This window comes from Collinsella sp. TM09-10AT (genome assembly GCF_003436275.1).
In the GTDB taxonomy this organism is placed as follows: domain Bacteria; phylum Actinomycetota; class Coriobacteriia; order Coriobacteriales; family Coriobacteriaceae; genus Collinsella.
Window position 1 is genome coordinate 58,471 of the sequence record NZ_QSOP01000005.1, and the last position, 57,332, is coordinate 115,802.

The following is a 57,332-nucleotide window of genomic DNA, read 5'->3' on the forward strand; positions in this document are numbered from 1 at the left end:
TGTCCTGCACCAAATACTCGCTCGTATCAGGCGTCTGCGGACGACCGGAGAAATGCACCGGCACGCACACCGCGCCGCGACGCGCGAGCATCCAGGTCGCCACCGGAGAATCGATACCCGACGACAGCAGAGTCACGACCTTGCCGGCAGAACCCACCGGCAGACCGCCCACGCCGCGCTCGGAGCGCGCGTACACATAAACGCTACCCTGGACCACCAGTACGTGCACCATCACATCGGGGTCGTGCATTTGAACCTTTTTATCGGGGAAGGCCTCACACAGTACCTCGCCCACCTGACGATTAATATCGATCGAGGTGAGCTCATAGTCGGTATTGGAGCGCTTGGCGTGCACCTTAAACGAATCGAAGGAACCAAACTCGCGCAGTGCCTTCACGGCGGCGGCGCAGTACTCCTGCGGGTCGCGGTTGGTGTGATACGCCATAGACACACGGGCAACGCCGGGGACGGTGCGAATGACACGCGCCGCCTCGTCGGCCTGATGCTCGTTAAAGGTCACGAGGATATAACCGGAAATTCGAGACACGGCGTTCACGGAAAAGGCGGCCAAGGCCGCCTTGATGTTATCCATGAGGATATGCTCAAAATGTGCGCGGTTCTTGCCCTTCAGTCCAACCTCGTGATAGTGGACCAGGCAAACGCGAGCTGCCATTTAGGCTTCAGCAACCTTATGGCCGAGCGCCTTCTCGTAACGGGCCTCGTCGTAAGAGATGTCGCCGTCGACAATCTCGTCCATAGCCATCGAGATGGTATCGGCACCGGAAAGCCCGATGGTGATGTCATCGACATCCTGGACGGCAAGCACGCGGTTGTGCTGGCCACGCAGCATGCTATTGATGTCGCAGGCGCGCTTGGAGGCAAGCGAAGCGAGCAGGAAGCGGTTGTGATCGGTCTTCTCCAGAAGATCGTCAATGCAAGGCTTTACAACGGACACGGACCTCAGATCCTTTCATGCATATCGAGAACGCGAACGAGCTCATCGGTCGCGCGGTCGAGATCGTCATTCACCACGACGTCGTCGTAGCGGTCGGCAAGGGCAAGCTCATCGGCGGCGTTTGCCATACGCAGCTCAATCGTCTCGGGCGTCTCGGTACCGCGACCGACTAGACGCTCGCGGAGCACCTCAAGCGAAGGCGGCTTGATAAAGATCAACACGGCCTCGGGGAAACGCTCCTTCACCTGCAGGGCGCCCTGGACATCGATCTCCAAAATCAGAGACGCGCCCGAGGCGAGCTTGGATGTGACCTCGCTCACCAACGTGCCGTAGCAGTTACCGTGGACCTCGGCCCACTCAACAAACTCACCGTTTGCCACGCGGCGGTCGAACTCCTCGCGCGTCAGAAAAAAGTAGTTGACGCCGTCGACCTCACCTTTGCGTGGTGCTCGCGTGGTAGCCGAAACCGTCAGACCCAGGTTCGAGCGGCGCTCGCGCACACGAGTGACGAGCGTACCCTTGCCTGCGCCTGACGGTCCAGAAATCACAAAGAGCTTGGAATCCTGAGCGCTCACTTATTTGGTCAGCTGCTCGAGGAGCTGCTCGCGCTGACGGACGCCGAGGCCCTGGACGCGACGAGTAGCGGAGATACCGAGCTCCTCCATGATCTTGGCGGCCTTGGCCTTGCCATAACCGGGGAGAGACTCGATGAGGGTGGAAACCTTCATGCGGGAAGCGATGGGGTCATCGGAGTTGAGCACGGACTCGAGGGACTTCTCGCCCTTCTTGATCTGCTCGCGAAGTTCAGCGCGGGCGTGACGTGCGGCAGCAGCCTTCTCAAGAGCCTGCTTGCGCTGCTCGTCGGTAAGCTGAGGGAGTGCCATTCGTACCTCCAAATAGTTGGGTTATATCTGATTCAATAATTGGCATTTTAGCACGTAGAACGTACAAAATGCCTAATCGCGGCTCCATAGGTTAGACGATACCCGCAAAAAGTGCAATATACTGCGCCCAAAGTTAAGCCCCTGACCTGCGATTCCACACAAAGGATGGGAAAGTTTACGCAGGCACAGGGGCTATTTTGTGCTAATGAGACCCAAAAGTGGTGACTTAGGGGAATCTTTTACGCGACGTTTTCGACCAGCTCGGCGACGATGGCGTCAAAGGCGGCAACCGGATCGTCGGCACCGGTGATGGGACGGCCCACCACAATGTGGCTTGCGCCACGCTCGATAGCCTGGGAAGGCGTCGCCACGCGGGACTGGTCGCCAAGGGCGGCACCCACCGGACGCACACCCGGAGTCACGATCAGGGCATCAGGACCCAGCAGCTCACGCATGTCGTGAGCCTCCATCGGTGAGCACACGATGCCATCGATGCCGTTGGCCTGAGCAAGCTTTGCCAAGCGGGCGGCCTCCTCGGCCACGGGCGACTCGACGCCGATCTCGCTCAAGGCATCCTGATTCATGCTCGTGAGCACGGTGATGGCGACGAGTTTGGCGCGGTCCTCACGCGCCTCCTCGGCACCCTCGCGGCAGGCAGCGAGCATAGCACCCGAGCCCAGGCCGTGGACCGAAAGCAGGTCGGCACCGGCAAGCGAGGCCGAGCGGGCAGCGCCGCGCACCTGATGCGGAATGTCATGGAACTTAAGGTCGAGGAAGACCTTAAAGCCAAGGTCCTTAAAGGTCTTGACGATCTGGGGACCCTCAGCGTAATAGAGCGTCATGCCGACCTTGAGCCAGGCGGCATGGCCCGAAAGCTCGTGGGCGAGCTCGAGCGCGCGCTCACGGTCGCAGTCGAGGGCGACGATAACACGGTCGCGGGCATCATTCTCTAGCATTCGAAAGCACCCACCAGCTCGTTGATGTCCTTTACGCCCTGGGACTCGGCCCAGGCCTCGAGCTCATGCGCGATCTTAAGCGAAGCACACGGATCGACGAAGTTGGCCATGCCGACCGACACGCAGGTGGCGCCGGCCAGGATAAACTCAGCCGCATCCTCGCCAGTCATGACACCGCCGACACCGTTGATGGGGATATCGACGGCCTGGGCAACCTCCCAGACCATGCGCACGGCGATGTGGTGGCAAAGCGGGCCAGAAAGGCCGCCCTTGGGCTTGGCCACGCGGGACTTGCGGGTATGAACATCGATGGCCATGCCTTGGATGGAGTTAATGACCGAAAGGCCGTCGGCTCCCGCGGCCTCGAGAGCCTTGGCAATCTCGGCGACGTTAACCGGAGCCATCTTGACGAACAGCGGCTTATCGGTCACCTTACGGCAGGCGGCCATGACGGAAGAGGCGCCCTCGGGCGTAGAGCCCATGGCGGCACCGCCGGCGGCGATGTTGGGGCAGCTCACGTTGATCTCGTAGCCGGCAGCCCAGGGGCATAGCTCGACATACATCTCGAGCGCGCGCACAAACTCATCAACGGAATGCCCGGCAACCTGGCAAATGACCTGGCAACCGTCCTTGGACAGCTGCTCGAGCCACGGGCCGGACTCACGGGCAAAGGCGGCGACACCGGGGTTCTGCAGGCCCACGGAGTTGATCATACCGCCAGGAATCTCGGCCATGCGGGGCGCAGGGTTGCCCGGCCAAGGCTCGGCGGCACAGCCCTTGGTGGTAATGGCGCCCAGCTGGGAAACATCAAAGAAGTTCTGGAACTGCCAACCGTAGCCAAAGGTACCGGCTGCGGTGTTAATGGGGTTCTGCATCTTGACGCCGCCGAAATCGACGGCCATGTTCACGGTACCCACTAGAAGACCACCACCTTGGAAGCATCGAACACGGGGCCGCACATACAAGCACCCTTCATACCGTCGACCGTCTCGACATTGCAGGTGTTGCAGGCGCCAAAGCCACAGCTCATCATGCGCTCGAGCGACACCTCGCAGTACACACCGGCCTCGGCGGCAGCGGCGGCGACCTTCTTCATCATGACGGCGGGGCCGCAGCTGGCGACGTAGTCGTAGCCGCCCTCTCCAAGCAGCTCGGCTGCCGGATCGGTGCAAAAACCGTGCGTGCCGAGCGAACCGTCGTCGGTGCACACGTTAACCGTGGCGCCCAGCGCGCGGAACTCATCGACACCCACGACTTTGGAAGCGGTGCCGAAGCCCAGGCACACGTCCACATCAACACCCTGCTCGGCAAGCATGCCGGCAAGACACAGCACAGGCGGAACGCCGATGCCACCGGCGACGAGCAGTGCCTTCCTGGTGCCCTCGGGTACCATCCAGCCACGGCCACCGGGGCCCAACAGGTTAGAGGTGGAGCCAGGGCCCATCTGGGACAAACGGCGGGTATCGTCGCCCACGACGGCGTACCACAGCTCGACGGTGCCGGCCTCGGCGTCGGCGCGGTAGAAACTCAAGGGCACACGAAGCAGAGAAGACGCATCGCCGGGGACGGCGATGTTCACAAACTGACCGGGCTTGAGCGCACTTGCAAGCTTGGGGGCCGAGATGACGAGCGAGAAGATGCCGTCGGCGATCTCCCGGTTCGAGACGACCTCGAAGTCGTGCATGCGTGCAGTGGAAGGTGTGGGCATAGACGCTCCAATCCCCCATGCGGTTGCATGGTCTAAACGAACAGAAAGCGCGGCACCGCAAGGGCGCCGCGCACAAAAGCGATAAGGCTATGCTAGCAGATGCAGCCGTCGGCGAGCGTCTGCTTGCCACCGACAAATACATCGGTGGCACGACCGGTGAGCGTGCGGCCGGCAAAACCGGAGTTCTCGGCGCGCGACTCGTAACCGTCCTCGCCAACCGTCCAGGTTGCGGAGGGGTCGAACACGGTCAGGTCGGCGACAGAGCCCGCCTTGACCTGAACCTGATCGAGGCCCAGAATCTCACGCGGCTTGATGGCCATGAGCTCGACCATGCGGCTCACGCTCATCTTGCCCGTGTTGACCAGCTCAGTGAGCACGAGCGACAGCGAAGTCTCGAGGCCAATCATTCCAAAGGGCGCGAGCTCGAACTCGCGGGCCTTCTCCCACGGGGTGTGGGGAGCGTGGTCGGTAACGATAGCGTCGACGGTACCGTCGATGACACCCTGACGGATGGCCTCGGCATCCTCGTCGGTGCGCAGCGGCGGATTGACCTTGAGCGAGGTGTTGTAGGTCTCGTCCAGGTCGTTCTCGGTCAGGAACATGTGGTGCGGGGTGGCCTCGCAGGTCACCTGGACACCGGCAGCCTTACCGGCACGCACGAGCTCCAGGCCATGAGCGGTGGAGATGTGCTGGATGTGCAGCTTGGCACCGGTCAGCTTGGCAATCTCGATGTCGCGGGCAATCTGAAGCTCCTCGCCGGCGGCCGGCCAACCCTCGAGGGCCAGACGGGTCGAGACCTTGCCCTCGTTGATCTGGCCGTGGCCGACCAGATCCTCGTCCTGGCAGTGGCTCATAAAGACCTTGCCGAACATCTTGCCGTAGTCCATGCAGCGACGGAGCATGCCCGCACCCTGCACGCCGCGACCGTCATCGGTGAAGGCGACGGCGCCGTGGGCGACCATATCGCCCATCTCGGACATAGCCTCGCCCTTAAGGCCGCGAGTCATAGCACCAGAAGGATAGACGCGGCAGTGGCCGACCTCGGCAGCGCGGGACTTGACGAACTCAACGACGGTTCCGTTATCGGTAACGGGGTCGGTGTTGGGCATGGCGCACACGCCGGTGAAGCCGCCCTTGGCAGCAGCGCGGGTGCCGCTCTCGATGTCCTCTTTGACCTCGTAGCCAGGCTCGCGCAGATGCACGTGCATATCCACCAGGCCGGGGACGAGATACTTGCCGGAAAGGTCGCGGACCTCGGCTCCCTCGGCGGCGAGGTTCTCGCCGACCTCGGCGATCTTGTCACCGTCGATCAGGACGTCGACGACACCGTCAAGCTCGACGGACGGATCGACGACGTGGGCATTCTTAAGAAGCAAGGCCATTATCGGCACCTCCAAGCAGCAGATACAGGATAGCCATACGCACGCAGATACCGGCGTAGACCTGCTCCAGGATGACGGAGCGTTGCGGGTGGTCGGCCATATAGGAGTCGAACTCAACGCCGCGGTTGATGGGGCCCGGGTGGCAGATAATCGCATCGGGCTTCATGAGCTTCTCGCGGTCCTTGGTCAGACCGAAGAGCTTGTGGTACTCACGAATCGTGGGGAACGGTGCGCCCTCGAGGCGCTCCTGCTGCACGCGCAACATGTAGACGACGTCCAGCTCGGGCAGGACGGAATCGAGGTCGCTCGTCACGTGGTCGCACCCCAGGACCTCGGGCGCCGGCGGCAGCAGCGTGCCGGGGGCGACGGCGTAGGTCTCGCAGCCCATGATCTTAAGTGCGGGGATCAGCGAGCCGCACACGCGGGAGTGCGCGATATCGCCGACGACGGCGACCTTCAGACCGTGGAAGTCACCCTTGTGCTCCCAGATGGTGTACAGGTCGAGCAGGGCCTGCGTGGGGTGGTTGTGCTTGCCGTCGCCGGCGCAGATGACGCTCGCGGGCGAGTTCTGCGTGACGATGTAGGGAGCACCGGCGTGCTTATCGCGAACGACGATGCAATCAATCTTGTAGGCGTTGAGGGTCTCGACGGTGTCGACGAGGCTCTCGCCCTTGACCGTGGAGGTCGAGGAGCCGCCAAAGTTGAGGCTGTCGGCCGAAAGGCGCTTCTCGGCGAGCTCGAAGGAGCTGCGGGTGCGCGTCGAGGGCTCGTTGAACATGTTGACGATGGTCTTGCCCTTGAGCGTGGGGACCTTCTTGATCGCACGCTCGTTGACCTCAGAGAACGCCTTGGCGGTCTCGAGGATGAGCTTGATGTCCTCTTCGGAGTACTCGGTAATGTCGATCAGGTGCTTATGGTTGAACGCCACGGTACTACTCACCTCCCAGCGGCGCGGAGCCCACGTGGGAACCCGGCGCGACGTCGTTAATCTCGACGGCGGTGTGGCCGTCGACTTCCTTCATATATAGGTGCACGTTCTCCTCATGCGACGAGGGAACGTTCTTGCCGACAAAGTCCGGCGAGATGGGGAGCTCACGGTGACCGCGGTCAACGAGAACTGCCAGCTCGATGCGGCTCGGACGGCCCAGGTCCATGACGGCATCCAGAGCGGCGCGGATAGTACGGCCCGTATACAGGATGTCGTCCACCAGCACGACGCGCTTGCCGTCGACGCTGAAGGGAATGTTGGTAGCGTGGATCGCGGGAGCGAAATTGGTCGCATAGTCATCGCGGTAGAAGCTGATGTCCAGGCTGCCGAGCGGAACGTCGACGCCCTCGATCTCCTTGATCTCCTCGGCGAGCTTCTTTGCCAGAAGGTCGCCGCGCGTGACGATGCCGACCAGAGCGAGGTCTTCACAGCCCTCGTTGCGCTCGAGAATCTCGTGCGCGATGCGGGTCATCGCTCGATTGACGGCGGTCTCGTCCATGATGACCGCCTTGGGGGAAGTCGTGCCCATCGATCTCCTTCCTCACATGTCTTGACTGCTGACACAGTCAAAAAAATAGATGCCCGACCGCTTAAAGCGGACCAGACACCCACAGGAAGGGCTGCTCTTTGGCAGCTATGTAATTCCATGTGGGTATCTCGTACCCCTTTAATGGTCAAGGGATAGTGTAGCCAACCTCGAGCTTAATTGCGAGCATAAATACAGAACAATCCGTAAACGGAGCCCAATGCTCCATAAACCTATATATATTTGTGGGACGAGCTTGAAAACACACGCACGAGCTGGCATAATCCCCTCTGCTGCACGCAAATCGGATCTACGTCCAGGGCCGTAGCGTGGGCACTATCGCCAAAAGAGGAATATCTCTGTGTAGATTGCGCACAGGGAGCGACTTCTGTGCTATAGTTCAGGCTTGTTTGTTAACGCGACATGTTCGTTTGTCGCCCAAGGAGGGTCAGTTATGTCCAAAGTTTGCGAAGTTTGCGGTAAGCACCCCGTTGCCGGTCGCTCCATCAGCCACTCTCACCGCGTCACCAACCGTAAGTTCCGCCCCAACATCCAGCGCGTCTACGTCGTCGTCGATGGTCACCGTCGCAAGATGAACGTTTGCTCCACCTGCCTCAAGTCTGGCAAGGTTGCGCGCTCCTAAATAAGGTCTTACCAACAAGTACCTCGGACTCTCCGGGTCAAAGACCTCGCGTTCATATAGAACTATAAGAAACCGCTTTCTTTTGAGAAGGCGGTTTCTTTTCTATCTATCCAGGAATGCAAAACCAGAGTGAAAATGCACTCATTGGGGACAGACTTACATGAGTGTTTTCACGCATTGGGGACAGACATGACGCACGCATGCGGCGTCCCGATCGGCTCCGGCCCCTATCTCACGCTGCATCCTTCCAGCCTGCAGTAGCCTTGGTCACGCTTGTGGCGCCGATACCGGTGATACGGGCAATTTGCTTGACCGTGAGATGTGCCCGCCTGAGCCTCAGCAGGCAGGCATCGCGTTCGGGGCGTGGCAGGGCCTTGAGCAACGCAGGATCTATGCTCGTCAGGACTTCGCGTGCAACGAAAAGGGCCTCCTCATCGGGGATCCGCCGGCGCGGAAGAACCTCCACTGACCAGATGCGCCCGGCAACTTTCTTGAGATGCTCGCAATAGCGACGGGAGCCTCCGACAACATCAAGCATAGGGGCCGCATCACAGATGTCAAAGGGATCATAGCCCAGCTGATACGCCTTATAGCTTGACCAGCGGTACGCCTCGAGCGAGTCAAGCGCACCCTTCACGGGATTGAGATGAATATAGTCGAGCAGCTGCACTGCCTGCGTGTCCGACTCAACCGCGACCCGCGAATAGCGATTGTCAAACAGATGGCCCGTTCTTCCCGTTTTCCCATTGAAATACTTGGCATACGCCGTCAGCGCGCACTGCATTGCCTTTGAAAGGTTGTCATATGGGTCATCAACCATCAAATGGAAGTGGTTGTCCATAAGACACCAGGCCAACACCGCCACGTCATGGCACGCAAACCTGTCCGATATGTCCGATAGGAAACGATAGCGGTCGGAATCATCTTCAAAAATGATCTGTTTGGAGTTACCGCGGTCAAAGACGTGGTAATAGCCGGTGAGCGAAATTTCGCGGGCGCATCGGGGCATGGTCTCTCCTTTCAAAGCCGTACAGGCAACACCTAAAAGGAGAGAAGGAACGCGAAATGCTGAGCCTTTGACCTATTTATATCCAATCAGCAACAAAAACAGGCCCAAAACGACAAAATCGCAAATCGATGTCTGTCCCAAATGAGTGAAACCACTCATGTAAGTCTGTCCCCAATGAGCGGGGCGATGCACTATCAGATAGTTTTAGTTAAAACGCTTCATTTTATTGAAGCGTTTTAGTGTGCCTTTTACGGGAATCTTACCGTTTACCGAATTATTTCTTGCTATCATGCAAGACGTAGGGTAAATCTCCGATCGCAAGGAGACACAAATGGTGAAAAAGTCACCGGAAAACACTACTCCCGCAATTGTGGACAACGTAGAGGCGCTTGAGGCTAAGCTCGCTCAGATGCGAGAGGCCCAGGCGCTTTTTGCTACGTACACGCAGGAGCAGGTCGACAAGATCTTCTATGAGGCCGCCATGGCCGCCAACAAGGCTCGTATCCCGTTGGCGAAGATGGCCATCGAGGAGACCGGCCGCGGCGTTCTTGAGGACAAGGTCATCAAGAACCACTACGCCGCAGAGTACATCTACAACGCTTACAAGAACACCAAGACCTGTGGCGTTCTGGAGCGCGACGAGGCCTACGGCATCACCAAGATCGCTGAGCCCATCGGCATCGTGGGCGCCGTCATCCCGACGACCAACCCCACCTCCACCGCGATCTTCAAGACGCTGATCAGTCTGAAGACCCGCAACGCCATCATCATCTCCCCGCACCCGGCTGCCGCCAAGTGCACCATCGCCGCCGCCAAGCTCGTACTTGACGCCGCCGTCAAGGCCGGCGCCCCCGAGGGCATCATCGGCTGGGTCGATGTCCCCTCCATCGAGCTGACCAACATGGTCATGCGCGACGTCGACATCATCCTCGCCACCGGTGGCCCGGGCATGGTCAAGGCCGCCTACTCCTCGGGCAAGCCTGCCCTGGGCGTTGGCGCCGGTAACACCCCGGTCGTCATCGACGACACCGCCGACGTGCTGCTCGCCGTCAACTCCATCATCCACTCCAAGACCTTCGACAACGGCATGATCTGCGCTTCCGAGCAGTCTGTGACCGTCATCGACACCATCTATGACCAGGTTAAGGCCGAGTTCCAGAAGCGCGGCTGCTACTTCGTCAAGCAGGGTGCCGAGATGGAGGCACTGCGTGCCGCCATGTTCAAGAATGGCGCCCTCGATCACCGCATCCCCGGCATGGCTGCTGCCAAGATCGCTGAGCTCGCCGGCATCGAGGTTCCCGCCAAGACCAAGATCCTGATCGCCGAGGTCACCTCCACCGACCCCGCCAAGGAGGAGTTCTCCCACGAGAAGCTCTCCCCGGTCCTGGCCATGTATCACGCCAAGGACTTCCAGGAGGCCGTCGACAAGGCCGAGCACCTGGTGCTCGCCGGTGGCCCGGGCCACACCGCCTCTCTGTACGTGCACCCCGCCCAGGCCGAGAAGATCAGCCTGTTCGAGCACGTCATGAAGGCCTGCCGTATCGTCATCAACACCCCGTCCTCGCACGGCGGCATCGGTGACCTGTACAACTTTGGCATGAAGCCGTCTCTGACCCTGGGCTGCGGCTCCTGGGGCGGCAACTCCGTCTCCGAGAACGTTGGGGTGAAGCACTTGATCAACGTTAAGACTGTGGCCGAGCGCCGTGAGAACATGCTGTGGTTCCGCGCTCCCGAGAAGGTCTACTTCAAGAAGGGTTCCACGCCCGTCGCCCTCGACGAGCTCGGTACCGTCATGGGCAAGAAGCGCGCCTTCATCGTCACCGACCAGTTCCTCTTCAAGAATGGCAACACCCGCGCCATCGAGGCCAAGCTCGACGAGATGGGCATCGCCCACGACTGCTTCTACGACGTCGAGCCCGATCCGTCGCTGCAGTGCGCACGTCGCGGCGCCAAGCAGATGGCTCTCTTTGAGCCGGACGTCATCATCGCCGTCGGCGGTGGCTCCGCTATGGACGCCGGCAAGATCATGTGGATGATGTACGAGCACCCCGAGTGCAAGTTTGAGGACATGGCCATGGACTTCATGGACATCCGCAAGCGTATCTTCACTTTCCCCGAGATGGGCAAGAAGGCCTACTTCGTCGCCGTCCCGACCTCTTCGGGTACCGGCTCCGAGTGCACGCCGTTCGCCATCATCACCGACAAGGAGACCGGCATCAAGTGGCCGCTCGCCGACTACGCGCTGCTCCCCAACATGGCTATCGTCGACGCCGACAACTGCATGACCGCCCCGCGCGGCCTGACCGCTGCCTCCGGCATCGACGTCATGACCCACGCCATCGAGTCCTACGTCTCCATCATGGCTTCCGACTACACCAAGGGCCTCTCCGAGCGCGCTGCTAAGCTCGTCTTCGAGAACCTGCCCTCCAGCTTCACGAACGGCGCCAAGGACCCGCATGCCCGCGAGGAGATGCACAACGCCTCTTGCATGGCCGGCATGGCCTTCGCCAACGCCTTCCTGGGCCTCAACCACTCCATGGCTCACAAGCTCGGCGCCTTCCATCACCTGCCCCACGGCCTCGCCAACGCCGTCATCCTGACCCGCGTTATGCGCTACAACGCCGCCGAGGCTCCCGTCAAGATGGGTACCTTCTCCCAGTATCCTTACCCCAACGCGCTGCACAACTACGCCGAGATGGCCAAGTACTGCGGCATCGAGGGCAAGGACGACAAGGAGGTCTTCGAGAACTTCATCACGAAGCTCGAGGAGCTCAAGGACTTCATCGGCGTCAAGAAGACCATCGCCGACTACGGTGTTGACGAGCAGTACTTCCTCGACACCCTCGACGAGATGACCGAGCAGGCATTCAACGACCAGTGCACCGGCGCAAACCCGCGCTACCCGCTCATGAGCGAGATCAAGGAGCTCTACCTGGACGCCTACTACGGCCGCGAGCCTCAGGACTACGCCGTCTGCTAGTTTTAGCACGGTTTTTAACGGCGGGGGTGCACGGGTGTTTCACACATCCCCGCCGTCGCTTCTATCGCATCGTTGAAAGGATGCAACCATGCTGCTACCCGATTCCAAGACCGAGCTCGTCCGCCGTGGCAACAAGGTCGTTTACGACCTGGGCGACAAGATCGTCAAGGTCTTTAACGAGACCAAGCCTGTCTCCGACGTGTTCAACGAGGCTTTGAATCTTGCCCGCATCAATGAGTGCGGCATCCGCAGCCCCAAGGCTCTCGAGGTTTCCCAGCTCGAGAACGCCAACGGCTGGGCGCTCGTGACCGAGAAGGTTCCGGGCACCACCCTTGCCGAGAAGATGACTGCTGAGCCCCAGCGCTTTGGTGAGTATCTCGAGATGTTCGTCGACCTCCAGATCGAGATCCACGGCTATACCTCCCCGCTGCTCAACCGTCAGCGCGACAAGTTCGCCCGCATGATCGACAGCCTTGATCAGCTCAATGCCACCACGCGCTACAACCTTCAGGAGCGTCTGGACGGCATGACCAAGGAGTTCAAGGTCTGCCACGGCGACTTCAACCCCTCCAACGTCATCGTCGGCGACGACGGCCAGCTCTATGTGTGCGACTGGGCACACGCCACCCAGGGCTCCCCTGCTGCCGACGTTGCCACCACCTACCTGCTCTTCGCCCTCAACAGCAAGGACCAGGCTGAGGCCTACTTGGAGCTCTACTGCGACCGCGCCGATATGCCCATGCAGGTCGTGCGTCAGTGGACGAGCATCGTCGCCGCTTCCGAGCTCGCTCGTAAGCGCAACGTGAACGATGAGTTCCTGAAGAACTGGATCGACGTCGTCGATTATCAGTAATATCTGAGCGATTTATTTCGCATCGGAGGCACAAGAAAACCCCGCAGCTCATATAGGCTGTGGGGTTTTCTTTACCCATCGAGTTTATTCCAACAAAATAGACTGCTCCGCATCTCATCCTAAGAGAGATACGGAGCAGCCCCGCAATTACATCTAATAGCAGAAACGTCGATTAACGGCGGGCCGCCTTAACAAGCTCGGCAATCTTGGCGACGACCTCGTCGATCGCCACGTCCTCACGCTCGCCCGTGGCACGGTCCTTGAGCTCCACAGTACCATTCTTGAGGCCACGCTTGCCAAGCACGACCTGATACGGGAAGCCCATGAGGTCGTTATCGGCAAACTTAAAGCCAGGACGCTCGTCACGGTCATCGACGACAACCTCGATACCCTCGGCGCACAGGCCCTCGACGATTTGGTCGCAAACGTTAGCGCACTCCTCCTTCTTGGGATCGAGCGGAATCACCGCGACCTCGTACGGGGCAACGGAGACCGGCCAGACGATGCCGTGTTCGTCGTTGTGCTGCTCCACGACGGCAGCAAGCGAGCGGGACACACCAACGCCGTAGCAACCCATGATAAGCGGCTTCTCCTTGCCGTCCTCGTCCATAAAGGTGGCGCCCATGGCCTCGGAATACTTGGTACCCAGCTGGAAGACCTGCGAGACCTCGATGCCGCGAGCAGCAGAGAGCGGCTTGCCGCAGTGCGGGCAGGGATCGCCGGCAACGACGGTTACCAGGTCGGCCCACTCGTCGACGGTAAAGTCGCGCTCGGGGCAGGCACCGGTAAAGTGATAATCGACCTCGTTGGCACCGCAGGCCCACTGCTTGGACTCGCGCAGGCTCTCGTCGCACACCAGGCGAATGCCCTCGGGCAGGTTAACCGGTCCGATAAAGCCCTTATGCAGACCGTAGGTCTGGAGCTCCTCATCAGTCATCATGCGATAGCCCTTGCCAAAGACATGCTCGGCCTTGCAATCGTTGAGCTCGTGGTCGCCCGGAACAATGGCCACGACGGGCTTGCCCTCGGCGTCGAGGAGTGCCAGAGACTTGCGCGTGCCGTTCTCGGGGAAGCCGAAGAACTTTGCAACGGCCTCGATGGTGCCCATGCCCGGAGTCTCGACCTTGGTAAGCGTACCGTCGCCAGGACCCTCGGTCACAACGACCTTGGTGCTTGCGGCCTCATCGTCGGCAGCGAAGCCGCAATCGTCGCAGTAGACGAGCGAAGCCTCGCCAGCGTCGGCCAAAGCCATGTACTCGACGGAGGTATCGCCACCGATCTCGCCGGAGTCGGCGACAACGGGCAGAGCCTTGATGTAGCAGCGCTCGCAAATGTTGGCATAGGCCTGCTTCATCTTGTCGTACTCCCCCTGCAGGCTCTCCTGCGTAGCAGAGAAGCTGTAGGCGTCCTTCATGATGAACTCGCGACCGCGCATCAGGCCAAAACGGGGACGGAACTCGTCGCGGAACTTATCCTGGATGTGATAGAGGTTCACTGGCAGCTGCTTGTAGGAACGCAACTCATTGCGCACCAGGGCAGTCACGGTCTCCTCGTGCGTGGGTCCGAGCACAAACTCGCGGCCGTGGCGGTCATCAAAGCGCACAAGCTCCTTGCCATAGGCATCGATACGGCCGGACTCACGCCACAGCTCGGCATCGACCATGATGGGCATCATGAGCTCCTGAGCACCGGCGGCATCCATCTCGTCGCGCACGATGTTCTCGATCTTGCGGATCGAGCGCCAAGCGAGCGGCAGATAGGAATACAGGCCGGCGGCCTCCTTGCGGATCATGCCAGCGCGAAGCAGCAGACGGTGGCTCGCTAGCTCGGCATCCGCCGGATCCTCTTTGAGCGTCGGCGCATAGAGCTTAGACATATACATTGCTCGGGTCATTTATTTCTCCTCAATAAGTTTGTCGACCTCGGCCATAAGCGCGTCGACAATTTGATCCTCAGCTACTTTACCAATGATCTGGCCATGCGAAAAGAGCAGACCCTGACCACGTCCGCAGGCAACACCCAGGTCGGCGTCAGATGCCTCTCCGGGGCCGTTGACCGCACATCCCATCACGGCGATCGAAAGCGGCGCGGAATAGTTCTTAAGCCGCTCGGTGACCTCCTCGGCGATGGGAATCAGGTTAACCTGGCAGCGGGCGCACGTGGGGCACGAGACAATCTCGGGACCACGGCGACGCAGGCCCAGCGACTGTAGAATTCCCCAGGCGACCGGCGGCTCCTCAACCGGATCGGCCGTGAGCGACACACGCATGGTGTCACCGATGCCTTCGGAAAGCAAGATACCCAAGCCTACAGAGCTCTTGATGGTGCCCTGAAGCTTGGTCCCCGCCTCCGTCACGCCCAGGTGGAGCGGAACATGCGGTATCTCGCGCGACAGGGCGCGATAGGTATCAAGTGTCGTCTGTACGCTATGGGCCTTGGCGGATAGCACGATGTTGGTAAACCCACGGTCCTCAAAGTGCCGCACAAAGCGTTCGCTCGACATCACGAGCTTTTCGGGCTGCGTGAGGTCGTCGCGCTCGGCAATATCTTGCTCAAGCGAGCCCGCGTTCACGCCAATGCGAATCGCGCAGCCCGCGGCACCCGCGGCATCGATGACGGCATCGACCTTAGCCCAATCGCCGATATTGCCGGGGTTGATGCGCAGCTTAGAGGCACCAGCCTCGACAGCGCCAATGGCAAGCTTATGGTTAAAATGGATATCGGCGACGATTGGCACCGGAGACTCGGCACAAATCGTGCGAAAGCCCTCGAGCGCAGCCTCGGTAGGCACGCTCACGCGCACGATATCGCAGCCAGCCTGCGCCAACGCGCACACTTGCGCAAGCGTTGCCTGGGCATCAGCAGTATCGGTGCAGGTCATAGACTGAACCACGACCGGAGCGCCACCACCGATCTGCACGCCGCCCACATGCACGGGGCGCGTCAACTCGCGAGGCAAAGGATGGGATAAAGACAATCCAAACACTCCCCTACAGAATAAATCGAAGGATGTCGGAACGAAGCATATAGACAAACAGCAGTGCAAAGAGCGCGATGCCGACATAGCTGACGATTGTCTGCACTTTGAGCGGCAGCTCGCGGCCCGCAATCTTTTGAATGATCTCGATGACCAGCTTGCCGCCATCGAGTGGTGGGATGGGCAGCAGGTTCATAAAGCCAAGCGAGAACGAAATGAGGGCGGCAAAGGAAAGGAACGTGGCAGGGCCGGCAGCAGCGGCCTGTGAGGACATAACGCTAATACCCACGATCGAAGAAGACTGATCGAGAATCTCAATCGTATGCTGCGGCTGGAGCAGGCGCATCACGCCATCCGCTGTCTGCACGACATAGGAGAACGACAGGCGAGCCGACGTGATGGGGTCTAAACGGACCACCTGCGTAGAGGCATACACACCTAGGCGCTCGTCCTCTTTGAGCGCAACCGTGGTCGAATGCTGCTTGCCGTCACGCTCGTACTCGATGGCGATATCGTCCTTACCGGCAGCCTTGCCGATGGCATCGTAGACATCCATCCAAGTGGAACATGAGACACCGTCAACCGAAAGGATCGCGTCACCGCCCTCGATACCCGCCTTGGCGGCAATAGACCCCTCGTCAACCTGACCGATCACGTTGGTATCCATCGGCACGGTGACACCCGCAATGGAATAGATGCTCATAAGGAGCAAAAAACCCGTCAAGATATTGACGATAATGCCCGCGAGCAGCATAAAGGCGCGCTTGAGAAAGCCTTGGCCAAGATAGGTGTGCGAGCGCTCTTGCGCAAGGAACTCGGCCTCGCCGCACGGCAGCTCCCACACATCGCCCTCGGCAGTCGCATGTTCGCGATCGAAACGGCGACCATCAAAGGTGGTATAGCCTGCCTTGTCTCGCGGCAACGTCTGATATTTGGTGGGATAGTAGCTCGGCGAGGGCTTCTCCCCTTCCTCATACCAGGGCGCGATGGAGCCCCAGCCCAGCAAAAGGGCGCATGCCTCGAGCACATCCTCCTCGGAAAGCTCGAGCTCGACAGCAAGGTCGGCCACGGTCACGCGACCATGACGATAGATAGCCGCGAGCACGCGGTCGGCGCACGAAACATCGGTCGGATCCATACCGCAGATGGCAGCGTAGCCACCCAGCAGCAGCGGGGTCACGCCAAACTTGGTTCCAATGCGACGCGACGTGTAATGGATGTCAAAGCGGCACGGCAGACCCAAAAAGAACTCGGTCACACGGACGCCGCAGGCACGCGCCGCCAAAAAGTGGCCGCCCTCGTGCAAAAACACGAGGACGGAAAGCATCAGCAGGCCCCAAAAGACCGATGAGAGAACGCTCAGAACAGTATCCATAAAACGAAAAAGCAATCCTTATGGGTTAGGAACGGGTTGCGGCGAGCACCTGCGCAGCCTTTTCACGCGCCCACGCATCGATGTCGCGAAGCTGCTCAAACGAATCGACCACCTGCATATCGTGGGCGTCCATGCAGGATTCCACAATGCGATCGATATCGGTAAAGCTGCAGCCATCGTGCAGGAAGGCATCGACGGCGACCTCGTTGGCGGCATTGAGCACGCACGGCATGGTGCCACCCGTCTTGCCGGCACGCTCGGCCAGTGCCAGACAGCGGAAGGTATCCATGTCGGCAGCATCAAACGTGAGCTGCCCCAGCTCGCGGAAATCGATACGAGGCGCCGGAGTATCCCAACGCTCGGGATACGAGAACGCGAACTGGATGGGAATACGCATGTCGGATGCACCGAGATGCGCCATCACGGAGCCGTCGGCGAACTCGACCATAGAGTGAATCTTGGACTGACGCTGCACGACCACGTTAATGAAATCGAGGTCGCAGTTAAACAGATGCATGGCCTCAATGCGCTCCAGGCCCTTGTTCATGAGGGTGGCGGAGTCAATGGTGATCTTGACACCCATGGCCCACGTGGGATGCGCGAGGGCATCGGCACGCGTCACGCGATCGAGCTCGTCGCGCGTGCGGCCAAAGAACGGACCACCCGAGCAGGTGAGCCAAATGCAGTGGGCCTCGCGCGGGTTCTCCCCCAGATAGCACTGGTAGATGGCGGAATGCTCAGAGTCGACCGGAATAAGCTGGCCCGGTTGCGCCAACGGCATAAGCAAGTCGCCACCGACGACGAGGGACTCCTTGTTGGCAAGGGCAAGGCGCTTATTCGAGGTCAAGGCCGCATGGCTCGCCTCGAGACCGGCGGCGCCCACAATAGCGACGAGCACGCAGTCGACATCGTCGCGACGCGCGAGCTCGCAAACCGCCTGCGCGCCAACGCCGAGCTGTGTGCCCTCGGGCAACTCCTGCAGCACGGCGTCATCGCCATGAGCGACATCGGCAACGGCAACCGCCGGAACCGAGAACTCGCGGGCAGCGGCAACGAGCTCCGAGGTGCTGGAATTAACGGACAGCGCCGTCACCTGCAGGCGATCGGCATGCTGGCGGCACACATCGAGCGCCTGGGTGCCGATAGAGCCCGTACAACCCAGGATGGCAACGCGAAGGCGTCCATCGGGGCCATACGTCGTCTGGAAGGACATTACAGCACGCCTCCGATCATCAGCAACAGCTGTGCGGTGATGCAACCGAAGATAAGCGAATCGCTACGATCGAGCATTCCGCCGTGGCCCGGGATAAGGTTGCCGGAATCCTTGACGCCCACACCGCGCTTGATGCGCGACTCGATAAGGTCGCCGATAACGCCCAGAATGGACACGACCACGCCGCATAGCAGCGCATAGGGCAGGCTGAGCTTGTAGAAGTGCGTCGCCCACAGGATGAGCCAAATCAAAACCGAGCCCAAGATGCCGCCGGCAAACCCCTCCCAGCTCTTTTTGGGGGAGATCTTGGGAACCATCTTGTGCTTGCCGATACGGCTGCCCACGATGTAGGCAAACGAATCGGAGACCCAAAGGGACGCGCAAACGCCCACTGAAAGCAGGGCGCCGGCAAAACCGGGCACGGCATCGCGCAGCAGCACGATAGCCGACAGCATAAAGCCAGTGTAGATGGGACCCATGAGCGTCACGGCCACATCAGAGATGCGGGTACGCGGCGACCAGACATACCAAATGCCCACAGCGAGCATCAAGGCAAAAAGCAGGGCATTCAGCAACATCGAATCGCCCAACGCCGACAGCGGAAAGAGTACGGCGGCAGCGATACCCATGCGTTCGTTAGCCATCTTGCCATCGAGCCTTGTCATACGGAAAAACTCATAGCAGCACAGACCGCTCATGACAGAAACAAAGATGGCCGTGGGCACGATACCCAAAACCAGGCACAGGATAAAGACAACGGCGTAGACGATACCGGCGGCGGCACGGGTAATAAAGCCCGCCAGCCACGAACCGGTGCCGCTCTTCGCTGCAGGCGCTCCCGCAGTGGCAGCCTTGCGCGCAGGCGCCGCGGAAACTGGCGTCTTGGGAGCAGATGCCTTGGGACGATCGGACACGATTAAGCCTCCTCGGTCTTGCTCAGTCCACCAAACCTACGGTCACGGCCCTGATAGGCCAAAATGGCGTCGACAAGGCCCCAACGATCAAAGTCGGGCCAATAGGTATCGGTGACGTAGAATTCGGAATAAGCCACCTGCCACAGCAGATAGTTCGAAAGGCGCAGCTCACCAGAGGTGCGAATCACAAGTTCGGGATCGGGAAGACCGGCGGTATAGAGGTGGGAAGCCACCATGTCGTCATCAATTGCGGCAGGATCGATCTTACCGGCGGCAGCGTCGGATGCGATCTGACGGACAGCGCGGGTAATCTCGGCACGCGCGCCGTAGTTGACGGCAAGCGCCAGCGTCATACCGGTGTGATCGGCGCACTCGGCAAGACCGCGCTCAAAAACGTCGCGAGTCTTCTTGGGCAGCGCGGAAATGTCACCCAAAAAGACTACGCGCACATTTTCGCGCTTCAGAAGCGGCAGCTCGTCGATAAACGTCTTGGCAAACAGGTGCATCAGAACGTTGACTTCGTGCTGCGGTCGATTCCAGTTTTCGGTCGAAAATGCATAGGCCGAAAGCACGTCGACACCCAGGCGCACGCAGGCGGTAATGATCTCGCGCAGCGAGACGATACCCGCCTTGTGGCCCTCGGTGCGTGCAAGACCGCGCGACGTGGCCCAACGACCGTTGCCGTCCATGATGCACGAGATATGGTGCGGAATGTTATTGAGGTCAAGGTCGGAAAAACCGACGCCCGCAGGGGCGTCGGCAAAGTACTCGACCAGTTTATGCTCGTCGTATTGCACCTTAGATCTCCATGACCTCGGCTTCTTTTTCCTTCAGAAGCTCCTCGACCTTGGCGACATACTCATCGGTATGCTTCTGGACCTTGGCCTGCTCGCGACGTACGTCGTCCTCGGTGAGCTCCTCATCGCGCTCGAGCTTGTTGTTGAAGTCGCGACGGATGTTACGGATAGACACCTTGGCCTGCTCGGCGTACTCGCGGCACTCCTTGACGAGCTCGCGACGGCGCTCCTCAGTGGGAGCCGGGAACGGAAGACGAACGACGGTGCCATCGGAGTTGGGGGTAATACCCAGATCGGAAGCGCCGATGGCCTTGACGATAGCATTGATGAGCGCCTTATCCCACGGCTCGATGAGCAGCATGTGAGCCTCGGGGGTCTTGACGGCGGCAACCTGCGTGACCGGCGTGGGGACACCGTAATAATCGACGGTGATGTCGGACAGAATGTTGGCGTTGGCACGACCGGTACGGACCTTGGAGAAGTTATGCTTGAGGGACTCGAGCGACTTGTCCATATGGGCGGTGATGTTCTCTGCCATGCTTAATCCTCCTGATAGACGAGCGTGCCGACGGGCTCACCCGCGAGCGCGCGCTTGACGGTGTCCTCGCCATCGATGTTGAGGACCAAAATAGGCATACGGTTATCCTGGCACAGGGCCGTAGCTGTGGAATCCATAACCTGCAGACCGCGAACGAGAACCTCGTGATAGGTAATCTTGTCAAAACGGACGGCATCGGCGCACTTGACGGGATCCTTGTCGTAGATGCCGTCAACCTTGGTGGCTTTAATCAGAATCTCGGCGCCGATCTCGCACGCACGAAGAGCCGCGGCGGTGTCGGTCGTAAAGTACGGATTGCCCGAACCGGCGGCAAAAATAACGACGTTGCCCTTGGAAAGGTGGTTGATGGCGCGACGGCGAATATAGGGCTCGCAGATCTCGTTCATCTGGATAGCGCTCATCACACGGCAGGGAACGTCGTTATGCTCGAAAGCATCCTGCAGGGCGAGCGCGTTCATAACGGTCGCGAGCATGCCCATGTAGTCGGCCTGAGCACGCTCCATGCCACCGGCAGCGCCTGCCATGCCGCGGAAAATATTGCCGCCGCCGACAACGACGCCGACCTCATGGCCAACGGCGAGCAGCTCCTTGACCTGCTTGGCAAGATGATCGGTAACCTTGGGGTCGATGCCATATTGGCCGTCGCCCATCAGCGCTTCGCCGGAAAGCTTAAGAAGCACTCGTTTATATCGGATGTCGGACAAAGCGATCCTCCTTTAATTAGACTCTCAATATGATATCAAAGGCTCTGATAAGAGCCATGAAAAAGCAGGCTGTGAGTAAAACCCACAGCCTGCTCATTACCAGCTACAAGAGCTTATTTACTCGCCACGGACCAGACGGTCAAAGGCAACGACGGTAATGGTGTCGCCGAGCTCCTTGGAGACCTGCTCAGCGTACTTCTTGATGGTGAGGGAGCTGTCCTTGATGAACTCCTGCTCGGTGAGCACGGACTGCTTGTAGAACTTCTCCAGACGGCCAACAGCCATCTTCTCCTGGATAGCCTCGGGCTTGCCGGACTCGGCAGCCTGGGCCATGTAGATCTGCTTCTCGTGCTCGACGGTCTCGGCCGGAACCTGATCGCGGGTAGCGCAGATCGGGGCGACGGCGGCAACCTGAAGGGCAACGTCGTGAGCGAAGGTCTTGAAGGACTCAGCCTGAGCGGTCTCGGCCTTCTCGAAGGCGAACTCGACGAGGACGCCGATCTTACCACCCATGTGGATGTAAGAAGCGAGCGCGCCGTTCTCGGCCTTGCGGGCAGCGAAGCGGGAGATCTTCATGTTCTCGCCCATGATGTGAATCATCTCGGTGAGCTCGGAGGAAACGGTCTCCTCGCCCATCGGCTTCTCGAGCAGAGCGTCGACGTCAGCAGGCTCGGTGGTAGCGACAACCTCAGCGACCTTAGAAGCAAAGCCGGTGAACTTGGCGTTGGAGCCAACGAAGTCGGTCTCGCAGGAGAGCTCGAGCAGAGCACCGGTCTTGCCATCCTCGGAGACGAACGCGGCGACAGCGCCCTCGTTGGTCTCACGGCCAGCCTTCTTGGCAGCCTTGGCAAGACCGTTCTTACGCAGAACGTCGACAGCGGCGTCCATGTCGCCGTCAGCCTCGACGAGAGCCTTCTTGCACTCCATCATCGGGGAGTCGGTCATCTCGCGGAGCTGCTTGACCATAGCGGCGGTAATCTGGGCCATTGTGGTTCCTTTCAAAGAGATGAAAAAGAATTAACTAAGACTGATTTACTCGGCCTTGGGCTCAGCGGCCATCTCGGCCTCGGAGACCTGCTCCTTGCCGGAGCCAGCGAGGCAGGCGTCAGCCATGAGCTCGCACATAAGGGTGACAGCAGAGATAGCGTCATCGTTGCAGGGGATGCCGTACTCGACCTCGTCGGGATCGGAGTTGGTGTCGATCAGAGCGACGACGGGGATGTTCAGGCGCTGAGCCTCCTTGATGGCGTTCTCCTCGCGCTTGGTGTCGATGACGAAGAGAGCCTGGGGCAGACCCTTCATGTCGCGGGCACCACCGAGGTTGGTCTGGAGCTTGGTGAGCTCCTTGCCGAGCACAGCCTGCTCCTTCTTGGGGAGCACTGCCATGCGGCCGTCCTCGACCATGGCCTCGAGCTCCTCCATGCGGTTGATGCGGGAGCGGATGGTGACGAAGTTGGTCAGCATACCGCCGAGCCAACGCTGGTTGATGTAAGGCATGTTGGCGCGCTCAGCAGCGTTCTTGACGGCCTCCTGAGCCTGCTTCTTGGTGCCGACGAACAGCACATTGCCGCCCTTGGCGACGTTCTTGACGAAGGTGTAGGCCTGATCGGCGTCGAGGATGGTCTGCTTGAGGTCGAGGATGTAGATGCCGTTGCGCTCACCGAAGATGAACGGCTTCATCTTGGGGTTCCAGCGACGGGTCTGGTGACCGAAGTGGCAGCCGGCCTCGAGCAGGGTGCGGATATTAATCTTGGTAGCCATGTTAAACCTCCTGTGGTTTGCCTCCGCGCGGGGTCATCCTCCAAAACCAACCCGGACATGTGCTACCAAAGCCCGGGCACCACGGTATGAAGTAGCCGCGCGTGCGTGATAAAAACCTGTTGCCGTGAAGCAACCCGATGAATGATAGCAGGAATGCATCTTCCTGCCAACCCGCAATCAAAACCACACACCTGAGCGCGGCGCGGGACGTCCCAGCCACTATTCGCCGCGGGGATGGGCTTGAGCCACAGCCCGCTTAAGCCGATCGGGTGTGAGATGCGTGTAGATCTGCGTCGTGGACAGGCTCGCATGGCCCAGCAGCTCTTGAACCGAGCGCAGGTCCGCACCGCCCTCGAGCAAGTCGGTCGCAAAGGTATGGCGCATCGCATGCGGGGCGATGTCGGCAGGCATGCCGGCGAGCGTCGCCAGCGTATGAAACCGCCGCCTGAGCATGGCGGCACTCATGCGATTACCGCGCGCCGATATAAGCAGCGGATGCGGCCCGGTAACGGGGTCACGACGCTTTGCCTGAGCGAGCAACTCCGGCCTCCCCTCCTCAATATAGAGACGCGTCGCCTCGAGCGCACGACGATACAGAGGGACGATACGTTCTTTGCTCCCCTTGCCCCACAGGCGCAGCGTGCGTTCGGACCACGCAATGGACTCCACATTGAGTGCTGCGAGCTCAGAGATACGGGCGCCCGAGGCATAGAGCAGCTCGAGCATCGCCGCATCGCGCAGTCCCGCGGGTGTTGAGGTATCAGGCGTCTTGAGCAGCGCCTCGACCTGCTTGGTCGTAAGGACGCCCGGCAGGTCACGCGGCAGCTTGGGCGATGCGATCGCCGAGACTGCATCGCCCTCCACGACCCCCTCGGCAGCCATCCATCGATAGAGCGATCGGATAGCCGACAGATGCGCCGCAAGCGTTCGGGGAGCCACCTGCTCACGCGAAAGCTCGGCAAGATAGCGACGAATGGTGCGCACGTCGGCAGCGAAAGCATCGATATCCTCGCGCTCGCACCAGGCAGCAAAGCGCTCCAGCCTCGAGCCATAGGCCGTCACCGTATTGGGAGAAAGCCCCTCGACACGTGCGATATAGGCGATAAACGAGTCGACGGTGTCGTACAGGTCAAAGGCTATGACCGGTCGCCTCCAAACAGATCAGGACGAGTGGCCAGATAGGCATCAAGGGCCTCGAGCGCACGGTCCGCATAGGCCTGGTAGCGGTCGCGCTTGCTGCGGCGCTTACCATCCTCGAGTGGCGGCACCAGGCCAAAGTTGACATGCATAGGTTGATAGCCCACGGTGGCAGGATCGGTCGCATAGCCCACGAGCGCACCCAGGGCGCCCACGCGCGGCAACTCGACGCCCGCGACACCGATAGCCTCGGCATAGGTGTTGAGCGCCGCGAGCAGACCGGTCGCCACGGCTTCCATGTACCCCTCGGTGCCGGTGATCTGACCGGCCAGGCGCACGCCGGTACCGGGCACGGCAAAGGTGCCATCGAGCACGTGCGGGGCGTCGACAAAGGTATTGCGGTGCATGACACCGTAGCGGAAGAACTCAGCGTTCTCCAGGCCCGGCACCATATGGAAGACGCGCTTCTGCTCGCCAAAGGTCAAGTTGGTCTGGAAGCCCACCAGGTTATAGGCGGTCTTCTCCTTATTCTCGGCACGCAGCTGAATCGCCGCCCAGGGACGACGACCGGTTCGCGGATCGGTGAGGCCGACGGGCTTCATGGCGCCAAAGCGAATGGCGTCCTTGCCGGTGCGCGCAACTTCCTCGGCAGGCTGGCAGGCCTGGAACAGATCGCCGCCCTCAAAGTCCTTGAGCACCACGCGGTCGGCCGTGGTAAGCGCCTCGATAAAGACCTCGTACTCCTCCTTGTTGAGCGGAGCGTTGAGATAGTCGCCGCTCCCCTGCTCCTCGTAGCGCGACTGCGAGAACAGCACGTCCATATCGAGCGTGGAGGCATCGACGATCGGCGCCGCGGCATCGAAGAACGCAAGGGCGTTGCCACCGACGAGCTTCATGACCTCTTCGCTCAGCGCCGGCGAGCACAAGGGGCCGGCGGCAATGACCACGTGACCTTCGGGAATCTGCGTGACCTCGCCGTGAATGATCTCGATATTGGGACGGGCGGCAACCTCGGCCTCGACAAGCTCGGAAAACTTGACGCGGTCGACCGCCAGGGCACCGCCGGCGGGAACAGCCGCGCGATGGGCGCAATCGAGCAGGACTGAACCCATGCGCTCAAGCTCGGCCTTCAGCAAACCAGCCGCGGAATCCGGACGGGTCGACTTAAACGAATTGGAACAGACGAGCTCTGCCAGGTGATCGGTATGGTGGGCCGGGGAGCTAACCTGGGGGCGCATCTCGCACAGCTTTACGGCGAACCCGCGATCTGCAAGCTGAATCGCGCACTCCGAACCCGCCAGACCGCCACCGATAACCGTCACCTGATCAAACAGCATCTGCAAACACCTTTCTAATTGACATGTTTTCCATTGTGACCGAAGGGTGTCTGAGCGTGAAGGGCAAACTTGGAGGGCGCATACCTTCCATCCATCATGCGCTCGATAAGACCCTCGAGCTCAAGCGAACCCAGGAGTTTGAGTACGCCGACGGCATCGAGCGAGACGAGCGCCGCGATGTCGTCGACCTTGAGCGGAGAGGCGATGAGCGCATGCATCACGGTCTGCTGTGTTTGATCCAGGTCGGCAATGCCGGGAGCATCGGGGCGCGAGTAGCGCAGGGTGCCGTAGATGCGTGAAATAGCCATCTCGATAGATTCCTCGTCGATGATGCAGCAGGCACCGTTCGCAATGAGGTAATTCGTGCCACGCGACTCGGGCGATAGGATCGACCCTGGCACGGCAAGAAGTTCTCGCCCCAAATCCATAGCAGCCTCGGCTGTAGAAAACGTCCCGGAAGGCATACCCGCCTCGGATACAAAGAGGGCTTGCGACAGGGCCGCGATTACGCGATTGCGGCGCGGAAAGGCAAACTTGCGCGGACCCATGCCCCACGGAGAGATCGACACGACCGCGCCACCCGTATCGAGCGTGCGCGTAATAAGCCCCGCGCTCGAACGCGGGTAGACCACGTCGGCGCCCGTCCCCAGCACCACGACGTGTTTGCCGCCGGCATTGACCGCAGCCCAACCCGAGGCCTGGTCACAACCGACCGCGCCGCCCGAAACTACCGTCACGCCCGCCTCGACCGCAACCTTTGCCGCAAGCTCTGCCACGGCAAGACCATACGGAGAGGCCTTGCGCGCGCCGATGATGGAGTGCGCGGGCGTCGAAAGCACCTCGGGGTTGCCGCGCACATAGAGTGTCTGGGGTACATCAGAAAGCTCCAAAACGGTCTCGGGATACAACGCGTCACCTGGATGCAGCTCGAAGGTCCCCTCGGCCATCATTGGTCCCTCCTTCCCTGGTACATCGCCGCCTCGAGCACGTGGTCCTGCGTCACTTGCTCGCTCTCGGCGACGTCGGCGATGGTACGCGCGATACGCACCAGGCGCACGATGCCGCGGCCCGTGAGATGCGTGCGCTTCGACAGGCCGAGCACACACTTCTCCGCCGCATCATCGAGCTCAAAGGTCGAAACGACGCCGTCAATGGACCGTGTCTCGTCATCCTCGGCCTCGGCATCCGCATCGTCCATACGGGATTCGCGCCAAGCGCGAAAAGCGCGACCGCGCACAACGTAGTCACGTAACTCGGCAGACGACATACCCTCCGCACCCTCGATAATCACCTGAGGGTCGGGACGGGTCACATCGATCATCATGTCGATACGGTCGGCCAAAGGACCGCGCAGCTTTGACCGATAGCGCTCGACCATCGCCGCCGAGCAGCGGCATGGCACCTCACGGTCGCCCAAAAAGCCGCAGGGACAGGGATTGCTCGCAGCCAGCAGCTGAAAGCGCGACGGGAAGGTAAAGGCCCCGTCGACGCGCACGATCCTCACATAGCCGCGCTCGATGGGCTGACGCAGCGTCTGCAGCACACTCGTGGGAAACTCGGCAAGCTCGTCCAAAAAGAGCACGCCGCCATGAGCCAGGCTGATCTCACCCGGATGCACCGGGCGCCCACCGCCGATAAGACCTGCGGTCGAAATACTGTGATGGGGACTGCGGAAGGGCCGGTGCCCCGCCAACAAGCCATCAATGTTCTCACCCAAAACCGAATGGATGCACAGCGCCTCCTGTTGATCCTCAACGGAAAGCCGGGCAGGATGCCGGTCATACGACGCGCGAGCATCGTCTTGCCCGATCCCGGGGACCCGATCATGAGCAAGCCGAGTTCTCCTGCCGCCGCAAGCGCCATGCCGCGCTTGGCGACCTCCTGCCCCAGTACGTCGGCATAGTCGAGCTCGGGCTCAAAGGTCGCCTCGAGCACTTCAGAATCCAAGTAGTGCCGCGCGGCATCGCCCATGCCATGGGCAAGCTGAGACAAATGATCGATGAATCCACAATCCACGCCCGCGAGTGGCACATGCTGGTCTGACCTGCCGGCGATAAAAGACAGCCCCATATCACGCGCCAATAGCTGAAACGCCACCTCGCCCTTGACAGGAAGCACCGTACCGTCCAAGCCAAGCTCACCTGCGATAAGACAACGATCGAGGTTGTCGCGGGGAATCTGACCATCGGCCGCCAATACCGCGATGGCGATGGGCAGATCAAAGCCGCTACCGGTCTTGCGAATATCGCCAGGCGCCAGATTGACCGTAATGCCCGAGCGCGGGATTTCAAACCCGGCGGAGCGCATCGCGCAGCGAATACGACCGCGTGACTCCATCACCTCCATACTCGGAATGCCGAGCATCTGAATGCCCGGAACGCCGCCGGCAAGCGAGACCTCGACCGTGACGTGAATCGCCTCGACGCCACGGATGCAGGCCGCGTGAACGGCAAACGTCTCGAACGCCATCACGACACCTGCCAATCGAACGCGTTGTACTGATGCCCGATCTCGGCGATATGCCCACCGCGAATGGTGACACCCACGGCATCGAAGCGAATCGCCTTGAGCGGATAATGTTCCATGAGATAGCAACTTGCGATGCGGCGATAGCGGCGTTGCTTTCGGGCGTCCACAGCCTCCTCGGGAAAGACCCGCGTGCTGCAATCCAGCGCAACGCGTCTGGTCTTGACCTCGGCCATCACCACGACATCGTCGAGCTCATCGAGCAGCACCAGATCGGCCTCGCCCTCGGAGCAACGATAACCCTGCTCCAGCAAGGTGTAGCCGCGCTCGTTAAAGTAATCGATTGCGATCAGCTCGCCCAGCATGCCCAGCTCGCGGGGACTGAGCCCCTTGATAAACTCGGGCGTCATCGCCCCGCAGTCGAGCTCGCCATTTTCCCAACGCTCCTTGAGCTGCTGCGTCTTGCTCTTTTTGCTTGCGGCACTCATGGGGTCTCCTTTCCCGCACGCTGCATTGCCCCGATGATGAGGGCACCTTTCATGCGGGTAAGTACCGGAAGCAAACCAAAAGCTGACCAAATGCCGTCAAAAAACGGGCCGTACGCAGCAATGGTGTTGCATACGGCCCGTTACCAGCAAGTTTATAAAACCCCAGAGGTCCCTGTCTCCACAATTGACCTAGAAAAGGCGCTCAGTCTGCAGAAAGTTTCCGCAAAAGCTCACGCGGTGCAGTGGACAAAGCCCATGTTTGCGAATGGCCTCGATATGCTCGGGGCTTGCATAGCCCTTCGACTCGGCCAGATGGTACTCGGGATACTCGGCGTCGTACTCGACCATCATCTCGTCACGCGTGACCTTGGCCATGATGGACGCCGCGGCGATGCAGGCGATTTTGGCATCGCCCTTCACCACATCGCGCTCGTTAGGAACGGCGCCCAAGGGGTTACCATCCATGAGGACGCAGTCGGGCTCAAGTCCCGTATCGGCCACGGCGCCCGCAACGGCAGTACGGATAGCACGGGCCATGCCCATTTCATCGATATCCTTCGGCGCGATATGGCAAAAACCGATCGCCGTCGCCACCTCGGCAATCTTCACTGAGAGCAACTCGCGGCGCGCGGGCGTGAGCTTTTTGGAATCGTTGATACCCCAGACGCGCGGCTCCATAGGAAGACAGACGGCGCATACCGTCAAAGGACCGGCCACCGATCCGCGGCCCACCTCGTCGACACCAACGACCACCCCATCGCCGCCAAGCTGATGCATAAGCTCGTACATGTCATTGACGCGCTCGCGCTCGGCAAGCTCTTTGTCATGGCGTTTGAGGGCGCGTTCACAAGCCTTGATCACCTGCTGGCGCGGGTCCTCGCGATAATGCTCCACGAGGGCGGGAATCTCCTCGAACGTAGCGCTCGCCAACTCACCAGCAACCTGCGATGCCGAAACCGAGCTCGTCATGTTGGCCATACCAGGCCCTCCTTGCATGCAAATCAGATAAAAAGAAGGGCCACCCGAAGGTGACCCTTGTGTCCAAACGAGTGGACAGACGCTGCGATCTTCTTAGCGCTTCTCGGGGATGCGAGCAGCCTTGCCCACCTTGTCGCGGAGGTAGTACAGCTTGGCGCGACGGACGCGACCATGACGAACGACCTCGAGCTTGGCGATCTTGGGGCTGTGAAGCGGGAAGGTACGCTCAACACCGACACCGAAGGACATCTTGCGGACGGTGAAGGTCTCGCGGGCACCGGCGCCGGCCATGCGGATGACGTCGCCCTGGAAAACCTGGATGCGCTCGCGGTCGCCTTCCTTAATGCGGTAGTGAACCTTGACGTTGTCGGCGACGCGAACCTGAGGAATGTCCTCGCGGATCTGCTGACGCTCGATTGCGCGGATGTAATCCATGTGCAATTCCTTACTCTTCTAGAGGTGCCGTACCACCTTGGCCGGCACGTAGTTGAACAAACGTATTCGAGTATACACGCGCGGGTTTCTGCTGCAAGAACAATTTTTTGCGCAGACAAAAAGACAAAACCCGCACATGATAACCGCCCGTCTCACGAATGAGACGGGCGGCATGAAGGGGGGCTACGCTAGGCGTCGATGCGCAAGGGGGCTAGGCGTTGCGCTTGGCCTCGAGCTTGGCCTGAGCGGCAGCTAGGCGCGCGAGGGGCACGCGGTAGGGCGAGCAGGACACATAGTCCACATCGGCCACGTTAAACAGGCCCTTGATGGACTTGGGGTCGCCGCCGTGCTCGCCGCACACGCCAAAGTGCATGCCAGGGTTGGTGGCGCGACCCTTTTCGACGGCCATACGCACGAGCTCCAGCACCGCCGTATCGATGGTCTCGAAGGGGTTGTCCTTCAGGATCTTCTTGTGCAGGTACAGCGGGATGAACTTGGCCTCGGCGTCGTCGCGCGAGAAGCCAAAGGTCGTCTGGGTGAGGTCGTTGGTGCCAAAGCAGAAGAAATCTGCGTGATGGGCGATCTCGTCGGCGACCATGCAGGCGCGCGGCAGCTCGAGCATCGTGCCCACGGGAATGTTGAGCTCAACGCCCTCTTCAGCGGAAACCTCGGCGATTACGCGCTCAATGACCTCGCGGGTCTGAACATGCTCGGCCGTGATGGAGACGAGCGGAACCATGATCTCGGGGCGCGGGTCGACGCCCTCCTTGATAAGGCGGGCAGCAGCCGTGGCGACGGCGCGAACCTGCATGAGAGGCAGATCGCTAAAGACGACGGACAGGCGCACGCCGCGCAAGCCCAGCATGGGGTTGGACTCGACCATGCCGTCAATGCGACGTAGGCGGGCGCGCAGGGCAGTGAGCTCCTCCTCGGGAGCGCCGGCGGCCTCCTTCTTGGTGATGGCGACCTCGAGCTCGCGAGGATTATCCAGGAACTCGTGCAGCGGCGGATCAAGCAGGCGAACGACCACATCGCGACCGGACATGGTCTTGAACATGGCTAGGAAGTCCTCGGTCTGGACCTTGAGCAGGTCGGCCAGGGCCTGCTGCTTCACGGCCTCGTCGTCGGACAGGATGAAGCTCTGGATGATGTTCTTACGATCGCCCAGGAACATGTGCTCGGTGCGGCACAGGCCGATGGCCTCGGCGCCAAACTCGAGGGCGAGTGCGGCATCCTCAGGGTTGTCGGCGTTGACGCGCACATGGTTGGCGTGGCCACAGGTCTCGTCCAGGCGAATCTCGTCGGCCCAGGACAGGATGGTGTCCAGATCGCCGGTGAGCTCTGCAGAGACCAGGTCGACCGCGCCGTCGACGACGATGCCCTGGGTGCCGTCGATGGAGATGACATCGCCCTCGTGCAGTACGCGGTCGCTGCCATCGATGTGCACGACCTTCTCGGCGGCGTCGATGTGGAAGCGCTCGACACCGCAGACGCAGGGTGTACCCATGCCGCGGGCGATAACGGCTGCGTGGCTCGTCTTGCCACCATGGCTGGTGAGGATGCCCTCGGCAGCGACCATGCCCTTCAGATCGTCGGGGTTGGTCTCCCAGCGAACCAGGATAACCTTGTGACCCTCGTTGGCGCGCGCGACGGCGTCATCGCTCGAGAACACAACCTCGCCCACGGCGGCACCGGGGCTGGCGTTAAGGCCGGTAGCAAGTGCCTCATACTTCTTGGAGGCATCGAACTGCGGGTGCAGGAGCTGATCGAGCTGTGCGGGGTCGATGCGCCCCACGGCTTCCTCGCGCGTGATCAGGCCCTCCTCGACCATCTCGATGGCGATGCGCAGGGCGGCCGTGGCGGTACGCTTGCCCACGCGGGTCTGGAGCATCCAGAGCTTGCCCTGTTCGATGGTGAACTCGATATCGCACATATCGCGATAATGATCCTCGAGGGTCAGGAACACGCGCTCGAGCTCCTCACCTGCAGACTCGAGGCCCGGGGTGGTCTTGAGGTCGGCGATGGGCTCGGTATTGCGGATGCCGGCGACGACGTCCTCGCCCTGGGCGTTAACCAGAAAGTCGCCGTAAAACTCCTTGGTGCCGTCGGCCGGGTTGCGCGTGAAGGCGACGCCGGTCGCGGAGGTCTCGCCCTTATTGCCAAAGGCCATAGCCTGAACGTTGACGGCGGTGCCGAGTTCGTCGGAGATACCATGCTGCTTGCGGTAGATGCAGGCGCGCTCGTTCATCCAGCTGCCAAAGACGGCCTGGATGGCAAGACGCAGCTGGAGCTCCGGGTCGTGCGGGAAGACGGGCTTGCCGTCAGCGACCTCGAGCTCGGGGTACATGGCGGCCTCGACGTTGTCGGAGAAGATCCCCTTGAAGGTCTCGACGAGCCCCTGCAGGTCCTCGGCCGAAAGCTCGGAATCGACGCGAACGCCGGCGACCAAGCGTGCCTGGGTCAGAGCGTTCTCGAACAGGTCGGCGTCGACGCCCATGACGACGTTGGAGAACATCTGGATAAAGCGGCGGTAGCTATCCCAGGCAAAACGCGGGTTTTGCGTCTGGGCGATAAGGCCCTGAACGGAATCGTCATTGAGGCCCAGGTTGAGGACTGTGTCCATCATACCGGGCATGGAGAACGGAGCGCCCGAGCGAACCGACACGAGCAGCGGGTCGGAGGCGTCGCCGAGCTTCTTGCCACAACGGGCCTCGAGGTCCGCCTCGGCGGCAACGATCTCATCGAGTGCGCCCTCGGGCCACACGTTGCCGGCACCGGAGTACTCGACACAAGTCTGGCAGGTAATGGTAAAGCCACCGGGAACCGGCAGGCCGATGCGGCTCATCTCGGCAAGGTTTGCGCCTTTGCCGCCAAGCACGAAGTTCATGGACTTGTCGCCCTCGGTGACACAGGTGCCCTGGGCGTCGGTTCCAAAACGGTAAACCCTCTTGCAATCGCTCACGATACTTCCCCTTCCATGCGCTTACGCGCACGACCGTGGTAACGAATCGACCCGCCGGATGCGGGCCGTGAGGGAACTATACGGCGGGTTTTGGGCAGGCTTGAGCAGAGGGTGCGCGGTTTGGTAAACGTGCTAAAACTAGCGGTAAACGGTAGGTAAAGTTGGTTACCTTATGAAGATACCACTACAAGAAGATTGCAGGTCAGATGCGATGTTTTTGCTAAATCGCTTTATCAATTCAGGCTATTTAGCCACTCCGATGATTTTTCTGGGACGGGGATTAAAAAATCATTGAGTACCTAATGATTTTTTAATCCCCGTCCCAGAAAAATCATCACAGAAAGGACTACTGCTGTTGAGCGCGGCGGGCGGCACGGCGGGCTCTTGCCTCTTGAATCTCTTCGAGATGAGCAATGATCTCGGCAGCGCTTTCCTCGATGGCTTTGCCGTCGGTACGCACTACAAAGCAGCCCAGGCGTTTCATGAGCGCGCGGGCTTCCGCAAGCTCACTACGCACGCTCTCGGGCTCGGCATAGGAGCCTGCGACGGCGCGGGCGTAGTCGTCGCCCAAGCGGCTATCGCGAATCTCGGAAATCACATCGACGGTCGAAATCAAGCCGAACAGGCGCATCGGGTCAACCTCGTAAATCGACTTGGGCGGCTCCATGCCATGCGCCAGTGGGACATTGGCGACCTTGTAGCCCTGATAGGCTAAATACATCGACAGCGGCGTCTTGGATGTACGCGACACACCCAGCAGCACGATATCGGCACCCGACAGATCGTCGCAACCACGACCGTCATCGTGCTCAACGAAATACTCCATGGCCTCGATACGATGGAAATAGCGGTCATCGGTCTTGTGAATCACGCCCGCAACGCACTTGGGCAGCACACCGATGAGCGACGACAGCACGGCAAGCGTCGGGCCGATCAGGTCGACCGAACGGATATGCAGCATACCCAGGTAATCGAGCACGCGGGCGCGAAGCGCCGGATCGACAATGGTATGGAACACGGCGACATCGCGATGGTCGGCATCGACGCGCGGCCCCACAAATGACTTGACCTGCTCCACCGAGGTCACCTTGGGCAGGCGCAAGAGACGAAAAGCCCCTTCATCAAATTGCCCGGACGCCGCAAGCACCACCTCACAAGCGGTATCGCCGAGCGAATCGGAGATAACGATAACGATGGGACGAGCGGTGACCGGGCAATCCATGCGGGGCTCCTTTTGCGCTTATGCGCAGGCTGGCTTACTTTTTGCGGGCAAGCTCACCGATGTTGGCGATGCCGGAGAAAACGGCCTCGAAGCGGTTGAGCAGCTTAAGGCGATTATCGCGAAGCTGCTCGTCCTTGTCCATGACCATGACCTCGTCGAAGAAGCGGTCGATGGGGGCACGCAGGGCGGCGAGGGCAGCAAATGCGGCCGGGTAGTCCTCGGCAGCAAGGGCGGCATCGACAGCGGTCTGAGCAGCCTCGGAGGCGTCGGCGAGCGCGAGTTCGGCCTCGCCCATCAGGGCGCGGTCGTACTCCGCACCCAGCTCGGGCTTCGAGATATGCGCGGCACGGGCATAGGCGGTAGCCAGGTTGTCGAACGTCTCAGCGTCGTTTTTGCGGGCCTCGTCGAGGGCGGCGCAGCGGGCGAAGAAGACGGACGGGGCGATAATGTGCACCGCGGAGACGGCGGCAACGGTATCGGCCGGGATCTTTTCGTCGCGGGCCATGCTCACCAGGCGGCCATGGAAGAAGTCACGAACCTGCTGCGCGACCTCGGCGGCGTCGAACTCAATGCCCTGCTCGCTATAGAGCTCGAGCGCAAAGTCGATGAGCGACGTGGGATCGATCGGCAGACGGTCGCGCAGGATGTTGATGATACCGATAGCGGCACGACGCAGCGCGTAGGGATCGGAGGAGCCAGTCGGGGGCTCGCCGATGGCAAAGATACCGGCGATGGTATCGAGCTTGTCGGCGCAGGCCACGATGCAGCCAGCGGTGCCCTCGGGCAGCTCGTCGCCGGCAAAGCGGGGACGATAATGATCGCGAATGGCGTGGGCAACCTCGTCGTTCTCCCCCATCGCGGTCGCGTAATAACCGCCCATCACGCCCTGTTGGCTCGTGAACTCGACGACGGCGTTGGACACCAGGTCGGCCTTGCACAGGTGAGCGGCGCGAGCGGCGTCGGCGGCCAGGTGGGCGCCCAGATGGGCCTCACGGGCAATGGCGAGCGCGAGCTGCTCAACACGCTCGGACTTGGCGAGCACGCTGCCGAGCTTCTCCTGGAAGGCGACCTTGGCCAGACGCTCGCGGAACTCGTCGAGGGAGATCTTCAGGTCCTCCTCGTAGAAGAACTTGGCGTCGTCCAGGCGGGCGCGCACGACGCGCTCGTTGCCGTCGATCACACGCTCGGCGTTCTCGGGCTTGCTGTTGGAAACGACCACGAACTCACGCGTGAGCTTGCCCTCGCCGTCATAGATCGGGAAGTAGCGCTGGTTGGTGAGCATGGACTCGCAGATAATCTCGTGCGGGACCTTGAGGAACTCCTCGTCAAAGGTACCGACGAGCACCGTCGGCCACTCGCAGAGGTTGATGACCTCCTCAAAGACCTTCTTGGGCGTATCGACATGGCAGCCGGGGCGAGCAGCCTCGACCTCGGCGATGCCGGCAAGGATGGCCTCACGACGACGCTCGGCAGAAAGCACGCCGGCGTCCTCGAGCACCTGCTCGTAGACGGCGGGGCTGGCGACAACATGGTCGCCGGGGCCAAGCACGCGATGGCCGCGCGTGGTGTTGCCGCTCGTCACGTCGGCAAACGACACGGGCACAACGTCCTCGCCCAGAAGACAGCAGATCCAACGGACCGGACGTACAAACGTAGCGTGCTCGTGACCCCAGCGCTGGCTGCGGTAGTTGGGCCACTGCAGGCCGGCGATGGTCTTCTCGCACAGGGCCGTCAGGATCGGGGTAGCCGGTGCGGAAGGAATGTTCTTCTCGGCGAACACGTACTCACGGCCGTCGGTGCCCTCGCGACGGACCAGATCCTCGGCACCCACACCGCACTTGCGGGCAAAGCCCTGGGCGGCCTTGGTGGCGTTGCCGTCGGCATCGAAGGCAATGTTAGCCGCGGGACCGCGCTTGACCTCGTGAACCTCATCGGTCGCAGTGGCGACGTTGGCCACGAGCGCAGCCAGACGACGCGGGCTCGAGATCACGCGGACCTCGCCATGGGCCAGACCGGCCTCGTCGAGGCCCTTGGCAATCATGGTGCCAAGCTGCTTGACGGCATTGTTCAGCGGTGCGGAGGGCATTTCCTCCGTACCGATCTCAAACAGGAAATCCTTAGCGTCTGCCATGGCTTACGCCACCTCGCCTTCCTGGTCGGCATTCTCGTTGACTCCGGCGACCTCGGCCATATAGGCCTCGCAGCACGCCTTGGCGACGGCGCGGACGCGCAGGATGTAGTTGGCACGCTCGACCGCGGACAGGGCGCCGCGGGCATCGAGCAGGTTGAAAGCGTGGCTGCACTTCATGACGCAGTCGTATGCGGGCAGCGGCAGCTTGCGTTCCAGGCAGGAATGGCACTCGGCCTCGTAGTCGTCAAACTTCTGACGCATCATCTCGACGTTGGCGACCTCAAAGTTATAGGCACTGAACTCGCGCTCGTTCTCGAGGAACACGTCGCCGTAGGTCATGGGCGTGCCGTCGGGCAGATAGCTCCACACCAGATCGTAGACCGAGTTGACGCCCTGGGCGTACATGGCGATACGCTCCAGGCCATAGGTGATCTCGACGGGCACGGGGTCGACCTCGATACCGCCCACCTGCTGGAAGTACGTAAACTGCGTGACCTCCATGCCGTTGAGCCAGACCTCCCAGCCAAGGCCCCAGGCGCCCAGCGTCGGGCTCTCCCAGTCGTCCTCGACAAAGCGGACGTCATGGTCGTTGGGGTCCAGGCCGATAGCGGCAAGCGAGCCCAGGTAGAGCTCCTGGGCGTTGGACGGAGACGGCTTGATGAGCACCTGGAACTGATAGTAGTGCTGCATGCGGTTGGGGTTCTCGCCGTAGCGGCCGTCGGCGGGACGGCGGCAAGGCTGCGCATAGCAGGTGCGCCACTCGGCGGGACCGAGCGATCGCAGCGTGGTCGCGGTGTGGAAGGTGCCGGCACCGACCTCGGAGTCATAGGGCTGCATGATGACGCAGCCCTGCTCGCCCCAGTACTGCTGGAGGCGCAGGATGATGTCTTGGAAGGAAAGCGATGAAGCGTTCATGCCTCTAATATCCCCTCGTCGAAACGATTACACGGTTAGGTACTGTACTATAGCGGTTTTTAGTCGATAGCGCCGATGCGGTTGAGCGGCCAGTAGCGCACGAGCGCCACGGCGATCAGATCAGAGCGATCGACGGGACCAAAGTAGCGCGAGTCGGCAGAGTTTTCGCGGTTGTCGCCCATCACCCACACGCACCCGTCGGGAACGGTGTAGGGATAACTCACCTGGGCGGCGGGCGCCTGGACCGAAAGCGGCCAGCTCATGCCCGTCGTATAGTCCTCGTCGAGCGCTTGGCCGTCAACGACGACCTTGCCGTCCTGAAGGTCGACCGTCTGGCCGGCCGTGGCGATGACGCGCTTTACCAGCACGTCATGCTCGGACGTGGCATCGGGGTTATGGAACACCACGATATCACCCTGTTTGACGGGCTGACCGAGCTCGAGGCTCACCTTTTGTGCCAGGATCTGGTCGCCAATCTCGATCGTGTCCTCCATGGAGCCGGTGGGTACCACAAAGGGCTCGACCACAAAGGTGCGGATCAAGAAGGTGGCGGCGAGCGCGATAAGAATGACTAAAATCCACTCCAGAGCACCACGTAAAGTGAAAACGGACCTTTCGCCAAAATCATGTTCGAGGTGAACCCGTTGACGCCCTTTATCATCCACCATTCTATTCACCCCTTCCGGAAAGCAAATCTTGCGCGTATGCGCGCTCCTGGGCCGTGAGCCGCGCCGTCTCGATCAGGTCGGGACGCCAGCGGCAGGTGCGCTCGATGGCATTCTTACGGCGCCAGGCGTCAACCTTGGCATGGTCGCCGCTCACGAGCACCGGCGGCACGCCCTCGCCGTTGAACTCGGCAGGGCGGGTGTACTGCGCATACTCGAGCAGGCCTCCGTCCTCGGCGGTCGAGAACGACTCGTCCACGTTGCTCATCTCGTCACCAAGGGCGCCGGGGATCAGGCGTACGACGGCATCGGCAACGACCATAGCGGGAAGCTCGCCGCCCGTGAGCACGTAATCGCCGATCGACAGGCGCTCGTCGGCATACGCATAGGCACGCTCGTCAACACCTTCGTAACGGCTGCACACAAACAGCAGGCGCTCGCTTTTGAGCAGGCGCTCGGCCACATGCTGCGTAAAAGGCTCGCCGCACGGGGTGAAGAACACCACCGTCGGCTTGGGGCCCTCCGCGCTAATGGCCTCGATAGCCTCGGCGATAGGCTCGACCTTCATCAGCATGCCCTGCCCGCCGCCGTACGGCTCGTCATCGACGGTACGATGGCGGTCGTGCGTCCAGTCGCGCAGGTTATACGCCTTAAAATCAAAAAGGCCGGCCTTGCGGGCGCGGCCCAAAATCGATGTGGACATGACGGGCTCAAACATCTCGGGAAAGACCGAAAGGGTCTCAATCAGCATGTTGTCCTCCCTACTTGTCCATATCGATCAGGCCGTCCATAACGTGGACGGAAATTGTTCCTGTGTCGGGAAGATCGAGCACAACCTGCTCGATCACGGGAATCAGTACCTCGCCGTACCGATCGCCCTCGACAACCCAAACATCGTTAGCGGGCGTCGACATGATCTCGACGATCGTACCGAGTGAACCGAAGCGCTCGTCGACCACCTCGCGACCCATCAGGTCGGAATAGGCGGCGTCGAGTGAATCGAGCTCAAAATCGTCACGATTTGCCAACACATAGCATCCCGCGATGCCCTCGGCGGCCGTCAAGTCGTCAATGCCCTCAAACGAGACCAGATCGCCATCGCCCGTATCGGTGACGGACACGACCGTGCAAAAACGGTCCCGCTTGAGCGCGGGCGGCGTCAGGGCGACGCGCATACCCGGCTCTAATACAGAAGGAAGCCCCCGCAGCGGCTGCGCGAGGACCTCCCCCTTCCTTCCGTGCGGCTTGACCACACGGGCGATGTTTTTGTACTGGGACCTCAAGGTCCTAGCCCAGAACCTCTACCTCGACAGCAGTGTCGAGGCGAGCGGCCAGTGCACGGGCGAGCGTGCGAATGGCCTTGATGGTACGGCCACGACGGCCGATGACCTTAGCGACGTCATCCTCGGCGACAGAAACCTCGATCGTAGAGGCGTCGTCACCATCGATGACCTCAAGGCTCACGGAATCCGGGTCGTCGACGATCTGAACAACGAGATATTCGACGAGATCGGCGATGCGATCTGAGAGCATTGCCTCACCCTCGAGCTGTGCAGAGTCAACCTCAGGCACGATTTACTCCTCGGCGCCCTCAGCGGCCTCAGCGGCAGCCTTAGCGGCCTCGGCCTCTTTGGCGAGCTGCTTCTTGGACTTCTTGACGACGGTCTCGGTCTTCTCGCCCTCGTTGGCGGCCTTGACCAGAGCGGCGACGGCGTCGGTGAGCTGAGCGCCCTTGGACTGCCAGTCGGCGATCTTCTCGAGGTCGAGGTTGATGGTCTTGGGGGCGGTCATCGGGTTGTAGCGGCCAACCTCCTCGATGATACGACCGTCACGCGGGGCGCGGGAATCGGCGACGACGACACGGTAGTACGGACGCTTCTTAGCGCCGTGACGAGCAAGGCGAATCTTGACTGCCAAAGGAAACTCCTCCAACCAAGCAGCTTTAGGCTGCAACTACAAACAAACAGTTGAACATAATACGCCATCGACGCGGGCAGGTGAAGTCCGTGAGACCAACTTCTTCGGTGTAGTCGAAGGCAAATCCATATCTTAGACAAGAATTCGCGATTTGCAAGCACATCCACGCACCCCACATGAGCTGCGCGGTATACTCATGCCATGAAAAGACGCGAACATACATACGGTTATGAAGATGCTGCGGGCGTCACGCCGCCGCCCTGGACGGGGCCGGCGGTGGGCCTCATGGATCTCGATGCGTTTTTTGCGAGCGTGGAAATGCTCGACCATCCCGAGTGGCGCGGCAAGCCACTCATCGTGGGTGGCGATGCCGATTCCCGCGGCGTTGTGTCCACCTGCTCATACGAGGCGCGTCGCTTTGGCGTGCACTCCGCCATGCCCTCGGCCGAGGCACGGCGCCTCTGTCCGCAGGCCATTTGGACGCATGGGCACTTTGATCGCTACCGCGAGGTGAGCGCGCAGGTCATGGCGATTCTTGCCGAAGAGACGCCGCGCGTTGAGCGCGTATCCATCGACGAAGCCTTTATCGATATCACACCGGGTCGTTTTGCGCCCGAGGACCCGCTGCTGGTTGCACGGCGCATAAGCGACCGCGTGGCAGCGCTGGGAGTGACCTGTTCCATTGGCGTGGGCTGCAACAAGACGGTCGCAAAGATCGCAAGCGAGCGGGATAAGCCGTTTGGGCTGACCATCGTGCGCCCCGGAACCGAGCAGCGCTTTTTGGCCGCGCTGCCGGTATCTGCCATGAGCGGCATCGGGCGCTCGGCCGAGGAGCGACTGCGCCGCATGCGCATCTACACGCTCGGCGAGCTATCACGTGCACCGGAATCCACCTTGGCCTCTATTTTTGGCGTCAACGGCGAACGCATGCGCCAGCGTGCGCTGGGGCTCGAAATATCCGAAGTAACAAGCCTCGATGAGGAACGCGAGGTTAAATCCGTGAGCAATGAGCGCACCTTTGCGAAAGATTTGACTGAGCGTGGGGACATCGAAGCGGCGATTGCGTTGTTGGGAGAGTCAGTGGGACGCCGCCTGCGCCGTCAGGGACTAACGGGCGCCACGGTGACGCTCAAGCTCAAGTATTCGTATGGAAGCGGGCGAACGGCGCAGCGGCGGCTTCCCCACCCCACCGACGATGAGAACATCTTTGTGGCGGTTGCGCTCGAACTGCTCGACAACATCTGGCAGGAAGGCATGCATGTTCGCTTAGCAGGCATCGGCATGAGCGACTTCAACCACCAAGGCGGTATCCAAACCGACCTGTTCTGCGAAGTCGATGACCGCGGGGCCCAATCCAGCGACCGACGCGACCTCTCCGTCGCAATTGACGCCGTCCGCGACAAGTTCGGCGACACCGCCCTATCCTTCGGCCGCCAATCCCGCTTCAACGATTAACCGCCTTTGGGCAAAAAGAAAGCCGGGCAGGTGCGGAAAACCGCAACTGCCCGGCGATATGCGTGAGGGTAGCTAAAACCCCCGTCTCAAATGAGCTACTAGAGGAGATTGAGGGGGAGCTGGGGAGCGTCTCCCCAGAGTTTCTCGAGGCGGTAGAAGTCGCGGGCTTCGGGAGTGAAGACGTGGACGACAACCGAACCGTAGTCCATGAGCATCCAGGTCTTCTGCTCACGGCCCTCGATGGAGAACGGATGCTCGCCGCAAGCCTCGGCGACCTTCTCCTCGATCTTGTCAACGATCGAATCAACCTGACGGTTGTTGGTGCCGGTAGCGATGACAAAGTAGTCGCACACATCGGAAAGCTCAGTCAGGTCGAGCACTTGAACGTCCTCGCCTTTCTTGTCGTAGGCGGCCTGCGCGGCGGCGCGGGCGACATCCTCGGCGGCGACACCGCTCGCGGACAGCGAGGCGGCAGTGCGGTCGGACGTGGCAACGAAACTCTTGTGCTCCACACCTTCAAGAATCTGCTCGTCGGTCATGGTCTCGTCGGCCATGGAATACCTCTTTCTAGATAGCCCGAGCTAGCGCAGCTGGGCGTAATGGTTGTAAATCGTAATAGCCGTGGGATAAAGATAGCGCCCGGACTGGATCACATAGACCAGACCCTGCGCAAAACAGGAGAAGAACAACTCGTCAAGCGTCGACTCCCCCACCATCTTGCGCAGCGCGTGGGCATAATCACCATGGCGGTTGGGTTCGATGGCATCGGCCACAAAGACCACCATATCGAGCGGCGTCATGTCGCAGGCACCCACGGTGTGACGGTCGACAGCCTGGAAAACAGCCGGCGACAGCTCGGGGAAAAGCTGCGGAAGCTCATAGGCGGCAACAGGGCCATGCAAAAGCGGCGTCGCGGCGGAAGGAGAGCCGGCAACCTTGATGCCATAGTGAAGCGCGCGGGCCACGAGCTCGTCATCGGAAAGAACCTTGTCCCAATCGTGAATTAAGCCGGCGGCAGCCGCATCAAAGCGGTCAACGCCGTAGACCTCGGCCAGATGAAGTGCGGTCTCGGCAACACCCAGCGAATGCACATAGCGCTTGCGCTTATCTTTCATGCGAACATCGAGCAGCTCTTGAATGCGCTTGAGCAGCGCGCGCTCATCGCCCTCAAACTGATCCTCTACCGACAACGTAGCCCCCATCACTCAAAATCTTCTTGTCCCAAATCGGCATATAGCCTGCGCTTGCGAATGTAGCCGAGCACAGACTCGCTCGTAAGATAGCGCACGCTCATGCCGCGGGCAACTCGCTTACGAATGTTCGTCGAGCTGATCGCCAGCGCCGGAATCTGAATATAGCGCACGTCGAACGGCAGCCCCGACTCTTTGATTCGGGCACGCGCCGTATCGATATCAAAGCCCGGTCGCGTCGCCGCAATAAAGGTAGCAAGCTCAGCGATTCGCTCGGCATCATGCCAGGTCACAATATCGATAATCGCGTCGGCGCCCGTAATAAAGTAGAGCTTTACCTGCGGCGGGTAAAAGTCGCGAAGGGCATGAAGCGTATCGGCCGTATAGGTTATGCCCGGACGGTCAATCTCGAACCGGCTCGCCAAAAAGGCCGGGTTCGCGGCGGTGGCGAGGACCGTCATGGCATAACGGTCCTCGGCAGGCGTCACCGGCTTGTCAAGCTTAAAGGCGGGAGAGCCCGCCGGCATAAAGAGCACAGCGTCCAAGTCGAGCGACTCGCGCGCCTGCTCGGCAGTCACCAGGTGCCCGTAATGAATCGGGTCGAAGGTGCCGCCCATAATGCCAAGCCGAAACTCTTTGCCCTCTTTTATGGGCAGCTCGGGCAAACCGATTCCACCGCGCAGCGACATGGCTTACTCGCCCTCCGAGGTCTCGGCATCGTCCGCGACATCCGCCGCATCGACAACCTCGACGCCCTCATCCGGAGCATCGGTCACGTCAAGGGCCTCAACGGCAACGTCCTCGCCAGCGTCCTCGCCAGCGTCCTCGAGCTCCTCGTACTCCGAAAAGTCCTCAGCGCCCTCAAAGTCAAAGGCGCGCTGGCAAATGCGGACCTCGTCGCCCGCACGGCAGCCGGCCTTCTCGAGCGCATCGTCGACACCCATGCGCGCGAACTTATGCTGCAGGTAGATGACAGCTTCCTCGTTTTCCCAGTCGGTCTGGATGACCATGCGCTCAATCGCGCGACCAACCACACGGAAGGCACCGGGCTCTTCCTGGACAATGCGGAAACGCTTCTCGCGCTGCAGACGGCGGCGCTCCCACTCCTCGTCGCGCAGATCGACCGGCTCAGCGGAGACCGCCAACTCGGCACGCAGCTTAGCCACCTGCTCGCCCACGGCAAGCATCAGCGTGTTGAGGCCGGCGCCCGTCACGGCGGACACGGCAAAGAACATATGTCCATCGTCGAGCGCGGCGCGCTTGAGGTCGGCAATCTTGTCGGCCGTGCCCGGCGCATCGCACTTGTTGGCGACGACAATCTGCGGACGCTCCGAAAGCTCGGCGCCATACTGCTCGAGCTCACGGTTGATGATGCGGTAATCCTCAACCGGGTCGCGATCCTCAAAACCGCCCGTCATGTCGACGACATGCATGATCAGGGCCGTACGCTCAATGTGGCGCAGGAACTGGTGGCCCAGACCCTTGCCCTCGCTCGCGCCCTCGATCAAACCAGGAACGTCGGCAACAACGTAAGAATACTCACCGGCACGCACCATGCCCAGATTGGGCACGAGCGTGGTAAACGGATAATCGGCGATCTTGGGTCGGGCGGCACTCATGCGCGCGATGAGCGAGGACTTGCCCACCGAGGGGAAGCCCACGAGCGCGGCATCGGCCATAAGCTTCATCTCGAGCTCAATCCAGTGCTCCTCGGCCGGTTCGCCCAGCTGAGCGAACGCGGGCGCGCGGCGCACCGACGTCACAAAGTGCGTGTTGCCCAGGCCACCGGCACCGCCGGGCGCCACGACAACGCGCTCGCCATCGTGCACCAGGTCAGCAATCTCGAACATCGGGGTCTGCGTCTCGGGGTCGAGCTCGCGCACCACGGTGCCCATGGGAACCTTCAGGATCAGGTCCTCGCCGCTCTTGCCGTTACGACGGGCACCCTGCCCGTGCGTGCCGCGTTCGGCGCGGAAGTGATGCTTAAAGCGGTAATCGATCAACGAAGACAGCTGAGCATCGGCCTGGATGACGACATTGCCGCCACGACCGCCGTCGCCGCCATCGGGGCCGCCCTTGGGGACAAATGCCTCGCGCCTAAACGACATGCATCCGGCTCCGCCGTCGCCGCCGCACACGTTAATGCGGCTGATATCGGTGAACTGTGACAACAGAATCGCCTCCTACAAAAAGAGGGAGACCCTTGAATCCTAAAACTCAAGTGCCTCCCACATATGTGCTCTATGAAGGGTGAATTACGCGTTCGCGAGCGGGCGTACGCTGACCCTGTGCTTGATACCCTTGTGGAACTCAACGGTACCGTCGACCAGCGCGAACAGCGTGTCGTCCTTGCCACGGCCAACGTTCTCACCCGGGTGGATGTGCGTGCCGTGCTGACGGACGAGAATCGTGCCCGTGGTTACCGTCTGGCCGGCATAGCGCTTCGTGCCAAGGCGCTGACCGCGGGAGTCACGGCCATTACGGGAGGAACCGAGTCCTTTTTTGTGTGCCATTGTGTATACCTACTCTTTCGTTACGAGTGTAATCTACTCGGCGACGGGAGCCTCGGCAACAGCCTCGGCCTCTGCCTTGACAGCCTTCTTGGCGCGGGACGTAGCCTGGACCTTCACGATCTTCAGCTTGGTGAGCTGCTGACGGTGACCCTTCAGACGACGATAGCGCTTACGCTTGTGGAACTTGAAGACCAGCTGCTTCTCGCCCTTGAACTGCTCAACGATCTGAGCGGTAACCTTGGCCTTGGCCAGCTTGTCGGGATCGGTGACGATCTTCTTACCATCGTTGAGGAAGATGACCGGCAGGGTGACCTTGTCGCCCTCATTGCCCTCGATCTTCTCGACGGTGATGACATCGTCGGTGGCGACCTTGTACTGCTTGCCGCCCGTGTTAACGATTGCGTACATGTTTACTTGCCCTTCATGCATCAGTTAGTGCAACAGCCGAATATAGTAGCAGGCGAAAATACCCCCGTCAACGAGTATGTGGAGCAAATCCACAAGTTCGCACAGGTATGGGGCTGACGAGTCGGCCCTCGTCGTCCTCGCATGCTTGATTCTGACGCTCGACATCGTAGGAGCAGATGGTCACGAGGTCTTGCATACCGGTGGAAACAATAGGTGCATCGACGCCCGGGGTCAAGCCCTGCAACAAAACATCAGCAGCAGAAAGCAAAATCTCCGGACGCATGGAGCCCTCGTTGTCGGCATGGGTGTCGAGCATGAGCACCAGATGGTCCGGACGCTCCCCCGCCGTGATCTCATAGCCCACCAGTGTGTGGTCAAGGTCTAAGCGCTTGCTCTTTTTGCCGCGCGCATAGTCAATACCATGACCCGCGCGCAGCGTGTCGATCGCACGACGCACCTCGTCGGCGCTCACGGGGGCTTCGGGGTCCAGGTGCAAGTCGATACGGTACGACAGACGCGTAAGCTGAGCCGTGAGCGCCGGCGTGCGCACGTCGATGTACGCCGCCTCGATGGGCGCCAGATCGGCCGGAGAGGCCGCAGCCAGGCGCCCAAACGCCTCGTCGAGCGCCACGAACTCGGTCATAAACAGGTCATACCACTCGCAGGTCGACGACGTACCAACCGGTAGCGCCGAAGAGAAGCCCACGCGCATGTGCGGAGAGAAGCCCTGCGTGACGGCATAGGGAAGTCCCGCACGGCGCACGATGCGCTCAATGGTATGGATTACTTCGAGATGGCCCAGGTACTTAAGGCGGTCGCGCTTGCCATAGCGAACACGAAGCCTAAAGAGCGAGGGGTTGTCGGTCAGGCGCTCACTCATGCGCGATCACCCATCAATACATTCTTGGCGTGGAGCGTGGGGCAGATCCCGCAGCCGGTGCACGACGTGCGGGTGCAGTCGGGAGTCGTGACGCCCTCGAGCGAGCGACGGTACTCGCGCTCGAGGAAGCCGCGCGTGCAGCCGGGACTCACGTGCTCCCACGGCAGGCGCCAGTCCAACTCGTAGGGCAGGTGCACGAGCTCATTGAGGTCGATGCCGTTTTTGGCAGCAGCTTCCTTCCAGTTATCGAGCGAGAAATGCTCTACCCAGGCGTCAAAGCGAGAGCCCGAGCGCCAAGCATCGATGATGACGGGCGTCATGTCACGACCGGCGCGGGACAGCGCGGCCTCGATGAGCGAGGTCTCGGCATCGTGGTAATGCACGCGGACGGCACGGTTGCGAACGCTCGTGATAAGCAGCTTCTGGCGACGCTTGACGTCGTCGTAGTCGAGCTGCGGGCACCACTGGAACGGCGTGGCAGCCTTGGGGATAAAGACCGAAACCGAGATGGATACCGAAATCGAGCCGCGACGAGCCTTGGGCACCACGGAACGACCGAGCTCCAGCACGTGATCGGCCAGATTGGCAATGGCTACGATGTCCTCGTCGCGCTCACCGGGAAGGCCCATCATAAAGTAGAGCTTCATGCGGTTCCAGCCGGCCTCGAAGGCCGCCTTGGCCGCACGGTCCAGGTCCTCCTCGGTCACGTTCTTGTTAATGATGTCACGCATGCGCTGACTGCCGGCCTCGGGCGCGAACGTCAGGCCGCCCTTCTTTTCGCCGGCGACCGACTCGGCCATATCCACGCCAAACGAATCCAGGCGCTGCGACGGAATAGATACGCGAATACCCGTATCCTCCAGGCGACGGTTGAGCCTGCCGAGCACGTCGCGAATGCAGGAGTGGTCAGTCGTGGAGAGCGAGGTCAGCGACACCTCGTCATAGCCGGTCTTTTCCAGACCCTGAATCACCGACGAGACGATCTGGTCGGCCGAGCGCTCGCGCACTGGGCGATACGTCATGCCGGCCTGGCAAAAACGACAGCCGCGGGCGCAGCCGCGCAGGATCTCGATAGACAGGCGGTCGTGGACCAGCTGCGCATAGGGTACGCACGACTGCGACAGCGGATTCGTGGCGCCGAAATCCTCGACGACGCGCTTGTAGACCACGGTCGGCGCATTCTTGCCTTCACGCGGCACGGTGTAGCCATGCGGCGAACAGGGCTCGTCGTGACGAACCTCATAGAGCGACGGCACGTAGTTGCCGGCAATGGATGCAAGCTGCTCAACAATCTGTGCGCGCGGGACTCCTTCGTCGCGCAGGCGACGATGCAGCTGGCAGGTCTCGAGCAGCGACTCCTCGCCCTCGCCGATGAGGATGGCATCGAAGAAGGCCGCGTACGGCTCGGGGTTGTACACCGAGGGGCCGCCGGCGATGATAATGGGGTCGTCCTCGGTACGGTCGGCCGCTAACAGCGGAATGCCAGCGAGGTCGAGTGCCTCAAGGAAGTTCGTCACCGCCATCTCGTGCGGCACATGCAGGCCGACGATATCAAACGAAGCGACCGGCGCTGCACCCTCGAGCGAGAGCAGCGGAATGCCTGCCTCGCGCATAGCGTCACCCATATCGGGCCACGGCACATAGCCACGCTCGCAGGAGATGCCCTCGGCCTGGTTAAGGATGTTGTAGAGGATGGCGATACCCTGGTTGGGCAGACCAACCTCGTACACATCCGGGTAGATCAGGCAGCAACGGTAGTCGGCATCGGCCTTGGAAAGCGTGCCCCACTCGTGATCGATATAGCGACTCGGCTTTTCGACCTTGGCGAGCAACGGCTCAATTAAATGAAAACAATCTTGGTACGGAACGCGCAACGGAAAACCCCTAAGCAGCGAGATCTGATGCGTCCTGATAGGACGCCATAGGACGGGTAGTGCCCGCGACCGTGGTCACCAGATCGCGAACGCGGGAGAACGTGGCAGTGACCACCTCGTTGGCACGGCTGTAGTCGACATCGCGTTCGTAGAGCGAAACGAGCGCACGGCCCATGCCATAGGTGCCCGCGGCAGCAGTGAGCGCCTTGACGGCAAACCCAATATGCGGCGTCTGCTTGACGAGCGCGCGGGTGACCGCGCGGATCACAAGACCGCCGGCAAGCACGCCCGCGACCTCGTAGCCGCGCTCAGGCTTAATGCCGCGTCCAAAGACGGCAGCGAGCTCAAAGAGCATGCCCACCTGCGCCAGCGCCATAACAGGATAATCGGCGCCCGGCAAAAACACCAGTGCACCGGTCGCCATATTGGTGAGCGCGCACGAGGTGATGATACGATTAGCTGCCGCGATGCGCATAAAGGCAAAATTCGCCGCAAAAGCCGTTTCCTTGTCGGTGCGATCGAGAATCCAGCGGGCAAGCGTCTCGAGCAGATACGTCTTATCGGTTGCCGCCACCACGCCGAGCATGGGCGTGGATTCCTCGATAAACGGCACCTCCACAGCAGACTCGGCAAGCACGCACACGGGGGCGCCGGCGATCACGAGCTCCTGCACGGCACTCTCCAAGCGGTCGGAGCCGCACGAGAGCACCAGCACCACATCGGTATCGGTCTTTGGAGCAATTCGCTCCTCCCCCAGACGCTCGACGCGCACAATGCCCGAGGTCGTCTGCGGCACAAAGGCGTCACGCACCGTCTCGGCCAGAAAGCGCGAGGCGGACGAATCCAAATAGACCGAGACGCGCACCGGCGTATCGGAATCCTTCTTAACGGACGCGCCCATCTTAAAAGCGCGGGTCAGCTTATCTACGGGAATTTTCATAGCAAACCCCTCCAGCGGTTACGCGGCGCCCGAACGATGCCGCCATATGGATTGTACGATACCCACCGTCAGCAGCTGAATCATCATCGAAGACGAACCGAAGCTAATAAACGGTAGCGGAATACCGGTAATCGGCATCATGCCAATGCACATGCCGATGTTTTCGAAGGTCTGGAACGCCCACATGCCAACGATGCCCACACACGATAGGCGCAAGAACAGCGACTCACACTTAAAGGCGACGCGAATCGTCGAAAAGATCAGCAGCACGTAGAGGCACAGGAGCAAAAAGGAACCGCAAAAGCCAAAGGTCTCGGATAGGAAGGCGAAGACAAAGTCGGTGTGGAACTCAGGAAGAAAGCCGCCGGCCGACTGCGTCGCATGGCCCAAACCCTTACCAAAGAAGCCGCCCGAGCCAACGGCGATAAGCGACTGCTGCAGGTTGTAGGCATCGTCCGAATCGGCATTATCGGGGTCGATAAAGACCGTCAGGCGGTTCATCTGATACTGCTTGATGAGCACATCGTGGCCGAGCAACGAATCAAAGACCGAATCGAGCGCCAGGACGAGGGCCACCAGGCCCACAAGCAGGGCCAGGGTCGACAGCACCCATTCGCGGCGCGCACCGCTCATGCAGATGACGATGGCGCCCGAGACCAGCACGACCAGGCCCGAGCCCAGGTCGCCCATGGCAACGACGGCCAAAAACGGGATGGACAGCATGCCGCAGAGCTTGACGTAGTCGCGAACGGTATCGATGCGGCCGTTATACTGCGAGCCAAGCGTGGCGATAAAGAAGATGGTGATGAGCTTGGCAAGCTCGACCGGCTGGAATGTCAAGCCGATACCGGGAATCTTGATCCAGCCTGTCATGCCCAGACCGCCCGTATAGGACAGACCCGGAATCTTGGGCGAGAAGATCACGATCAGGTCGATGACGAGCAACGCCGTCGAAAAATTGGAAATACCGCGCAGATCGGTACGCCAGACGAGCACCGCAAGCACCGCGCCAATGCCAATGCCCAGCAGGTGGCGCGAGAATGAGGCGTCGGCCTTAAACTGTGACGCCGACCAAATAATGATGGCGCCATAGGCAACGAGCGCGACGGTAGCCAGCAGCACACCGATATGCACCTTTTGGCGAAACGTACCGCGCGAGGCCGAAAGTTGCTTGTTGACGCGGTCCAGGCTGCTGCGAGAGCCGGTCTTGGTTGAACGGAACAGATCCGCCGGAGAAAAATCCATCGCAACCTCCTATCGAACCGAAGAATCGCCCGAGGCCGAAGAGGTATCGGGCTCGTCATAAATCACGCCGAGCACGTCGCGCACGACATGCATCGCGGTATCCGAACCACCGCCGCCCTGCTCCAGGACAGTAGCGATGACATACTTGGGATCATCGGCCGGTGCATAGGCGCAGAACCACGCGTATTCGTCCTCGCCGCTTTTCTCGCCCGTGCCCGACTTGCCGTACACCTGCGGCGTCAGGGTGCCAAAGTGAGCCGCCAGGGACGTCGATGCCGTGTAAATCACGTCGTGCATGCCGTTGCGAACAAGAGTCAAATCCGAATCGCTGTTGATCTTGGCCTCCAGGCGCTTCTTCTTGCCCTTGCCGTTGTACTTATAGGCATCGCCGTCGCCATCGCGCGACACGGCAGACAAAAACACGTGAGGCACGTACTGTTTGCCGCCGTTGGCAAGACCCATATAGGCGCACGCCATCTGCAGGGGCGTCACCAGGATGTCGCCTTGGCCGATGGCAATGTTGGTCATATCGCCGGCATTCCACTTGCGGTCCTCGGCAGAGGCGTCGGTAAAGTACGACTCTTTCCACTCGGCATCGGGAATACGGCCCGCGCCCTCACTCGGCAGATCGATACCGCAGGTCTTGCCTAGGCCCCAGCGACGAAAGACCTCCTGCAGGCCCTCGGAATGTTGCTCGTCATAAAAGAACGCCTTGCCCATGTCGTAGAAGACGGGGTCGCACGAGTTGGCGATACCCGACTGCAGCGTCATGGTGCCGTGGCCAGACGTCAACCAGCAGCGCTTGCCCCAAGCCTTGCCCAAGCCCGTCCAATAGCCCGTGCAGTTGGTTGTCTGTGTTGAAGTGTAGGTTCCAAACTCAAGACCGGCCAGTGCCGAAAGCGGCTTGATGGTCGAGGCCGACATGTACTGTCCGCTAATGGCGCGGTTGAGCAGCGGGTGCGAACCCTTGTCATCATTGAGCTCGGTCCACACGTCATTTGAGACGCCGCCGATAAAGACGGAAGGATCGAACTTGGGCTCGCTCGCCATGCCCAGGATCTCGCCATTGTTGGGATCGAGACACACCACAGCGCCGTTGCCGGCATTGCTGTAGCCAGTGGTCTTGGCAAGCTCGATGGCGCTCGCCAGCGCCGTCTCACAGGCCTGTTGGATCTTAAGGTCGAGCGTGAGCTTAATGTCGGAGCCGGCCTTGGCGGGCACGGCGCCGGCCTGACCGGTCACATTGCCCGAGGCATCGACCTTGACGGTCTGCTCGCCACGAATACCCTGCAGCAGGTTTTCGTAGTAGCTCTCAACACCCGCCTGGCCCACGATATCGCCCGACTGGTACGTAATCCGGCCAGCAGAAGCATCATCGTCGCCAGAGGTTTTCTTATTCTGGGCCTCAAGCTGCTCGGAGGTAATGGTGCCGGTATAGCCCAAAATGTGACAGGCCGTCTCGCCATATGGATACTGGCGCTCGGTACGCTCGGCAATCTTGACGCCCGGGAACTCGCCGGCGTGCTCCTGAATATAGGCAACCGTGGAGCGACGGACGTCCGTCGCGATGGTATGCAGGCTCTGAGCGCCCTCGGAATTGTCCTGAATATTGCGCAGCACCGCCACGTAGGGCATACCGAGCACGTTGGCAAGATGGCGAACCAGAACCTCATCCTCGGCAAGGTCGCGGTAGGCCACGACAGCAAGTGAGGGACGGTTCTGGACAAGCGCCACGCCATTGCGGTCGAGGATGCGGCCGCGCACAGCGGGTGTGGTAACGGTGCGCGTCTGATTGCTATTAGCCTGCTTTTCGTAATAGTCCGACGAGACCATCTGCATGCCCCACAGCTTGACGGCAAGCGCCGCGAACATCGCGCCCACACCCGTGGTGAGGATGGAGAAGCGGCCCTTAAAGGCGGTCGCCGCGGTATTGCCCTCGCCCTCGGTGGCGCGCGGGGCCGTTCCATGCTGCGTATCGTAGGTAAAACGAGAATCGCCGCGACGCATGATGACCAGCGCGACCACGATGGCCACTACCAGCACGATACCGGCGATAATAACCGTCATCTGGGAAGACATCTACAGGCCTCCCCTATTTGAGCTTACGGGTCTTGGGCTTAAAGCGCATGCCCGTCTGGCGTCCGCCACGTGCGGAGAATCCATAACCGGACTGCGGCACGACGCCGGACATCAAAAACGGAATGGCAACCAGACCCGTCAGGATCGAAGACGGCAGCGCATGGCCGAAGATCGCCACGACAAAGCTCGTCTCCAAACCCATAAACAGCAAGATGATGCTGTAGATCACATTAATGACGAACGCGAAGGCGCCCACAGTGATGCCGCGCGCACTCGGGGTACCGCCCGTCTGACCGGCAGCGCTATGCACCAGGGCAAAAGAACCCACGGTCAGCAGGAGCGACATAACGCCCACCGGCACGGCAGCGGAAAGGTCATAGAACAAGCCGCTGCAAAAACCGCACACGACGGCACGGGTCGGGTCGCCCGAGAACACGCTTAGGCACACCAGGATAATCATAAAGTTGACGCGACCGCCCGCAATGGAGATCTGCGGTGCCAGGCCTGCCTGCAACAGCACGCACACGATGGCGGCGATTACAAACGTGCGGGAGCTCATCCCCTGCTCATGTAGATCCATGGACATGCCCCCTATTCGCTCGAGCCGGAATCGGTCGTCTCGGACGTGTCGGAACTGTCATCCGGGCTCTCGTCCTTCGTCTTGGTCGCAGCATCGCGCGACGTTCCCTGCGGCGTGCTGTTGGCCGTGTTCACGTCCTCATCCGAGGCCGACTGTTCGTCGGTCAGCGAGGTAATGACCAGCACTTCCTCGTTGTTCTCGGCCGTCGTCTGGGCGCGCACCACAATGGTGTAGTACACGTCGTTTGCCGATTTCTCAACCGACGAGACGGTGCCGAGCGGTAGACCCTTGGGGAACACACCGCCAATGCCCGAGGTCACGATGATGTCGCCAACCTTAACGTCGGAGTCGACGCTCACGTACTCAAGACGCAGCGTGCCGTCAGCCTGACCCTGCAGCATGCCCTGGGCGCGCGTGTCCTGCACCATAGCGGACACGCCCGAGTTCTCGTCGCCAATCAGGCGCACGGTGGACGTCTTGGCCGAGACCTCGATAATCTGGCCTATGACACCGGCAGAACTCGTCACAGGCATGTTGATGGTAAGACCGTCGGCAGAACCCTTATCGATGGTGACGGTCGAGGTCCAGGCATCGCCCGAAGCGCCGACGATACGAGCTGCGGTTGATTTGAGGTTGTAGGTCGACTGCAGGCCGACCAGCCCCTCCAGTCGCTCGGCGGTCTTTTGAGCCTCGGAGAGCTCGGCAACCTTAGAGGTCAGTTCCTCGTTTTGCTTCTTAAGCTCGTCAAGCGTGTCCTGCGACGCCGTAAGGTTAGAGAACACGTTACCGATCGCATTGAAGGGAGCCGCCACAGCCGAGCCCACAAAGCGCACCGGCGAGGTAATCGTCGTCACGCCCGAGCGCACGGCTTGAATCGGTCCTGCCTCGCCCTCGCGGATGTAAAACGTGAGCAGCAACACCGAAATCAGGCTGAAAACAATCAACGGGCGCATACCCGTTGATTGTCGCTTGGTATTCAGATTTGTGGAGAAACCCGAAGATCGTGCCAAATGGAATCCACCTTTTGGAAATTAAGCATTGGTCTGGACGAAGCCGCCATCAAACGCATTGGCCTCGAGCACGCGGGCACAGCCGTTAACGACGTTATCGAGCGCCGTGGGGCTGACGTTGACCGAAACGCCGGTCTCATCGCGCAGGCGCACGTCGAGACCGCGCAGCAGCGCGCCGCCACCGGTCAGCAAAATGCCGTAGTACATAAGGTCCGAGGCAAGATCGGGAGGCGTAGCGTCGAGTGCGTCCTTGACGGCCTTGGCCATCTCGTCGAGCGGCTTGTTGAGCGCGCGACGAATCTCCTCGCTCTCGATGCGCACGGTCTTGGGCAGACCGGTGATCACGTCGCGGCCGTTGACCTCGACGTCGAGCTCATCCTTGAGCGGCACGGCGGAGCCGACCTTGATCTTGATGTCCTCTGCCGTACGCTCGCCGATGGCCAGGTTGTAGGCATCGCGAACGTGCGTGAGAATGGCCTGATCGAACTCGTCGCCGGCAATACGGATGGACTGCGAGACGACGATGCCGCCCATAGCGATAACGGCAACCTCGGTGGTACCGCCACCGATGTCGATGACCATGGAGCCGGTGGGTTCCTCGACGGGCAGGTCGGCGCCGATGGCAGCCGCCATGGGCTCTTCGATCAGATAGGCCTGGCGGGCACCGGCCTGGATCGTGGCCTCAAAAACAGCGCGCTTCTCGACCGACGTGACACCGGAGGGAACGCAGACGACAACACGCGGACGCGGAGTCCACGGATAGCGCTTCTCGGACGCCTTGTCGATAAAGTAGCGAAGCATGGCCTCGGTAACATCGAAGTCGGCGATGACGCCGTCCTTCAAGGGACGAACGGCCACGATGTTGCCGGGCGTACGGCCGAGCATGCGCTTTGCCTCGATACCGACCGCCAAGATGCGCTCGTCGTTCTTGTCGATGGCGACAACAGAGGGCTCGCGAATGACGATGCCCTTGCCGCGCACGGAGACAAGCGTATTGGCGGTGCCGAGGTCGATGGCAAGATCGCCCGCATAGCTACCGAAGAACATATCCATCAAAGAAAACAACGCAACTCCTGATGTGTTGGATGATTGCTGGAAAACTACTAGCCCATCATACTAGCGCAAGCCCGGCACCTCACTTGCGGTGAAGCGCCGGGCAAAGCTAAATCCCATAAGGTCACTACTGGTTGTCAGCAGCCGAGAAATCCATATCGAGCGAAGAAACGGCCCAGCCGATATGGTTGTCGGAGCGCACGAATTTGACGGTGTACTCCTGCTCGCCGCCCTTGGACATCGATGCCTTCACCTTGGCGGTCGTCTCGGTCATGGACTGATCCATGCCCTCGACGGACACGGTGGCACCCTGCGGAATCGAGGAGATGATCATCGACTTAGCGTCCTCGGACAGGCTCGAGGCCAGGCAAGACTCGGCCTTTGCGGCGTCACCGTCGCCGGCAGCCTGGAACAGATCGGTAACGACAGACTCCTGAGACGGGAAGCCAAAGCCGCGCGTGTAGGCAAAGCCCAGACCGCCCGCGGCGATCAAAATGAGCAGAAGCAGCACGATGAAGACTTTGAGACCCGTATGGCGATGGCGACGACGGACCTTGGCCTGCTTACGATCCTGACGGTCCTGCTGGACCATCTCGGACTCGGACAGCGTAAAGAAGCCGGTGTCCGAGGGATCAGGCATAAACTGACCGGTCGCGCCCGTAGGATCGAGCGGATCGACGGCAGGAGCGTCCATCGCGGGCGCCGGAGCCGTGGCCATAGCCGTCTGGGCAGACAGCGCGGCAAGCGAATCCTGCACGCGGGCAAGCTCATCGGCCTGCTCGGAGGTGAGCTGGTAGATGCCATCGGCAGTAGCGGCATTAAAGGCGTCGAGTGCGTCGGAGGGACGGCCGGCGGCAGAAAGCGCCTGACCCATGCCGGCGTTGAGCGCACGCGTGTCGTCGCGGGGGCCGGCAAAGTCGATAGCCGTGCGGTAAGTCTCCACGGCATCCGCCGGACGGCCGAGCTTAATGAAGCAACGACCGAGCTCGCCGAGTGCGGCGGCAGGAGCCGGATTGGCGCCGTCGATGGCAGCCTGACGGAAGGCGGTTCCCGCGTTGGCATAGTCGCCCGACTGGAACAGCGCATTGCCCAGGCCCAGATAGGCCTTGAACGGCGTGGCATAGGAAGCATCCTGCGTAGCGGCAGAGAACGCCTGGGCGGCCGTCGTGTAGTCGCCCACGGCGGCGAGCGCCTTGCCGCGGTTGGTGAGCAGCGCGCCGCGCTTGCCGTAGGTACCGTCGTTGAGGGCGGCGGCATAGGCCTCGGCGGCCTCGGCATACATGCCCAGGTGCATCAAGGCGTTGCCACGAAGGTGATCGGCCTCGCCCATAATCTCATCGGGAGTCTTTGCCGCCCCAAGCATCTGGGCTGCAGCAGAAAAATCACCCGCGCGGTAAGCGGCGCGGCCCTGTTGGATCAGCTGGCTATTCAAGGAAGTCCCCTTTACTCGTGAACGATCTCGACATGGACGATCTCGTCGCCGGCACGCAGCTGCGAAATCACATCGAGACCCTCGACCGTGGTACCAAAGACGGTGTAACCAGAATCGAGGTTATGCTGGGCACCCAGGCAGAAGTAGAACTGCGAACCCGCGGAATCGGGATCCATGGAGCGTGCCATGGCAAGGGCGCCATCGACATGGCTGTTGCGCGGATTGGTGGCAAACTCGCCCTTGATGCAGTAGCCGGGACCACCGGTGCCGGGCATGCCGTCGGGGCCCTCAAGACCGGCAGCGACGTCGGCGCCGGACATGTCGCGGGTATTGGGGTCGCCGCCCTGGATAACAAAACCGGGCACATAGCGATGGAACTTAAGGCCATCATAGAAGCCCATCGTGGAAAGCTCGCAGAAGTTCGCGACATGAATGGGAGCGCCCTCGCCGTCAAACTTGACCTTGATGGTACCCTTCGACGTCTCGATTACGGCGCACTCGTCGCCGATAAGCTGATACTCGGGCGTGTAGAGCTCTTTCTTAAAACCAAACATGTGGTTCCCTCCTCGTGCGTTTAAAGCATATTTGTACGAATTGTAGCAATAAGCACGGGCTTACATCAATTGCGCACGTAGGTTATGCCGACTATGGCGAACTAATTTTAGGAACGCTGCTGCGGCTTCCAGGAACCCACATTGGCGTCGTACTGGTTCAGCGCGCTGTTGCCACCCTGCGCGATGGGCGCCAGGATCTCGCTTTGGTGGGAACTCATCGACTCGCCATCGGGAATGGCCAGCGAGATATCCCAGCTCTGGCAGATCACGTCAACGCGCTCA

General features: G+C 60.9%; 57 protein-coding genes and 1 pseudogene (2 of these 58 only partly in view). 4 read left to right on the plus strand and 54 right to left on the minus strand.

Annotated elements, in window-relative coordinates; translation table 11 throughout:
- From thiI to pyrR, 10 genes are all read right to left on the minus strand, one after another.
- On the minus strand, positions 1-673 hold the 5' portion of the coding sequence (gene thiI / locus DXD77_RS03400; protein WP_117564272.1) for a tRNA uracil 4-sulfurtransferase ThiI. 572 nt of this gene lie to the left of the window's left edge; the window shows 673 of its 1,245 coding nt (coding positions 1-673); the start codon lies at positions 671-673; its stop codon lies off the left edge, out of view.
- Positions 674-955, minus strand: a complete 282-nt coding sequence (locus DXD77_RS03405; RefSeq protein WP_035138532.1) for a DNA-directed RNA polymerase subunit omega — start codon at positions 953-955, stop codon at positions 674-676.
- Positions 956-960: 5 nt separating this feature from the next.
- Positions 961-1,530 carry a guanylate kinase gene (gene gmk / locus DXD77_RS03410; RefSeq protein ID WP_006236131.1) on the minus strand — a complete coding sequence of 190 codons (570 nt, stop codon included), beginning with the start codon at positions 1,528-1,530 and terminating at the stop codon, positions 961-963.
- Entirely contained in the window at positions 1,531-1,839 is a 309-nt protein-coding gene (mihF, locus tag DXD77_RS03415; protein WP_006236130.1) for an integration host factor, actinobacterial type, read from the minus strand.
- Positions 1,840-2,078: 239 nt separating this feature from the next.
- The gene (pyrF, locus tag DXD77_RS03420) at positions 2,079-2,795 is read right to left on the minus strand and encodes an orotidine-5'-phosphate decarboxylase (protein ID WP_117564271.1); all 717 of its coding nucleotides are present in this window, start codon (positions 2,793-2,795) and stop codon (positions 2,079-2,081) included.
- Positions 2,789-3,697, minus strand: coding sequence for a dihydroorotate dehydrogenase (locus DXD77_RS03425; RefSeq protein WP_006236128.1), 909 nt, complete (start codon positions 3,695-3,697; stop codon positions 2,789-2,791). The genes pyrF and DXD77_RS03425 overlap by 7 nt, the downstream gene beginning before the upstream one ends.
- A gap of 14 nt (positions 3,698-3,711) precedes the next feature.
- Entirely contained in the window at positions 3,712-4,479 is a 768-nt protein-coding gene (locus DXD77_RS03430) for a dihydroorotate dehydrogenase electron transfer subunit (RefSeq protein WP_117564270.1), read from the minus strand.
- A gap of 116 nt (positions 4,480-4,595) precedes the next feature.
- Positions 4,596-5,885: a dihydroorotase gene (locus DXD77_RS03435; protein WP_117564269.1), complete on the minus strand. Its 1,290-nt coding sequence runs from the start codon at positions 5,883-5,885 to the stop codon at positions 4,596-4,598.
- Positions 5,869-6,813 carry an aspartate carbamoyltransferase catalytic subunit gene (locus DXD77_RS03440; protein ID WP_035138537.1) on the minus strand — a complete coding sequence of 315 codons (945 nt, stop codon included), beginning with the start codon at positions 6,811-6,813 and terminating at the stop codon, positions 5,869-5,871. The genes DXD77_RS03435 and DXD77_RS03440 overlap by 17 nt, the downstream gene beginning before the upstream one ends.
- Before the next feature lie 4 nt (positions 6,814-6,817).
- Entirely contained in the window at positions 6,818-7,402 is a 585-nt protein-coding gene (pyrR, locus tag DXD77_RS03445) for a bifunctional pyr operon transcriptional regulator/uracil phosphoribosyltransferase PyrR (protein ID WP_006236123.1), read from the minus strand.
- A gap of 451 nt (positions 7,403-7,853) precedes the next feature.
- Between pyrR and rpmB the strand changes: the two genes are divergently transcribed.
- Entirely contained in the window at positions 7,854-8,042 is a 189-nt protein-coding gene (rpmB, locus tag DXD77_RS03450; RefSeq protein ID WP_022094725.1) for a 50S ribosomal protein L28, read from the plus strand.
- A gap of 232 nt (positions 8,043-8,274) precedes the next feature.
- Here rpmB and DXD77_RS03455 read toward each other — a convergent pair whose 3' ends face one another.
- Entirely contained in the window at positions 8,275-9,051 is a 777-nt protein-coding gene (locus DXD77_RS03455) for a transposase (protein WP_117564268.1), read from the minus strand.
- A gap of 331 nt (positions 9,052-9,382) precedes the next feature.
- Here DXD77_RS03455 and adhE point away from each other — a divergent pair, with 331 nt between their 5' ends.
- Both adhE and DXD77_RS03465 read left to right on the plus strand, forming a co-directional pair.
- Complete coding sequence (gene adhE / locus DXD77_RS03460) at positions 9,383-12,031, plus strand: bifunctional acetaldehyde-CoA/alcohol dehydrogenase (RefSeq protein ID WP_055250041.1); 2,649 nt, start codon at positions 9,383-9,385, stop codon at positions 12,029-12,031.
- 88 nt (positions 12,032-12,119) lie between these two features.
- The gene (locus DXD77_RS03465; protein WP_006236119.1) at positions 12,120-12,884 is read left to right on the plus strand and encodes an aminoglycoside phosphotransferase family protein; all 765 of its coding nucleotides are present in this window, start codon (positions 12,120-12,122) and stop codon (positions 12,882-12,884) included.
- 172 nt (positions 12,885-13,056) lie between these two features.
- Here DXD77_RS03465 and DXD77_RS03470 read toward each other — a convergent pair whose 3' ends face one another.
- The 26 genes and pseudogenes from DXD77_RS03470 to rpsP form a co-directional block, all read right to left on the minus strand.
- Positions 13,057-14,778: a proline--tRNA ligase gene (locus tag DXD77_RS03470; protein ID WP_233502345.1), complete on the minus strand. Its 1,722-nt coding sequence runs from the start codon at positions 14,776-14,778 to the stop codon at positions 13,057-13,059.
- The gene (gene ispG / locus DXD77_RS03475; protein WP_233506720.1) at positions 14,779-15,843 is read right to left on the minus strand and encodes a flavodoxin-dependent (E)-4-hydroxy-3-methylbut-2-enyl-diphosphate synthase; all 1,065 of its coding nucleotides are present in this window, start codon (positions 15,841-15,843) and stop codon (positions 14,779-14,781) included.
- Between the two features lie 31 nt (positions 15,844-15,874).
- Positions 15,875-17,236 carry an RIP metalloprotease gene (locus DXD77_RS03480; RefSeq protein ID WP_117647732.1) on the minus strand — a complete coding sequence of 454 codons (1,362 nt, stop codon included), beginning with the start codon at positions 17,234-17,236 and terminating at the stop codon, positions 15,875-15,877.
- A 25-nt stretch (positions 17,237-17,261) separates the two neighbouring features.
- Positions 17,262-18,449, minus strand: coding sequence for a 1-deoxy-D-xylulose-5-phosphate reductoisomerase (gene dxr / locus DXD77_RS03485; RefSeq protein WP_117647734.1), 1,188 nt, complete (start codon positions 18,447-18,449; stop codon positions 17,262-17,264).
- Positions 18,449-19,363, minus strand: a complete 915-nt coding sequence (locus DXD77_RS03490) for a phosphatidate cytidylyltransferase (RefSeq protein WP_233502344.1) — start codon at positions 19,361-19,363, stop codon at positions 18,449-18,451. Before DXD77_RS03490 ends, dxr begins: the two co-directional genes overlap by 1 nt.
- Before the next feature lie 2 nt (positions 19,364-19,365).
- On the minus strand, positions 19,366-20,160 hold the full coding sequence (locus DXD77_RS03495) for an isoprenyl transferase (RefSeq protein WP_117637242.1): 795 nt from the start codon (positions 20,158-20,160) through the stop codon (positions 19,366-19,368).
- 1 nt (position 20,161) lies between these two features.
- On the minus strand, positions 20,162-20,698 hold the full coding sequence (gene frr / locus DXD77_RS03500; protein WP_006236112.1) for a ribosome recycling factor: 537 nt from the start codon (positions 20,696-20,698) through the stop codon (positions 20,162-20,164).
- A gap of 2 nt (positions 20,699-20,700) precedes the next feature.
- On the minus strand, positions 20,701-21,423 hold the full coding sequence (gene pyrH / locus DXD77_RS03505; RefSeq protein ID WP_040359955.1) for a UMP kinase: 723 nt from the start codon (positions 21,421-21,423) through the stop codon (positions 20,701-20,703).
- A gap of 117 nt (positions 21,424-21,540) precedes the next feature.
- Positions 21,541-22,410, minus strand: a complete 870-nt coding sequence (gene tsf, locus DXD77_RS03510; protein WP_022094736.1) for a translation elongation factor Ts — start codon at positions 22,408-22,410, stop codon at positions 21,541-21,543.
- A gap of 45 nt (positions 22,411-22,455) precedes the next feature.
- Positions 22,456-23,184 (minus strand): 30S ribosomal protein S2, encoded by a 729-nt coding sequence (gene rpsB, locus DXD77_RS03515; RefSeq protein WP_006236109.1) that lies wholly within the window; start codon positions 23,182-23,184, stop codon positions 22,456-22,458.
- Positions 23,185-23,403: 219 nt separating this feature from the next.
- Positions 23,404-24,324: a tyrosine recombinase XerC gene (locus DXD77_RS03520; RefSeq protein WP_117646387.1), complete on the minus strand. Its 921-nt coding sequence runs from the start codon at positions 24,322-24,324 to the stop codon at positions 23,404-23,406.
- Positions 24,321-25,658, minus strand: coding sequence for a methylenetetrahydrofolate--tRNA-(uracil(54)-C(5))-methyltransferase (FADH(2)-oxidizing) TrmFO (trmFO, locus tag DXD77_RS03525; protein WP_117564262.1), 1,338 nt, complete (start codon positions 25,656-25,658; stop codon positions 24,321-24,323). The genes DXD77_RS03520 and trmFO overlap by 4 nt, the downstream gene beginning before the upstream one ends.
- A gap of 14 nt (positions 25,659-25,672) precedes the next feature.
- A complete protein-coding gene (locus DXD77_RS03530; protein ID WP_117647771.1) occupies positions 25,673-26,605 on the minus strand; it encodes a DNA-processing protein DprA in 933 nt (310 codons plus the stop codon).
- A pseudogene (locus DXD77_RS03535) lies at positions 26,605-28,127 on the minus strand (YifB family Mg chelatase-like AAA ATPase). Before DXD77_RS03535 ends, DXD77_RS03530 begins: the two are co-directional and overlap by 1 nt.
- Complete coding sequence (locus DXD77_RS03540; RefSeq protein WP_117564260.1) at positions 28,127-28,612, minus strand: YraN family protein; 486 nt, start codon at positions 28,610-28,612, stop codon at positions 28,127-28,129. The pseudogene DXD77_RS03535 and the gene DXD77_RS03540 overlap by 1 nt, the downstream one beginning before the upstream one ends.
- Before the next feature lie 189 nt (positions 28,613-28,801).
- Positions 28,802-29,590, minus strand: coding sequence for a ribonuclease HII (locus tag DXD77_RS03545; protein WP_117564259.1), 789 nt, complete (start codon positions 29,588-29,590; stop codon positions 28,802-28,804).
- 93 nt (positions 29,591-29,683) lie between these two features.
- The gene (gene rplS, locus DXD77_RS03550) at positions 29,684-30,025 is read right to left on the minus strand and encodes a 50S ribosomal protein L19 (RefSeq protein WP_006236098.1); all 342 of its coding nucleotides are present in this window, start codon (positions 30,023-30,025) and stop codon (positions 29,684-29,686) included.
- A 211-nt stretch (positions 30,026-30,236) separates the two neighbouring features.
- Positions 30,237-32,987 (minus strand): pyruvate, phosphate dikinase, encoded by a 2,751-nt coding sequence (gene ppdK, locus DXD77_RS03555; protein WP_117647736.1) that lies wholly within the window; start codon positions 32,985-32,987, stop codon positions 30,237-30,239.
- 346 nt (positions 32,988-33,333) lie between these two features.
- A complete protein-coding gene (locus DXD77_RS03560; RefSeq protein ID WP_117564257.1) occupies positions 33,334-34,209 on the minus strand; it encodes a pyruvate, water dikinase regulatory protein in 876 nt (291 codons plus the stop codon).
- A gap of 34 nt (positions 34,210-34,243) precedes the next feature.
- On the minus strand, positions 34,244-36,340 hold the full coding sequence (gene glyS / locus DXD77_RS03565; protein WP_117564256.1) for a glycine--tRNA ligase subunit beta: 2,097 nt from the start codon (positions 36,338-36,340) through the stop codon (positions 34,244-34,246).
- Between the two features lie 3 nt (positions 36,341-36,343).
- Positions 36,344-37,255 carry a glycine--tRNA ligase subunit alpha gene (locus DXD77_RS03570; protein WP_117564255.1) on the minus strand — a complete coding sequence of 304 codons (912 nt, stop codon included), beginning with the start codon at positions 37,253-37,255 and terminating at the stop codon, positions 36,344-36,346.
- 59 nt (positions 37,256-37,314) lie between these two features.
- Complete coding sequence (lepB, locus tag DXD77_RS03575) at positions 37,315-37,923, minus strand: signal peptidase I (protein WP_233506722.1); 609 nt, start codon at positions 37,921-37,923, stop codon at positions 37,315-37,317.
- Position 37,924: 1 nt separating this feature from the next.
- The gene (gene trmD / locus DXD77_RS03580; RefSeq protein ID WP_117647738.1) at positions 37,925-38,671 is read right to left on the minus strand and encodes a tRNA (guanosine(37)-N1)-methyltransferase TrmD; all 747 of its coding nucleotides are present in this window, start codon (positions 38,669-38,671) and stop codon (positions 37,925-37,927) included.
- 10 nt (positions 38,672-38,681) lie between these two features.
- Entirely contained in the window at positions 38,682-39,173 is a 492-nt protein-coding gene (gene rimM / locus DXD77_RS03585; RefSeq protein WP_233506723.1) for a ribosome maturation factor RimM, read from the minus strand.
- 34 nt (positions 39,174-39,207) lie between these two features.
- Positions 39,208-39,453 carry a KH domain-containing protein gene (locus tag DXD77_RS03590; protein WP_171021534.1) on the minus strand — a complete coding sequence of 82 codons (246 nt, stop codon included), beginning with the start codon at positions 39,451-39,453 and terminating at the stop codon, positions 39,208-39,210.
- 42 nt (positions 39,454-39,495) lie between these two features.
- On the minus strand, positions 39,496-39,837 hold the full coding sequence (gene rpsP / locus DXD77_RS03595; RefSeq protein WP_022094749.1) for a 30S ribosomal protein S16: 342 nt from the start codon (positions 39,835-39,837) through the stop codon (positions 39,496-39,498).
- A gap of 201 nt (positions 39,838-40,038) precedes the next feature.
- Between rpsP and dinB the strand changes: the two genes are divergently transcribed.
- The gene (gene dinB / locus DXD77_RS03600; protein ID WP_117564252.1) at positions 40,039-41,292 is read left to right on the plus strand and encodes a DNA polymerase IV; all 1,254 of its coding nucleotides are present in this window, start codon (positions 40,039-40,041) and stop codon (positions 41,290-41,292) included.
- Positions 41,293-41,390: 98 nt separating this feature from the next.
- Here dinB and rsfS read toward each other — a convergent pair whose 3' ends face one another.
- From rsfS to DXD77_RS03685, 17 genes are all read right to left on the minus strand, one after another.
- On the minus strand, positions 41,391-41,846 hold the full coding sequence (gene rsfS / locus DXD77_RS03605; RefSeq protein WP_117647764.1) for a ribosome silencing factor: 456 nt from the start codon (positions 41,844-41,846) through the stop codon (positions 41,391-41,393).
- Positions 41,847-41,873: 27 nt separating this feature from the next.
- Positions 41,874-42,407 carry a bis(5'-nucleosyl)-tetraphosphatase (symmetrical) YqeK gene (gene yqeK / locus DXD77_RS03610; RefSeq protein ID WP_192924102.1) on the minus strand — a complete coding sequence of 178 codons (534 nt, stop codon included), beginning with the start codon at positions 42,405-42,407 and terminating at the stop codon, positions 41,874-41,876.
- 86 nt (positions 42,408-42,493) lie between these two features.
- Positions 42,494-43,171, minus strand: coding sequence for a nicotinate-nucleotide adenylyltransferase (nadD, locus tag DXD77_RS03615; protein ID WP_117564249.1), 678 nt, complete (start codon positions 43,169-43,171; stop codon positions 42,494-42,496).
- A 3-nt stretch (positions 43,172-43,174) separates the two neighbouring features.
- A complete protein-coding gene (obgE, locus tag DXD77_RS03620; RefSeq protein WP_199407897.1) occupies positions 43,175-44,653 on the minus strand; it encodes a GTPase ObgE in 1,479 nt (492 codons plus the stop codon).
- An 84-nt stretch (positions 44,654-44,737) separates the two neighbouring features.
- Positions 44,738-44,995 carry a 50S ribosomal protein L27 gene (gene rpmA, locus DXD77_RS03625; RefSeq protein WP_006236075.1) on the minus strand — a complete coding sequence of 86 codons (258 nt, stop codon included), beginning with the start codon at positions 44,993-44,995 and terminating at the stop codon, positions 44,738-44,740.
- Positions 44,996-45,028: 33 nt separating this feature from the next.
- The gene (rplU, locus tag DXD77_RS03630; RefSeq protein WP_035138585.1) at positions 45,029-45,403 is read right to left on the minus strand and encodes a 50S ribosomal protein L21; all 375 of its coding nucleotides are present in this window, start codon (positions 45,401-45,403) and stop codon (positions 45,029-45,031) included.
- A gap of 67 nt (positions 45,404-45,470) precedes the next feature.
- Positions 45,471-46,283, minus strand: coding sequence for a TIGR03936 family radical SAM-associated protein (locus tag DXD77_RS03635; RefSeq protein ID WP_117564247.1), 813 nt, complete (start codon positions 46,281-46,283; stop codon positions 45,471-45,473).
- On the minus strand, positions 46,280-48,157 hold the full coding sequence (locus tag DXD77_RS03640) for a TIGR03960 family B12-binding radical SAM protein (RefSeq protein ID WP_117564246.1): 1,878 nt from the start codon (positions 48,155-48,157) through the stop codon (positions 46,280-46,282). Before DXD77_RS03640 ends, DXD77_RS03635 begins: the two co-directional genes overlap by 4 nt.
- Positions 48,158-48,167: 10 nt before the next feature.
- Positions 48,168-49,097 (minus strand): YcjF family protein, encoded by a 930-nt coding sequence (locus tag DXD77_RS03645; RefSeq protein ID WP_117564245.1) that lies wholly within the window; start codon positions 49,095-49,097, stop codon positions 48,168-48,170.
- An 18-nt stretch (positions 49,098-49,115) separates the two neighbouring features.
- Entirely contained in the window at positions 49,116-50,342 is a 1,227-nt protein-coding gene (locus tag DXD77_RS03650) for an FtsW/RodA/SpoVE family cell cycle protein (protein WP_055249988.1), read from the minus strand.
- A gap of 9 nt (positions 50,343-50,351) precedes the next feature.
- Positions 50,352-52,421, minus strand: a complete 2,070-nt coding sequence (mrdA, locus tag DXD77_RS03655) for a penicillin-binding protein 2 (protein WP_055249986.1) — start codon at positions 52,419-52,421, stop codon at positions 50,352-50,354.
- A 13-nt stretch (positions 52,422-52,434) separates the two neighbouring features.
- Entirely contained in the window at positions 52,435-53,001 is a 567-nt protein-coding gene (locus DXD77_RS03660) for a hypothetical protein (protein ID WP_117646379.1), read from the minus strand.
- 11 nt (positions 53,002-53,012) lie between these two features.
- A complete protein-coding gene (mreC, locus tag DXD77_RS03665; RefSeq protein WP_117647766.1) occupies positions 53,013-53,954 on the minus strand; it encodes a rod shape-determining protein MreC in 942 nt (313 codons plus the stop codon).
- A 78-nt stretch (positions 53,955-54,032) separates the two neighbouring features.
- A complete protein-coding gene (locus DXD77_RS03670) occupies positions 54,033-55,064 on the minus strand; it encodes a rod shape-determining protein (protein WP_006236061.1) in 1,032 nt (343 codons plus the stop codon).
- 127 nt (positions 55,065-55,191) lie between these two features.
- Positions 55,192-56,496, minus strand: a complete 1,305-nt coding sequence (locus DXD77_RS03675) for a tetratricopeptide repeat protein (protein WP_233502343.1) — start codon at positions 56,494-56,496, stop codon at positions 55,192-55,194.
- Between the two features lie 11 nt (positions 56,497-56,507).
- Positions 56,508-57,050 carry a peptidylprolyl isomerase gene (locus DXD77_RS03680; protein WP_117564241.1) on the minus strand — a complete coding sequence of 181 codons (543 nt, stop codon included), beginning with the start codon at positions 57,048-57,050 and terminating at the stop codon, positions 56,508-56,510.
- Between the two features lie 107 nt (positions 57,051-57,157).
- Positions 57,158-57,332, minus strand: the end of a protein-coding gene (locus DXD77_RS03685) for a zinc ribbon domain-containing protein (protein ID WP_158548932.1). The gene runs 968 nt beyond the window's last position; only the last 175 of its 1,143 coding nucleotides appear in the window; its start codon lies beyond the right edge, outside the window; its stop codon occupies positions 57,158-57,160.

What these genes read in the sequence shown, in the direction of transcription:
- mihF (WP_006236130.1), bottom strand. Translation starts at nt 1,839, where the DNA reads ATGGCACTCCCTCAGCTTACCGACGAGCAGCGCAAGCAGGCTCTTGAG.
- pyrF (WP_117564271.1), bottom strand. Translation starts at nt 2,795, where the DNA reads ATGCTAGAGAATGATGCCCGCGACCGTGTTATCGTCGCCCTCGACTGC.
- DXD77_RS03425 (WP_006236128.1), bottom strand. Translation starts at nt 3,697, where the DNA reads ATGGCCGTCGATTTCGGCGGCGTCAAGATGCAGAACCCCATTAACACC.
- DXD77_RS03430 (WP_117564270.1), bottom strand. Translation starts at nt 4,479, where the DNA reads ATGCACGACTTCGAGGTCGTCTCGAACCGGGAGATCGCCGACGGCATC.
- DXD77_RS03435 (WP_117564269.1), bottom strand. Translation starts at nt 5,885, where the DNA reads ATGGCCTTGCTTCTTAAGAATGCCCACGTCGTCGATCCGTCCGTCGAG.
- pyrR (WP_006236123.1), bottom strand. Translation starts at nt 7,402, where the DNA reads ATGGGCACGACTTCCCCCAAGGCGGTCATCATGGACGAGACCGCCGTC.
- rpmB (WP_022094725.1), top strand. Translation starts at nt 7,854, where the DNA reads ATGTCCAAAGTTTGCGAAGTTTGCGGTAAGCACCCCGTTGCCGGTCGC.
- DXD77_RS03455 (WP_117564268.1), bottom strand. Translation starts at nt 9,051, where the DNA reads ATGCCCCGATGCGCCCGCGAAATTTCGCTCACCGGCTATTACCACGTC.
- adhE (WP_055250041.1), top strand. Translation starts at nt 9,383, where the DNA reads ATGGTGAAAAAGTCACCGGAAAACACTACTCCCGCAATTGTGGACAAC.
- DXD77_RS03465 (WP_006236119.1), top strand. Translation starts at nt 12,120, where the DNA reads ATGCTGCTACCCGATTCCAAGACCGAGCTCGTCCGCCGTGGCAACAAG.
- DXD77_RS03470 (WP_233502345.1), bottom strand. Translation starts at nt 14,778, where the DNA reads ATGACCCGAGCAATGTATATGTCTAAGCTCTATGCGCCGACGCTCAAA.
- DXD77_RS03480 (WP_117647732.1), bottom strand. Translation starts at nt 17,236, where the DNA reads ATGGATACTGTTCTGAGCGTTCTCTCATCGGTCTTTTGGGGCCTGCTG.
- dxr (WP_117647734.1), bottom strand. Translation starts at nt 18,449, where the DNA reads ATGTCCTTCCAGACGACGTATGGCCCCGATGGACGCCTTCGCGTTGCC.
- frr (WP_006236112.1), bottom strand. Translation starts at nt 20,698, where the DNA reads ATGGCAGAGAACATCACCGCCCATATGGACAAGTCGCTCGAGTCCCTC.
- tsf (WP_022094736.1), bottom strand. Translation starts at nt 22,410, where the DNA reads ATGGCCCAGATTACCGCCGCTATGGTCAAGCAGCTCCGCGAGATGACC.
- rpsB (WP_006236109.1), bottom strand. Translation starts at nt 23,184, where the DNA reads ATGGCTACCAAGATTAATATCCGCACCCTGCTCGAGGCCGGCTGCCAC.
- trmFO (WP_117564262.1), bottom strand. Translation starts at nt 25,658, where the DNA reads ATGCTGTTTGATCAGGTGACGGTTATCGGTGGCGGTCTGGCGGGTTCG.
- DXD77_RS03530 (WP_117647771.1), bottom strand. Translation starts at nt 26,605, where the DNA reads ATGGCCGAGGGGACCTTCGAGCTGCATCCAGGTGACGCGTTGTATCCC.
- DXD77_RS03540 (WP_117564260.1), bottom strand. Translation starts at nt 28,612, where the DNA reads ATGAGTGCCGCAAGCAAAAAGAGCAAGACGCAGCAGCTCAAGGAGCGT.
- DXD77_RS03545 (WP_117564259.1), bottom strand. Translation starts at nt 29,590, where the DNA reads ATGGCCAACATGACGAGCTCGGTTTCGGCATCGCAGGTTGCTGGTGAG.
- rplS (WP_006236098.1), bottom strand. Translation starts at nt 30,025, where the DNA reads ATGGATTACATCCGCGCAATCGAGCGTCAGCAGATCCGCGAGGACATT.
- DXD77_RS03560 (WP_117564257.1), bottom strand. Translation starts at nt 34,209, where the DNA reads ATGGATTGCCCGGTCACCGCTCGTCCCATCGTTATCGTTATCTCCGAT.
- glyS (WP_117564256.1), bottom strand. Translation starts at nt 36,340, where the DNA reads ATGGCAGACGCTAAGGATTTCCTGTTTGAGATCGGTACGGAGGAAATG.
- DXD77_RS03570 (WP_117564255.1), bottom strand. Translation starts at nt 37,255, where the DNA reads ATGAACGCTTCATCGCTTTCCTTCCAAGACATCATCCTGCGCCTCCAG.
- lepB (WP_233506722.1), bottom strand. Translation starts at nt 37,923, where the DNA reads ATGGTGGATGATAAAGGGCGTCAACGGGTTCACCTCGAACATGATTTT.
- trmD (WP_117647738.1), bottom strand. Translation starts at nt 38,671, where the DNA reads ATGCTGATTGAGACCCTTTCGGTCTTTCCCGAGATGTTTGAGCCCGTC.
- DXD77_RS03590 (WP_171021534.1), bottom strand. Translation starts at nt 39,453, where the DNA reads ATGCTCTCAGATCGCATCGCCGATCTCGTCGAATATCTCGTTGTTCAG.
- dinB (WP_117564252.1), top strand. Translation starts at nt 40,039, where the DNA reads ATGAAAAGACGCGAACATACATACGGTTATGAAGATGCTGCGGGCGTC.
- rsfS (WP_117647764.1), bottom strand. Translation starts at nt 41,846, where the DNA reads ATGGCCGACGAGACCATGACCGACGAGCAGATTCTTGAAGGTGTGGAG.
- yqeK (WP_192924102.1), bottom strand. Translation starts at nt 42,407, where the DNA reads ATGAAAGATAAGCGCAAGCGCTATGTGCATTCGCTGGGTGTTGCCGAG.
- nadD (WP_117564249.1), bottom strand. Translation starts at nt 43,171, where the DNA reads ATGTCGCTGCGCGGTGGAATCGGTTTGCCCGAGCTGCCCATAAAAGAG.
- rpmA (WP_006236075.1), bottom strand. Translation starts at nt 44,995, where the DNA reads ATGGCACACAAAAAAGGACTCGGTTCCTCCCGTAATGGCCGTGACTCC.
- rplU (WP_035138585.1), bottom strand. Translation starts at nt 45,403, where the DNA reads ATGTACGCAATCGTTAACACGGGCGGCAAGCAGTACAAGGTCGCCACC.
- DXD77_RS03635 (WP_117564247.1), bottom strand. Translation starts at nt 46,283, where the DNA reads ATGAGTGAGCGCCTGACCGACAACCCCTCGCTCTTTAGGCTTCGTGTT.
- DXD77_RS03645 (WP_117564245.1), bottom strand. Translation starts at nt 49,097, where the DNA reads ATGAAAATTCCCGTAGATAAGCTGACCCGCGCTTTTAAGATGGGCGCG.
- DXD77_RS03650 (WP_055249988.1), bottom strand. Translation starts at nt 50,342, where the DNA reads ATGGATTTTTCTCCGGCGGATCTGTTCCGTTCAACCAAGACCGGCTCT.
- mrdA (WP_055249986.1), bottom strand. Translation starts at nt 52,421, where the DNA reads ATGTCTTCCCAGATGACGGTTATTATCGCCGGTATCGTGCTGGTAGTG.
- DXD77_RS03660 (WP_117646379.1), bottom strand. Translation starts at nt 53,001, where the DNA reads ATGGATCTACATGAGCAGGGGATGAGCTCCCGCACGTTTGTAATCGCC.
- mreC (WP_117647766.1), bottom strand. Translation starts at nt 53,954, where the DNA reads ATGCGCCCGTTGATTGTTTTCAGCCTGATTTCGGTGTTGCTGCTCACG.
- DXD77_RS03670 (WP_006236061.1), bottom strand. Translation starts at nt 55,064, where the DNA reads ATGGATATGTTCTTCGGTAGCTATGCGGGCGATCTTGCCATCGACCTC.
- DXD77_RS03680 (WP_117564241.1), bottom strand. Translation starts at nt 57,050, where the DNA reads ATGTTTGGTTTTAAGAAAGAGCTCTACACGCCCGAGTATCAGCTTATC.